This window comes from Rothia sp. HMSC075F09 (assembly GCF_001810515.1).
Lineage (GTDB): Bacteria > Actinomycetota > Actinomycetes > Actinomycetales > Micrococcaceae > Rothia.
Window position 1 is genome coordinate 281,129 of record NZ_KV801780.1, and the last position, 44,614, is coordinate 325,742.

Sequence of the window (44,614 nt, forward strand, 5' to 3'; positions counted from 1 at the left end):
CTTAGGAGCTTCGGTTGCCTCAGCCTTGGGAGTCTCGGTTGCGTTGCCGCCGGGCAGGGAAGAAGTCTGAGAAGATGCCTTCTGATCAACAACCTGCTGCTGCTGATCGGCGGGTGCTTCTGCCGCAAAGGTTGCCGGGATTGCTGCTACAGAACCAGCGGTAAAAGCTGCCGCAGCTGCGATCTTGTAAACGCGACGGGTAGTCTTCGACATTTTTCCTCGATCTCTGATTATCGGTGGTGAACCTACGCGGTGTGCCTCCGTCTTTGAGGGGCGCGCAGATTCACACATGGGTGTGACTGCTAAAAGGTTAACACCCAACTCTGAGTCTTCTGCCCTCTTAATGCCCGCTTTAAGTAACTGTAATGAAATCGTTATAAAACCACCCCTCAAGTTGAGGGTTATTACAGACCAATTATGGTGTTTTGTGGTCATATACTGACATGTGAACACCGGTAACCCTACATTTTGATTGCATTTGAAGAAAATATAATACTTTCCATAGATGATTTCACCCCAACTATTTCACCATGGTGAACCTTAAAGTCTCACGTACCACTTTATAGTTCCATCAAGTACTCCTTGATACCTCTCCCCCACCTATTCCCGCCCCGCTTGGCACCCGGATCAAAGCTCCACACAAGCCACAGACCTCCCCGCGTACAAACAAAAAGCCTCGCCCGCATCCTAAGAATCAGGAATGCAGGCGAGGCAAGTTACCCCCGCATCAGCGGACGCAAGAGCACAAAGCTTAGCTCTCCTTGCGAATCACCTTGAACTGGCTCGGCTGCGCCACCGGGCGAATCGTAATGCGGTCAAGGTTCACGTGGTGCGGAACGTTCAACGCAAAGGTCACGGTCTGCGCCACGTCCTCTGCGGTCAGCGGCTTCTCAACACCCGCATAGACGCGCTCGGCGGCTTCCTTGGAACCCAGACGATTTAGGGAGAACTCCTCGGTGTGCACCATGCCCGGGCAAATCTCAATCACGCGAACGTTATATTCCGCTTCTTCCAGGCGGAGCGCCTCCGTCAGGCCGCGAGCGCCGAACTTCGCCGCATTGTATCCGGCACCGCCCTCGTAACCGTGCTCGGCTGCAGTGGAGGTCAGGTTCAGGATCGTGCCGTGACCGTTCAGGCGCAACGCCTCCGCGAAGGCACGCACCATGTGCAGAATACCGAGAACATTCATCTGGTACATCTTCAAATAATCGGTAGGCTTGCCGTCGGCAACCTTATCCACGCCAATAGCACCACCGGCAATATTGACCAGGGCGTCAATGGTGCCCTGCTCCTCCAGGATCTGCTCGGCAACAAAGCGGACGGAATGCTCGTCGGTCACGTCGCAGGTCACCGGGTGAGCGCCGGTTTCCGCGTAGAGAGTGTAGAGGCGGTCGGTGCGACGAGCCAGAGCATAGACGGTCCAGCCGCTTGCTACTAGCTGCTGCACGGTGGCTCGGCCAATACCGCTGGAGGCGCCGGTCACCACGGCAACTTTGCCGTCGCCGGTATGGGGCAGGAAAGGAGATGCAGGAATGTGGGTGTTCTCAGTCATACTTTAATCCTAGTAGAGTGATGCCCGCGGGTGCTCTGTTCGAGCAGACCCGCGGGCATGTATTTTGAAATTTTCGATAGCGAGATAGATGCCGACAATGCCACCATTCAGGACGAACGGTACAGACGCTGTCACACCTACTACTTGCGGCGACGAGGCAAACCCCAACGACTCCTGCCGCCGTCACGGAACCCGAGGCGGTGCTCAAAATACACGGGCGAGCTACTACCGGTCTTGATGGTGTCCGGAGGGACCGTGCCTTCACGCGCCGACATCAGATAAAGAATCGCGGCACCGGGCATGAACGCAATCAGAGGCAGTACGAAACGCATACGCGCCTCACCGTAACCGCTACGCACCGTCAAATGCCAGACGCACAACGCAACCAGCACCAGGTGCAGTATCAGCAGAACGGTTTCAGACGTGCCCAAACCAAAAATACTCAGAGAACTCATTGGCAACTCCTCAAAGGTCGTGTATCTTCAGTCTACGCCGCGCCCGCTCTGCTGAGAAGGATTCGTGGGCATTGATACTGCAGATTTTCGCGCATACACTGCAGGTAATCAGGGGCAGCAATATTAGGGGGTCTCTCCCCCATTACCGTTTCCACCGAGTTTGTCACTGAATCGCCGATTACTCCTCATATTGGGAACCTCCACATGACAGCAATACCGCACCAGCGCATCACCGACCTTAAAGAGCAGCGCCGCACCCTCCAGCAGCGGGCGCGCAGCATCCGTGCCACCACCGGACTCCCCTACAGTTCCGAAGTTCACCTACTGCTCGGGCAGAGCTACCTCGACCCCGCCAGCTGGCAGGATCTCACCGCCTCCGGCGGGGTACGCGCCGCAGTACACAGGACACAATTTGCGCGCCGGTACCGGCACCTCCTGGCACGTCTAGAAGCCGCAATCAAGCAGTACGAACAGGCAAGCACAGCGCAGAATTCCCCTGGAGCTGAGAGAATGCCGTGAATATGAGAAAATAGCCGTTATGGCTGAAAACATTTTGGGCTCAGACTCGCCCGTACAGATTAACGTTCCCGACCGCCCCGCCCTCGAAGGCCTCGAAGAGAAGCTCTCGCAGCGCTGGGCCGACGAGAAGACCTACGCATTCGACGAGAACACCACTCGCGAACAGGTCTACTCCATTGACACCCCGCCGCCGACCGCATCCGGCTCCCTGCACGTGGGTCACATGTTCTCCTACACCCAGACCGACGTCATTGCACGCTACCAGCGCATGACCGGCAAGAACGTGTTCTACCCCCTCGGCTGGGATGACAACGGCCTGCCCACCGAACGCCGCGTTCAGAACTACTACGGCGTTCTCTGCGACCCCTCCGTGGCAGACAACGACTCCTTCCGCGACCTGATCACCTGGAAGGCAGACGGCACCCCCAAGCCCGACCGCAGCCAGGCAAAGTGGCCGCGCATCTCCCGCAACAACTTCATTGAACTCTGTGAAGAGCTCGCGGTTGAAGACGAGAAGGTCTTCGAAAACCTCTTCACCACCCTGGGTCTGTCCGTTGACTGGTCGCGCACCTACCGCACCATCGACGCGCACTCCCGCAAGGTCTCCCAGCTCGCCTTCCTGAAGGACCTGGAAGCAGGCAACGCCTACATGGCTGAAGCACCGACCATGTGGGACGTCACTTTCCGCACCGCAGTGGCACAGGCTGAGCTGGAAGACAAGGAACGCCCCGGCGCGTACCACCGCATCAGCTTCCACCGCCCCAACGGCGAGAAGGTCTGGATTGAGACCACCCGCCCCGAGCTGTTGCCCTCCTGTGTGGCTCTCGTGGCGCACCCGGACGACGAGCGTTACAAGCCGCTGTTCGGCACCACCGTCACCTCCCCGCTGTTCGGCGTTGAGGTCGAAATTAAGGCGCACCCGCTGGCACAGCCCGACAAGGGTGCCGGTATCGCCATGATCTGTACCTTCGGTGACACCACCGACGTCACCTGGTGGCGTGAACTGCAGCTGGACACCCGCGCCCTCATCGGTCGCGACGGCCGTTTCTCCCGCGAAACCCCCGAGTGGATCACCTCCGCTGAGGGTCGCGAGCGCTACGAGCGCATGGCTGGCGCCACCGTCTTCACCGCACAGAAGACCGTCGTGGAAATGCTGGTTGAGGCTGGCGAAATGGACGGCGACCCCAAGCCGATTACCCACCCCGTGAAGTTCTACGAGAAGGGCGACAAGCCCCTCGAAATCGTTGCTTCCCGCCAGTGGTACATCCGCAACGGTGGCCGTGACGCTGCACGCCGCGAGAAGCTCATCGAGCGCGGCCGTGAGATGAACTGGTACCCCTCCTTCATGCGTAGCCGCTACGAGAACTGGGTTGAGGGTCTGAACGGCGACTGGCTGATTTCTCGCCAGCGTTTCTTCGGTGTTCCCTTCCCCGTCTGGTACCCGCTGGACGCTGAGGGCGAGCCGGACTACGAGAACCCGATTCTGCCTTCTGAGGACATGCTGCCGGTTGACCCCGCCTCTCAGGCTGCTCCCGGTTACACCGAGGATCAGCGCGGCGTAGCGGGCGGCTTCATTGCCGACCCGGACGTTCTGGACACCTGGGCTACCTCCTCCCTGACCCCGCAGATTGCGACCGGTTGGGGTGTGAACCCGGACCTGCACGCGAAGACCTTCCCCATGGATCTGCGCCCGCAGGGTCACGACATTATCCGTACCTGGCTGTTCTCCACCGCTGTTCGCGCGGAGACCCTGGCTTCCTCCGTGCCGTGGTACAACACCGCGCTCTCCGGCTGGATTCTCGACCCGGACCGCAAGAAGATGTCCAAGTCTAAGGGCAACGTTGTGGTCCCCAACGAGGTTCTGGAGAAGTACGGTTCGGACGCTGTGCGCTACTGGGCTGCTTCCGCTCGCCTGGGTGCTGACACCGCCTACGACGAAGGCCAGATGAAGATTGGTCGCCGCCTGGCGATCAAGCTGCTGAACGCATCCAAGTTCGTGCTGAACCTGGGCGCTACCGAGAAGTCTGTCATTACTTCTCAGGCTCAGGGCCGCGTGCTCATCAACGCCCTGGACCGCTCCCTGCTGGCTCGCCTGGCGTACCTGATTGAAGAGGCAACCGCTGCGTTCGAGAAGTACGAGTACGCTCGTGCCCTGCAGATTTGCGAGAGCTTCTTCTGGTCCTTCACCGACGACTTCGTCGAGCTGATTAAGGACCGTGCGTACGGTGCTCGCGGCGAAGAGGAGCAGGCTTCTGTTCTGGCTGCGCTGGCAACCACCCTGGATGCTCTGCTGCGTCTGTTCGCTCCCTTCCTGCCGTTCGTGACCGAAGAGATTTGGTCCTGGTGGCGTGCAGGTAGCGTGCACCGCGCCGAGTGGCCGCAGGCACTGCCCATCCTGGAAGGCGCCCTGCTGGCTGAGTACTCCGCTCAGAACCCGACCGCCGGCATTTCGGCTCAGTGGGTCCTGGCGGACGCTGACCCGGCTCAGATTGAGTCGCTGAAGCAGATTCTGCCGGATGTTGCTGAGGCTCTGGGTGGTCTGCGTAAGGCTAAGAGCGACGCGAAGGTTAAGCAGCGCACCGAGGTTGAGTCCGCAACTATTGCGGCTCCCCAGGCTCAGCTGGATCGCATTGCTGCTGGCATGGCTGATCTGAAGGCTGCCGGTAACGCTCGTGAGCTGTCCCTGGTGGCGGCTGAGGGCGAGCTGGAGGTTCGCGACGTTGTACTCGTTGTGGAAGAAGCAGCTGAGTAATCGAATCTAACGTTCATTGCTTAGTGACATAACACCGAGTTGGTGTTGAGGACGGGGCGGTACCGATTGACGGTACCGCCCCGTTTTCTGTGTCTGCGGTTCGTTGGTTTCTGCAGGCAAGGTACCCGGAGAGCGTGATGCTCGACTGCGGGCGGTGCTTTGTATGGCGCTTTTACGACTCTGACTAGAGGCTTTACACATTCGGTACCCGCGGGTGCCCGTACCCATCCCTAGCACCTTCACAACCTCCTCCCCCAATAATGTGGGTTTTAGTCTGCTGTTCTGTAGGGATTATGTGGGATTTTCAATCCCTTTTTCTGTTCATCAATGTGCAAAGAGCATAATCAACCTTATGAGATTGACTGTCACTTTATGTATGATTGTTGATGCGAGGGTTTTACCATCGGGAACAACCCTCTATTCAACTTCAGCAACAGACAAATCACCGGTACGAGCAAGACATACCCCGACCAACCGCACGACAATAAACCACCCGTCAGGCGCAGCGATGCGTCCTGACTCTGACCCGCGCCAAAGTAGGCGCACCCCATATCCTCATGAATTCATACTCATCCTCTTCCGGATTACCGAACAAACCCCAGGCGAGGCAGAGCTCAACCCCGAGCTCACCGCCAGGAGCGCAAGCAAACATTTCCCCCGATCAACTTCAGCACTACCACGCAAGCCTGAACGAATACATCAGCCAGGCACGCGAACACGCCCGGGCACTACGTGACAGCTACACCAACGAAGTGTACGACCTGTGGCATCAGCACATTTCCACCAGCGCCGCCGCCGATGAGGCGAGCATCGCCTCCGGTTCGTTGACCGCTCAGCAACTTGAGGAACTGACCCGCAAGTGGGTGCGCCTCATGCGTGAAAGCCGCGACATGCTGCACCACGAAAGCTCTATTGCGGCGGCACGCGCCGCTGTGGAGGCTAAGCCCCTCCCCGAGTAGGGTCACCCTTTATTTCTTTCGCGCGGCAACGCCAGCACTCCGCGTTGTACCGCGTTTTTCTGCGGCGGGGCTATCGAGCCAAGCGATTAAGCCCTGCCCGGAATGCGTACTTCACATAACCTGCCCCTTGCTATAGTTATGGATATTCAAAGACCCTAACTATGTTGCAGAAAGGGCGGGAATGTCCCACCAAAAACGCGTCCTGCGGCCTATACGTAGCGATGTTGCTCCCCCAGTCACCTCGCCACCGGTTTACCGTGGCGATATTGACACGCGCGGTGCGGCGCAAGACCTCGTGCCGCGTAGCTTCTGGGTTGATTTCTGGGACACTCTCTTCTTTATCTTCGCCGGCGTCGCCGCCCTCGTGCTGACCTTCATGATTCTGGCGAATACGGTCGGCCACTCTTTTTGGGGCGTGCCCATCGCCTTTATCTTCTGGGCGGTCACCGCGTACCTGACGCTACCGCGTTTTCACGCCATCATGACCCGCATCTACGTGCCCGATTACTTCATTGGGCGCACCCGCACCCCGGACGGCCTGCTCGGCGACCCGGTCAATATCGGCCTGATTGGTACCGAGGAGCAGATTCACCAGGTCATGCAGGATGCAGGCTGGACCCGTGCTGACGACGTCACCCTCGTCTCCTCGTGGAAGATTATTATCTCCACCATCACCCGCCGTTCCTACGCGGAGGCGCCGGTCTCCCCGCTAAAAATTTTTGGTAAGACGCAGGCTTTCGCCTACCAGAAGGAAGTGGACGGCAACCCCGAGAAACGCCACCACGTGCGCTTCTGGAAAACCCCGAACGGCTGGCTTCTGCCTGGTGGTCACCAGGTGGATTGGTTAGCGGCGGGCACGTACGACTCCGGCGTGGGTTTCAGCTTCTTCACCCTGCAGGTCACGCACCGCATCGATGCTGAAACCGACTTTGAGCGCGACTACATTGTGGAGTCCATCCAGTACGCTCACCCGGAAACTCACGTTGAGATTCTGCACGATTTTTCCTCCGGTTACCACGCCCGTAACGGCGGCGGCGACGCGATCCGCACGGACGGCGCGCTCCCGGTCATCGTGCTGAACAATGAGGGTCTGGAGCCGCAGGAGCAGGAAGAAATTCACCTCTCCAGCGCGCACGACCTGGCGTACCGTATGCCGCTGAGCCTGCTGATCGGTTCGGGTATGCTCATCGCCGTGACCCTCGCCGACATTGTCAACAGCGTCATTTTGGCGCTCAGCCGCCCGGCACTTCGCGCCAAGCTGCTGGAGGAAGGCTCCGGCAACGACATTGAGCTGCTGGACCTCTTCGATCAGGTGGATAGCGACGTACTGCTGACCATTACCGGTACGGTGCTGGTTGGTTTTGTAGCAATTTATTCGGCGGTGCACCTGTTCCTGCTGTGGAGCACGTTGCGCGGCTCGTCGAAGGCTCGTCGCCTGGCTCTGCTGTTGACTGCGTTGAACTTCGCAGCGATTACCGGCGGTGTGCTGTGGGGCCACCAGTCCCTGCCGCTGTCCACGATTTTCTTCCAGCTGGGTGTTGCGGTGTTTGCGATGCTGGCGTTCACCTCGGATGCGGCGGTCCAGTACACGGCAACCCGCACCTTCCACATGCGCGATACGAAGATCGTGCAGCGTGCAACGCACCCGAAGGTTCTGGAGCACAGGGCACAGCGCAAGGCTCAGAAAGCGCTGAAAGCACAGAAGGCGCACAAGGCTACCTCTGCAAGTAGCGCTCACCGCGCGTAGATCGTACGTTTCAGCGCAACATAGTGAATAGAAAAGTACCGCCCGGTCAGTACTGACCGGGCGGTACTTTTTTGCTCTACGACCGCAGACTCTACCGAGCCTGCGTGCATTGCAGGATTCTCAGCACATTGCAGGGTTCTTAGGCTTCGCCGTTTTCGCCGTGGAAAATCGGGCCCACGTTACGGGGGCGCTTGAGCTCAAAGAAGCCGGGGTAGGAAGCCAGCGCCAGGGCGCCGTCGAAGAGCTTACCTGCCTCTTCACCGGCGGGGCTCGGGGAGATGACCGGGCCGAAGAAGGCGGTGCCGTTAATGGAAATCAGCGGAACACCCACATCGGTGCCGCCCACGGTCTCCAGTGCGAGGTCCAGGGAGGCGCGCATCTGCTCATCGTACTGATCGGTGAAGGCTACGTCCGCCAGCTCTGCGGGCAGATTGACCTCCTCCAGCGCCTTGACGATTGCATCGCGGTAGGAATCGGCCTTGTTGCTGTTGTGGTGAATCTGCTCGCCCAGAGCGTCGTAGAGGGGCTTAATAACCTCGTTACCGTGCAGCTCGCGCACAGCGGTGATGAGGCGGGTCGGCGCCCAGGACTGGTCCATCATTGCCTGGTAGTCGGCGGGCAGGTCGCGGCCCTGGTTGTGCATGGACAGCGAGAAGGGGCGCCAGGTCACCTCAACGTTGCGGACCTTCTGCACCTCGCCAATCCAGCGGGAGGTAATCCAGCACCAGGGGCAGATCGGGTCGAACCAGAAATCAATCTGTGCGGGTGCGTTCTCAGCCATGAGTGTTCCTCTCTCATACGGTTGCGCCAGCCGCTTCTATGAGCCGGCGCTTATTCTTCGGTACACGCTCTTCAGCACACGTTCTTCAGGACATGCCAGCGAGAGCAGTACCTGCTAGTGAGCCGTCACCCCGTATAACAGGGGCGACGGCTTCTTTATTCCCTAGCCTGTCGGCTGGAAGTATTCGGTTATGCCGCCTGACGGTCCGCTTCCTTCAGGGAGGCGGCCTTCGCCTCCCCCTTTACGGTGCGGGTGGTCTCGGTTTCGGGGTCGGGCGCCTGCAGCACGTAGCGGGGTTCCGTGCCGTTGAGCACGGTGTCCTCACCGATGACGATGGACACCACATCGGTGCGGTCCGGGATGTCGAACATAATCGGCTGCAGAATCTGCTCCATCATGGCGCGCAGGCCGCGGGCACCGGTGCCGCGTTCGGCGGCGAGGCGGGCAATAGCCGCGACCGCAGCGTCGTCGAGGACCAGGTCCACGCCGTCCAGGGCGAAGAGGTGACGGTACTGCTTGAGCAGCGCGTTCTTCGGTTCCGTCAGCACGCGAGCCAGCTCTTCTTCGTTGAGCTCACTCAGAGTCGAGATGACCGGCAGGCGGCCAATCAGCTCGGGGATAATGCCGTAGTGCGCCAGGTCCTCGGGCATGATCTGGTCCAGTGGGTTCTTCACGGAACCGCCCAGTTCAGCGCCGAAACCGATGCCGCCGGCACCCACTCGGGCTGCGATGCGGTCGTCAATATTGTCGAAGGCGCCAGCCACGATGAAGAGAATGTTCGAGGTATCAATCTCAATATTCGCGTGTGCCGGGTGCTTGCGTCCGCCCTCCGGCGGTACGGTCGCCACGGTGCCCTCAATAATCTTCAGCAGCGCCTGCTGCACGCCCTCACCGGACACGTCACGGGTGATGGAGAGGTTCTCGCCGCCCTTGCGGGCAATCTTGTCGATCTCGTCAATGTAGATGATGCCGCGCTGAGCCTTAGCAATATCACCGTCAGCGGCGTTGATGAGGCGCAGCAGAATGTTCTCCACGTCATCACCCACGTAGCCCGCCTCGGTGAGGGTGGTTGCGTCGACCAGGGCGAAGGGCACATCCAGCTTCTTCGCCAGGGTTGCCGCCAGGTAGGTTTTACCGCAGCCGGTCGGTCCGAGCATCAGAATATTCGACTTGCCCAGCTCCACCTGCTCCCCCGCGGTCGCCGAAAGAATGCGGGAGGTCAGCACCGGGTTATCAATATCGTGGATGCGCTTGTAGTGGTTGTACACCGCCACCGCCAGGGTCCGCTTCGCCGCGTCCTGACCGATGATGTAGTCGTTGAGGTAGCTGTAAATTTCGCGCGGAGTAGCCAGCTGAGATGCAGGCGCCGCCGCGGAGGATTTCACCTTCAGACGCTCTTCAGTGAGGATCTCTTCGCACAGCTCCACGCATTCGTCGCAGATGGAAACATTCGGGCCGAGCACAATCTTGAAAACCTGCGCGCGAGTCTTCTTGCAGAAGGAGCATCGCATGCTGGCGTTGGGCTGTTCGGGAGGCACAATGATGTCTGTGGCCACGAAGATTCCCTTTCGATCGGCGTGGTGAAATCGGTGCAGAAGGGTCAGTGACCTGATATCTGCGGTGATTTCTCAGGAGGGGCACCGGCGGGTGGTGGGCGCCGTGGTTTGAGTGAGAAACCGGTATGAAATACTCGAATTTTCTCCCTCTCTAAGGCTACCGGAGTTCACCCCGGAACTCAGAATTACGCACCGCAAATGAACGGACTTACCGGGCATATGACAAAGCGCGTCTTTTATGACGGCGGCGGGGCTGATACTCCGGCATATGACGGTAGGCTGTGACGCTAAAGCCCGACAAGAAAGCGCAGGTCAACGCAACATATCAGCCTGCCTTGCCGTACCCCTGGCGGGCGCAAAAAGGGCGGCACCGCACCGCGCACCAGCCCGAAGGCTCGCACACGAAGCGATGCCGCCCCTCCCCCGAAAAACGCTCGGGGATATTCCTCAAAACTTTAGGTGTGGGAAATAGCGGTGTTGGTCGCAGGCTTACGCAGCTTACGAGACTCCAGCACCTTATCGACCAGGCCGTACTCCAGGGCAGCAGCCGCAGTCAGAATGTTGTCACGCTCAATGGAGCGGTCAACTTCCTCGTAGGTCTTGCCCGAGTGCAGTGCCAGGGTCTGTGCAGTCCACTCACGCATACGCATAACCTCGTTCGCGTGAATCTCAATGTCAGATGCCTGACCGCCCTGCTGACCGCTCAGCGCGGGCTGGTGAATCAGCACGCGAGCGTTCGGCAGTGCCAGACGCTTGCCGGGGGTACCGGCAGCCAGCAGAACCGCCGCAGCGGATGCCGCCTGGCCCAGGCACACGGTCTGGATCTCGGGGCGGATGAACTGCATGGTGTCGTAGATAGCGGTCATTGCGGTGAAGGAGCCGCCGGGCGAGTTGATGTACAGGGTGATGTCACGCTCGGGGTCCTGTGCCTCCAGCACCAGCAGCTGAGCCATGATGTCGTCAGCGGATGCGTCGTCCACCTGGGTGCCCAGGAAGATGATGCGGTCCTCGAACAGCTTTGCGTACGGGTCCTGACGCTTGTAACCGTAGGGGGTGCGCTCCTCGAAGCTGGGGAGCACGTAGCGGTTGCTCGGCATAGCCGGCGCCGAGGTGGTGATATCGTTCGGCAGGTAGTTCATATGCATCTCCCTTATGCGTTCTTCGATTCGGGCAGCTTACCGGCGGTGGTGGCAATGTGGTCGAAGAAGCCGTATTCCAGGCCCTCTTCCGCGTTGAACCAGTTGTCGCGGTCGTTATCCTTCAGGATGGTTTCCAGGCTCTTGCCGGTGCGCTCAGCGGTGATCTCTGCCAGGCGCTTCTTCATGTCCAGAATCAGCTCAGCCTGGGTGCGGATATCCGATGCGGTACCGCCAATACCGCCGAGGGGCTGGTGCATGAGGATGCGGGCGTTCGGGGTTGCGTAGCGCTTGCCGATGGTGCCTGCGGTGAGCAGGAACTGACCCATGGATGCTGCCATACCGGTCACCACGGTCACCACGTCGTTCGGGATGAGCTGCATGGTGTCGTAGATTGCCATACCAGCGGTCACGGAGCCGCCGGGCGAGTTGATGTACAGGTAGATGTCTGCCTCGGGGTCTTCAGCCGAGAGCAACAGCATCTGGGAGCAGATGAGGTTAGCGTTGGAGTCGCGCACCTCGGAGCCGAGCCAGATAATGCGCTCCTTCAGGAGGCTGTTGTAGACGTAATCTTCCTGGGCACCAACGATGGGGGTTGCCATAGACGGCGCGGGCGCCACGCCGGCTGCCTGGGAGGCGCCGATGGGCAGAGGCATGTAGCTGGACATTCTTCCTCTTCTTCTCTAATGGGTCTTCGCTGCATCTTTGCGCGATTTACGCGCCGGAGCGCACGCGAAAAGTTTCGTTGCTACTACCTTACCGATAGTTGCTCTCCCCCGCTTCCCTTCGGGTTGTTCGTTCGCCAGGGGGTGAAGCACAGCGTGAAGCACAGCGCTCAGCATATGCGGTACTGACGAGCCTGCATACGCGTTCGGGAGCAAATCGGGGGTGATTCTGGGGGTGAAAAGAGCCTCAGCGGGCACCCAACCGGTAATTCGGTGGATGCCCGCTGAGGCTACACGTTTCAAGCAATCAGCGCACGCCCTCTAGCGGGGTGGCTTCTTGCAGACCGTGGCAGGGATTTAGGCAGCTGCCTCTTCGCCCTCGCCCAGGTACTTGGACAGGTCAACAACGTTGCCCTTGGTGTCCTTGACCACTGCGGTCTTCAGCACTGCTGCCAGAGCCTTGGAGCGGCGAACCTCGCCGACCAGTGCGCCTGCCTGGCCGGAGCCGTCCAGCATCTGTGCGAACTGGTTGGGGTCCATGCCGTACTGGGAGCTCATGGTGATGATGTAGTTGATCATCTCAGCCTGGTCAACGGTCACTTCTTCCTTGTCCGCAACAGCGTCGAGAACCATCTCGTTCTTGAATGCGGTCTCGGTGTTCTCACGAACCTCGGCGCGGTGCTCCTCGGTGTCGTGGCCTGCTTCAGCGTTGGGGTTGTTGAAGTGCTGCTCGAGCTGGTCCTCGATTACCTTCTCGGGGACGGGGATCTCAACGAGCTCAACGAGCTTTGCGAGGACCTTGTCGCGTGCCTGGGTGCCCTGCTCGGCAACCTTAGCTTCTGCAACCTGCTTCTTGATGTCTTCCTTCAGCTCGTCGATGGTGTCGAACTCGGAAGCCAGCTGTGCGAACTCGTCGTCAGCTGCGGGCAGCTCGCGCTCCTTGACTGCGGAGAGCTTGACCTTGATAACAGCCTGCTCGCCTGCGTGCTCGCCGCCGGAGAGCTTGGTCTCGAAGGTTGCATCCTCGCCAGCGGACAGGCCGGTCAGAGCCTCGTCGATGCCGTCGAGCATGGTGCCGGAACCGATCTGGTAGGACAGGTCGTTTGCTGCGTCTACCTGCTCGCCGTCGATTTCTGCGGCGATGTCGATGGTCACGAAGTCCTTGTCAGCTGCGGGGCGCTCAACGGTCTTCAGGGTGCCGAAGCGCTCACGCAGAGCGTCCAGTGCCTGAACCTCGTCCTCAGCGGTGACCTCTACCTCGTCAACCTCAACCTCGAGGCCCTCGTAGTTGGGCAGCTCGATTTCGGGGCGGACGGTGACGGTGATGGTCAGCTTGAGGTCTGCCTCACGGTTCTCGGTGGAGGGCTGGGACTGAACGTCCAGCTCGGGCTGTGCCAGGGGGGAGAGTTCGTTCTCGCCCAGTGCCTGTGCGTAGTAGTCGTTCAGAGCGTCGTTCAGGGATGCCTCGACGATGTAGTCGAAGCCCGCACGCTGCTCGATGAGCTGCTTGGGCAGCTTACCCTTGCGGAAGCCGGGAACACTGATCTGACCCGAGAGGTTCTTGTAGGTGCGGTCCAGGTAGGGCTTGAATTCTGCGAAGGGAACCTCGACCTCAATCTTTGCGAGGGTCGGGTTGAGCTTCTCGACGGCGGTCTTCACGTCCGTGATCTCCTCATATAGTTTCGGTGCGGCACGAATCGTGTGTGCCGCGGTTGCTTAGTGGAAAGAGCGCCACGACCCTGTAGCGTCGCGGCAACCGTTTCACGTCGGGGCGACAGGATTCGAACCTGCGATCTCCTGCTCCCAAAGCAGGCGCGTTAGCCAAGCTACGCCACGCCCCGTGAAACCGACCGTGTTGCGCACTTGCGTGTTTAACACAGTCAGTGCCCTAGTTTACCTGTTTTCCCGCTAAATGCCCAACACAGCGGCTCGTGCGCGGTTTATTTCCACTGAGCGCGTACTCCCCTATCTCCCTTGGTTTTGTAGGGTGTTTTGTGTGGATGCGAGGTGGAGGGGATGACGAGCTGGAGCGTGCGGATTCCGAGCGCGCGAGGAAATAAATCCGCATGCGTAAGCGAATCCCGTCATCCCCGCAACGAAAAAGGCCCCGGCGCTTGCGCCGGAGCCTTTGAAGTGGAGACCTAGACTCCGCATTTGATAAACAACGTACCTAGCCCTTGTTGGGTCTGTGCGGGTTTCTAGCCCGAATACCTCCATTTCAGGGTAGATCCGCTTTTGCGTCAACTAGCCTGCCCGAGCTTGCTGATGGTCCTGTAGGGGTACGGGATGTGTCGAGTGTGGTCCGCAGGGCCAGTTGCATTGTCAGGTTGTGGCACGGGGATGTGTGACGGGTGTGGGTCTACTCGACCTCCCAGGATACGGTGAATAGTTCGTTGGTTTCTTCCTTGGGTTCTAGGGCCATGGATGCTTTCTCGAGGTAGGCGTCGGATTCAGCGCGGAGTTTGTCGCGTTGACGGCGGTATTCGTCGTCGGCTTCTTCGGCTTTGCGTCGCCACGAGCGTGCTTCGCGGGTGAGTTTGAGTTGCTCGGCCGTGTTCTTGGCTTTGCGTGCTGCCTTGCTAGCGGTGGTTTCTTTGGCATGGTAGTCGCGGATTTTCGCGTCGAAGGTGGCTTTGAGATCTAGGCGGGCGGCATCGATGAGTTCTTCTTGTTGCAGATAGAAGATGGCGTTGCGTTCTTGAACGTCAACCCCAACGGTTTGACGCAGCTGGTGAATCGTATCCTCGAACCCTCGGGTGCTGACCTGGGTGGGTTGTGCGGAGACACAATTCAGGTCGAGTAGGTCGCGAATTTGCTCCTGGTCCATGGGGGTGCCGTCAGCGAAGAAGCCTGCCAGGAGTAGGTAGGTTTCTTTAAGCGGTTGGTCTGCGGCTTGCATGGTGAAGGTGACCTGGTGGGCGCTGATCCGTCCGCTGCGGCCACGCAGCCGTTTGGCGATGGCCGTGGCCCTGTTGCTTCCGTGTGTTTGGAAGACCAGGTGTGCTGGCGGGGTAGGGCGTGTCTTAGCGGCAGCGACCACCCATTGGGCTAGGTCGCTGGCGTAGCGGTATTGGTGCGCGCCGGCGCGTGGCTGGGATTTGAAGAAGTAGTTGCCAGTGGGGATCCCGGCCGCGGGGGCTTTGGTGAGGGTGAACTGGGTGCCGGTGTCGTTAAAGGACGCGTAGCCGCCTAGTTCGTGGCGGGTCAGGTCGATAAGGAGGCGTTCGAAAGCGTTGAGCACGACGCCGGTTTGGGCGTCGTAGGACTTGAGTTTGTCGCGCACCTTGGGGTCGAGGTTGTCGAAGACTTGCTTGCGGGTGCGTTTCATTTCCCGGTCGATTTGTGCACTGTAGCGGGCTTCGAGCTCGTTGAAAGCTTGCTCGATCTGCTCTGCGGTGGTGCAGCACTCGAGGATCGCGGCAATGTTTTTCTCAAAGTCCAGGCCGTCTTCGATTTGACCGAGGACTTCGTCAGAGGCCCCGAACACGGAGGTGAAGAGTTTGAACTTTTCGGTCAGCAACTGCAGGATGCGTTCTTCTGCGACGTTGCCTTTGTTAGAAAAGTTCACCACGATCACGTTGTGTTTCTGCCCGAAACGGTGGACGCGGCCGATGCGTTGTTCCACGCGTTGCGGGTTCCAGGGCAGGTCGTAGTTGACCAGCATGGAGCAGAACTGCAGGTTGATACCTTCTGCAGCGGCTTCGGTAGCGATCATGAGACGGCCACGCTTGCGGAACTCATCGACCAGGGCTTTGCGCCGGTCAGCGGCCGGGATACCGGTAATCAGGTCACTGCCTTCGTTTTCTTTTAGCCAGGCTTGGTAGATCTGGTTCGCGTGGGCGCTGTTGTTCGTACCGTTAAACAGAACAATGCCTTCGCCCCAACCAGCCTCCGTAAGGCTGCGGGCGAGGTAGTCCTGAGTGACGGTGGAGTCGGTGAAGATAATGGCTTTTTCAGGCGCGCCAATCTCACGCAGACGATCAAAGCCTTGCTCGAGCGCGTCGACGAGTTTGACGGCTTTCTGGTTGACCGTGATCGAGCGCGCCAAATCCGCATAGGAGCGTAGCTCAGCAACCTCAGCCAGCATCGACTCCCGATCCGCGCCAGATAAGGAGGTAGAGTCAGATGCAGTGTTGGTTTCGTTGCTCTCTTGGGCGTCTTCTCGTTCTTCACCGGTCAAGTCCGGGTCGCTGATGAAGCCCCCAGCATCGTTACGCCGCATGCCCGCTTTGGCCTCTGCCTCCAATCGGGCGGCGATAGACGCCAGCGTGGACGCGACCGCGTAAGACGACGAGCCCAGACGCTTACGCACGATCAGCGCGGACAGGTGGCGTTGGGATTTGGAAAACGCCCACAGAAACGGCCGTTGCAGGTAGGCGTTGATCTTCTCATACAGTTCGGCCTCGGCCCGACTGGGGTTGAACGCAACCGTCAGCGGCATGCGGGTGGTGAAACGAATGTACTTATCCGCATCTCGCCGTAGCGTGCGCTTAGCGATCTGAGCGACTCGCTTAGCCAGATCATCATTACCCACACCACCTGGGTTTTTCACGTAGCGTTCTTTGAACGCATCCAGGGAACGGAAATAGTCCGGGTCGAAAACACTGACGAGGCCGTAGAGTTCTTCGAGCCGGTTCTGCAGGGGTGTGGCGGTGAGCATGACAGTCTTGGACGAGGCACGGCAGATACGTGCCACGTTCGCGGCGATCTTGGCCTGCCCCGTCCAGTACGCGCGCAGCCGGTGGGCCTCATCGCACACCACCACATCCCAATGACGCGTCAAGGCCAGATGCTGGGAATTGGCGAACTCATAGGAACAAATCAACACCTGCTCACGGGCATTGGGAGTCAGTCGCTCGTCCAGGTTGCCGCGTTCAAGCAGGCTCGCTGGGAGTGCGAATTTCTCGTCCAGCTCTTGCCTCCACTGCTGGCGCAGCGAAGAGGGTGCGATGATGAGGATGCGGCGTTTGCGTTCAGCCCAGTACTGGCTGATTACGATCCCGGCCTCGATGGTTTTACCCAAGCCAACCTCGTCAGCCAGGATCACGCCCGGGGTGAAGGGGGTGCGCAAAGCGAACAGTGCCGCGTCCACTTGGTGGGGTTTAGGTTCGACCTGGGCGTCAAAGAGCAGCCCCGCCAGTTTGCCCACGTGATCGCTCGCGTAGGAGCGATCCAGCTCGTAGGCGTAGAACTTGGCCTGGTAATCGCTAAGCACACTATCCTCCATCATGTTTACAGCCCCCAGTTGTCCGGGGCGGCGACCTTGTAGTTGACTCCGATGGCTTCGAAGTGCTTGATCGCCGAGTTAATCTTCGCGTTCTCACCCGGGCGACGCTTAGTCGGATTCAGGCTCGACTTGGTCTCTCGGATCAAATACAACCGGTCCTGGCCCTCCTCGGTCTTGACCTCGGTCTTGACCTCGGTCTTGATGATCGCCCAGTCCGGGTTGTAATCACCCACCGGGGTGGGGATACGGAACTTATCCGGCAGTTTCATGAACAAGCGGATGTCTTCTCGGCCGTCCAGGTACTCGGCAAACTGACGTTCGACCTCAGAGTCATAGACGACGTAGTTAAAGTCCGTTTTTTCCGTGTTGGCCACCTGGTAGAGCTGGTCAAGGAAGCGGTCTTTCTCCTCAAGGCCGTCTTCTTGTAGCTCGCGCAGTTCGTAGATACTCCCGCCAATCTTCTCGTACTGGATGCCTTCAACCACCACGTGAGCGAGCTCTTCTTGAATACAGGTCGATGCCATCTTGATGAAGTCGTTCGGGTTATCCAAAAACTCCCCAAGCCTCCCAGAAGCGATGAGGATATCAATAATCGTTTTTCGGGTCAGCGAGGTCGCTTCCTGTAGCTGGGCCACGATATCGGGCAGCGGGTAGGAGCCAGTCAGGTTCACGCCACGCAACCCGAGCGTGCTGCCCTTGGTACCGCCACGAGTCATCGTCATTTTCGTGCGCGTGACCTGGATACGGATCGGCTCGATCTCGGGAGCCGTCTTAATCCGGTTCACACACGCGTCCACCAGTGCCTGGCGTTCAAAGTTGACCCGGTAGGTGGTACGCTGGGTGATCTTGTCCCAGAACTCCTCAAACCCGGGGGCTGCGTACAGTTCCTTGTTCAGTTTGCGGGTCACACGCTTGCGCTTGCGTTTGATGATGGTTTCCATCTTGCAGGCGTTGACGATGTTGATGACATCATCCTCATACTCCGCATACTGCCCGGGCAGCTTGATAGTGAAGCCAAGCTGCTCGGGCACCCAGCTGCCCTGAACCTCGCCCTGGTCGTTTATGTAACCGCGCTGGTGGAGGTGATCCCAGATCTTGGCCGAATGTTTCGCGCCCAGAACGGTTTCTTTCCCATCAACCATGATCGGCAGGCGCGAGAATTCCTGCTTACGCACAAAGCCGATCGCCACACCCGCCTTCTGGTACTCGTTCTGGAGCGCGGAAGCAAACGCCTGATACGACTCATTAGCCACCACCGTTAACTGCGCCAGCCCGGCATCACTAATGCGCTGCCCGGCCTGGTTCACCGGTAGACGCAGGCCACGACCAATCGTCTGGCGGCGCTCGGTTTCCGAGGCCATGTCACGCAGCATGCAGATCTGGAACACGTTCGGGTTATCCCAGCCCTCACTCAACGCGGAGTGGGAAAAAACGAACCGCACCGGCTCATCCATGCTGAGCAGACGGGCCTTGTCACGCATGATCAACTCATACGCGTCATCATCCGCCTTGGTCTTGCCAGACGAGTCCTTGAACGTCATCACCGCGCTCTTGCCCTTACCAGACTTCTTCATCTGAGCGAAATAGCCACTGCGCGCTTCCAACGCCGTAGCAGGCATGATGGCCTTGGCCTCGGGCTGGCGAGCCAGTTCCTCGGCGTAAAGCTCATCGAACCAGGCGGCAAAGTCGCCGTTCGCGTCCAGGTTGTTTATCCCGTCTCCGAGATAGGAAGCGACCTTATCGATAAAGAACAAGGACAACACTTTGATGCCCTTGGCGTGGACCGTGAGTTCCTTACGGATGTGCTCGCGGATGGTCTCGCGGATCATCTCCCTGAACACCGCGTCCTGGTTCGAGCCAATCTCATCCCCAACATGCAGGTACCCGTGGTTGGACAGTTCGATGCGTTCAGGCTCAACGCTGATCTCGCTCACCCGCCAGTTGCCCTCATAAGCCGGGTTACCGCCAGAAAGCCGCTCCAGATCATCACCCAGCGTGGCGGTCACCTTGCGCTTGGCATACGAGCCGTCCTTCTTACGGCACATCAACTTCAGGGAAGCCTTGAACGGGTCACGAGACACCCCAGGAAGCAGCTTCACATACGGCTTAGCCGTGCTACCAAGCTCCTGAGCGTCCGAGACCACGATCGTCTTCACCAGGCCGAGCTGGTGGGCATCCAGCGGGTCCAGCCGGTACACCAGGTTACGGATCTCCCGGTGGGTTGCGGAGTAGCGTAACGTGCACAACGGATTCAGATCAGCTACCGCTAACTGAGACGGATCCGTCCCCATTTTTTTCTGGGGCTCATCCATGATCACGATCGGACGAGTCGCCTGCAGATAATCCAGGGGGCGAAGCCCTGCAAGCTTGTCCCTGTTCTGGTGCATGATGCGCGTGTTCTCATCCCCACGCAGCGAATCAATCGTCATCACCAGAAACTGCAAACTCGTTGCCGACGCGAAGTCACGCACCTCCTCGGCACGCTTGCCCGAATACACCGAAGCATCCATATTGATCTCCGGGTACAAGTGGCGGAAATGCTCACGCATCAAATCAATCGAGGTCTTCACACCCTCGCGGATCGCCACCGACGGCACCAGAATGATGAACTTGGTAAACCGGTAACGCTTGGCCAACTCAAACGCGGTACGCAAATACACGTAGGTCTTACCCGTACCGGTTTCCATCTCCACATCAAAGTGCAGACCATCAGTAAGCGCCTGAGCGCTCTCCAGGCCATTACGGTCTTGGACCCGCTGCAAGTTCGCCAGGATCGTGTCCTCATCCAGCACCAGGTTGTTACCCACCGCGCCGACCTCGGCAGCGATATCCAAACTCGCCTGACCAGACACTTCGCCCTGGTCAGACAAGGCCGGCTCGGACGGCGACAGCCGGAACGTGGTCACCAACTGGTCCGCGTCCGCGGGCTGCCCATCGAACAAGTCCGTGACCGCTTCGATAGCGGAAGCCTGATAAGGCTGATGAGGATCAAACTGAAAACGCATCGCATCCACTCTCTCTTAAGCCGTCCACAAGTCAACGCCGTGGGAGCGGCATTCCTGAACCAGGTTCGTCTTGAGCACGTCATCACCCTGGAAAGCATCCTCAAGCACTACCAGGCGACCCGGTTCAAGGGCGACCATGGCGCGCAGTTGCTCCAGGGTGGGCTTGACGTGCTCGTTCAGGTAAGCGACCACAAGGTCATCAGCCACGCTGAACGCCTCCAGCCCGGCCACATCCACACGCTCAACCTGCTCAGTCAGCGAGAAACCGAGCTTGAGTAGCACCTCAGTCAGTAGCGCTTCAGGGCGGGCGTCGTCATCTACGGACTCACCCATGCCAGCGAACAATCCCGTGAGTTCTTCCTCGGACAGTGAGGAGTCCGCACGCCACTTCGCAAAATTCGTGTCAACAAGCTTGTAAGCGCGGAAGCCGACATCGAGGCTCTCAGCACGCCCATCAAGCTTGGCAGACTCTTCCTCCAGAATCTTCGCCCCAGCACGGCGGATACGCTCGCGTGTAATCTCTGCGATGTTCGCGTAACCGGCTTTGTGGGCCTCAGACGTCTCATCCGTCGGTTCAGGCAACTGCACCGAAATACACCGACGATTCCCGCCATCCTCAGCATTCAACGCCATGACAGCATGAGCAGTCGTACCCGAACCAGCAAAGAAATCTAGGATTATGGACTCCTGACAGGAACCCAACCTCAACATGTACTGAATTAATGACACTGACTTCGGAAAATCAAATGGAGTCTTACCAAACAGTGACCCCATAGTTTCCTTACCATTTTCATGATTAAAGGTGGAGTCAAGAAGAATTGACTTGCTCTTTGTTCGACTCGACCGTTCATCGAGATAGTCTTTGCGGAAGACTGTCCATCTTCCTGTCGACGCCTGATGCCCGCACAAAAGCTCGAGATTCGCCTCAGCTTTATCCTTTCCCCAAGTCCAACAACCATCTACTCCCTTAGAGTTTCTTGGATAGACTTCCTGCGAATAGTCCTCACTAGGTGTCAGGGATACCTTCAAGGTGACGGGATCAACGTAAAATGGATAGAACAAGTTTGGTCGGTTTTCTCGATTGAATACTGGGTTGCGGTTTCGCAGTTCTAGGAGGCGATATTGCCCGACTGCGTCATGCAGCTTATATTCGGCGATTGCTTTGTCGCTTTTTGGGATCAGGCTAATGGCCTCGGAAGAAAGAGACCTGGTGTAAACCAACACATACTCATGGGTTTTTGCAATAAACCGATCGAAGGTGCGACCTCGAGGATTAGTCTGCGCAATCAGCAAGGAGATGAAGTTTTGCTCGCCAAAAATGTTGTCAAGCAACAACTTCAGATTATTTACTTCATTGTCATCAATGCTTACAAAAAGAACCCCGTCATGCCGCAACAAATTCCTGGCCAGCTTGAGCCGGGGATACATCATGTTGAGCCAGTTGGAGTGGAAACGTCCGTCTGACTCGGTGTTGGTCGAAAGTTTTCCTTCAGTATCAGACTGACCCGTACGCTCGAGGTAAGTGCCGATCGGGTCTGCATAGTTGTCGGAGTAGACGAAGTCGTTGCCAGTGTTGTACGGAGGGTCGATGTAGATCATTTTGATCTGGCCGTAGTAGTGCTTCTGCAACACTTTCAACACTTCGAGGTTGTCGCCTTCGATGACGACATTGCCTGTGGTGTCCCAGTTCAGGGAGTTGTCTCGATCTGGAGCAAGCGTGGCCGTGGTGGGTGTTTGGGCGGCACGGATGGCTTGTGTCTTACCCGGCCAAAACAAACCGAAACGCTCGGTGCCGGTTGCGGCGTCATCGCCGAGTACAGCCTGGAGCGCGGCGACATCGATCTTGCCGTCAGCAACGACCTCAGGCAGGAGGTCTGCGAGCTTGCGTGCAACGTCGGTGTGAAGGTTCGGTGTTGTGGGCGGAACCTGCTGGATGTCTTCTTCGTTCATTCTTCTGTACTCCGGTGTTTGTTGGGATTGGGATGAAACGTTGAGGTCGGCCTATCTGTCATCTTGTCAGGTATGGCCTCCTTGGGCAGTGTCATCACCTCGAAGTGTTGAATCTGTACCCTGGCTTCAAAAATCGTCCTGAATGCCTCGCGGCATTGAGTTTCATTATTCGCACTACTAGCATACACGTCATCGAAAGACGAAGCCCCAAGGTTGGCGTCCAGGCGTGCGAGTAGTGCTTGGGCATGATGGAACGCTGTTGCATCTTCGCTGCCGTCGGGCAATTGGGCTATAAAGCGATCCCGGTTGCCTTCCAAGACTTGACTGCTCAGGCTGTGTGCTGTGTGGCCGGTGATGTGGAGGGGATGACGAGCTGGAGCATGCGGATTCCGAGCGCGCGAGGAAACAAATCCGCATGCGGAAGGGATTCCCGTCATCCCCTCGAGGGAAAAAGAAAGGGCCTCGACGCGAAAGCGTCGAGACCCTAAATCTCGAGGGGATGACGGGAATCGAACCCGCGTAATCAGTTTGGAAGACTGAGGCTTTACCATTAAGCTACATCCCCGGAATGGAACTTGACTATAGTAGCGAGGTTCCATCTGGGCTGTCAAATATTTGAGTAGTTTTTAGACCTGTTTTCAGACCTGGCAGCCGGGGCACCAGTAGAGTTTGCGGCCGGCAATTTCTTCCATGCGGATGGTCGTTCCGCAGCGGCGGCAGGGCTCGCCGTGGTGCATGTACACGTAGTTGGCGTGGTCGGGCCAGGCTTCGGTTTCGGGCACGCCGGGGCGGTCTTCAGGTTCGGTGGTGATGATGCGCCCCACGCGCACGCCAATGACCAGCAGGTGTTTATTGTCTTCCCAGAGTCGCTCCAGTTCCTCGTCACTGAGGCTCTTGCCGGGGCGTAGCGGGTCAATTTCCTGGCGGTACAGCGACTCGGCGCGGAAGATATTGCCCACACCGGAGATTGCCGCCTGATCCATCAAAATCACGCCAATCGGGCGGGAGCTCTTGCGTGCCGCGCGGTAGAACTGTTCGGGGTCGGCGTCCGGGTTGAGCGGGTCGGGGCCGAGCTTGGAGCGGACGGTGCGCACCTCCTCCGGGGTGAGGGTACGGCAGATAGTAGGGCCCACCAGGTCCGCCCAGCCGTGCTCCGAAACAATACGGCAACGCACCGTACTCTTCGGTTCGGGAGGACCGGCGTAAGGCTCCCCCTCCCCCGCCGCGTATTCTTTTTCGCCGATCTTGCGGGGCGCGCCAATGCTCGAAGCACCCGTGAACGTCTCGTCCCCGCCGAAGCTCCAGTTACCGTAAATACCCAGGTGCACGTTCAGGGTCAGGTCGTTCTCGAAGGTCACGAACAGGTGCTTACCGTGCGCGTACGCCCCGGTGATGGTGTGCCCGTCCAGCAGGGCGGCACCCTCGGCGTAGCGGCCCTGCGGGGAGGAAACCTGCACGCACTCGCCGGTGAAGACGTCACTGATTTGGCGGGCAATACGGTGGATAGAGTGGCCTTCGGGCACGGGTTCTCCTCGAAAACTTGTCGGCTAGAATATAGTGCGGATTATATGGGGTGCAGAGACGACTGAGGCGCATAGCCTGCACTATGCGCCTCATATTTTTAGAGCTTAGGCAGCGTCAATCTGCTTGCCGGCAATGTCGCCGGTCTGCTCGTACTCAGCCAGCTGACCGATACGGCGTGCGTGACGCTCCTCGTTGGTCCAGGGGGTAGCCAGGAAGACCTTGATGATTTCCAGTGCTTCTTCCTTGCTGTGCTGGCGGCCGCCCACAGCTACAACCTGTGCGTTGTTGTGCTCACGAGCCAGTGCCGCGGTGTCGTGGTTCCATGCCAGAGCCGCACGGATACCATCAACCTTGTTCGCAGCCATCTGCTCGCCGTTGCCGCTACCGCCCAGCACAATACCCAGGGAGTCCAGACCAGCCTCGCGGTCACGCTTCACGCCAAGGGCTGCGTTAATGCAGAACGAAGGGTAGTCGTCCAGCGGGTCGTAGTCAGCAGGGCCGTGGTCAATCATCTCGTAGCCCGCAGCGGTGAGGGACTCAATCAGGTAGTGGCTCAGTTCGAGGCCAGCGTGGTCGGTTGCGATGTGTACGCGCATGGTACTCTCCTGGTGATTTGGTGTGACGTGCGTTTGTGCGTTCGTGGGAGGCGCCGGTTCTCAGTTCTGAGCGCCGTTGCTAGAGTGCGCCGCGCATCCATCAGGTGGGATACGCTCCCCGTTTGGGTTTTTTCTGTCTTAACTGTATCGAATTCGCGCGGGTTCGGGTAATGGGGAGCCTTCCAGATCCCCAGCTATACGGTAGACTGTGGGGTATGGCACTTTTTGGTGTCCCGATTCGCCGTGCCCAAACTTGAACGCCTCCAGCGCTACATATGCAGCGTCGCAGGAGCCGCGCACCTCGGGAACCAGCGCACCATGACAGGGCGTGTCACCACGGCACGCTATTCACATCTAAGGAGAGGGAGCTGTATGCCCGGCCTGAACCTAACCCGCAACGAGGCAATCGAACGCGCATCCATTATTAAGCGCGTGCACTCGTACCGTATTGAACTTGACCTGCCGAAGGACAAAGACGTCTTCTCCTCGAAGGTTGAGATTCGCTTCGACGCTCAGGAAGGTGCCTCCACCTTCATTGACGCCATCACCTCCTCGGTCAAGTCCATTAACCTCAACGGCGAAGAGCTGAGCACCGACCTGGCGGACGGCGAGCGCATCCAGCTGCCGAACCTTGCTGCTGAGAACACCCTGGTCATTGACGCAGAGATGTTCTACACCAACACCGGTGAGGGTCTGCACCGTTTCGTGGACCCCGCCGACGGCGAAGTGTACCTGTACTCCCAGTTTGAGGTGCCGGACTCCCGCCGCGTGTTCCCCGTCTTTGAGCAGCCCGACCTGAAGGCTGAGTTCGAGTTTATTGTGCGCGTTCCCTCGCACTGGGTGGTTGTGTCTAACCAGCCCGAGGTGAAGGTTGAGGAGAAGGAGTGCGGTTGCGGCCGTGCGAAGACTTGGTTCTTCAAGCCGACCCCGCGCATGTCTTCGTACATTACCGCGATTGTGGCTGGCCCCTACGAGAAGGTCACCAGCGAGCTGACTAACTCTGAGGGTCGCGTGATTCCGCTGGGTGTGTACGCTCGTAAGTCCCTCATGCCGTTTGTGGATGCTGAGGACATGTTTGAGCTGACCCGTCAGGGCTTCGAGTTCTACGAGGAGCAGTTCAAGACCCCGTACCCGTTCGAGAAGTACGATCAGCTGTTCGTGCCCGAGTTCAACGCCGGTGCGATGGAAAACGCTGGCTGCGTGACCTACCTGGAGACTTACGTCTTCCGCTCCAAGGTTGCGGAGGCTCTGCGTGAGCGCCGCGCTATCACCGTTCTGCACGAGCTGGCTCACATGTGGTTCGGCGACCTGGTCACCATGAAGTGGTGGAACGACCTGTGGCTGAACGAGTCCTTCGCTGAGTTCATGTCGACCCTGGCTGCTGCGGAGAACACCCGCTACGCGAAGGAGGCGTGGGCTACCTTCGCCGCATCGGAGAAGACCTGGGCGTACCGTCAGGATCAGCTGTCTTCGACCCACCCGATTGTGGCTGAGATCCGTGACCTTGCCGACGTTCAGGTGAACTTCGACGGCATCACCTATGCGAAGGGCGCTTCGGTGCTGCGTCAGATGGTGGCGTGGGTTGGCCAGGAGAACTTCATGGCCGCTCTGAAGGTGTACTTCGACAAGCACAGCTGGGGCAACACCGTTCTGGACGACCTGCTGGTTGAGCTGGAGCGCACCTCCGGCCGTGACGTGCGTGCGTGGAGCGCTAAGTGGCTTGAGACCGCTGGTGTTAACACTCTCGCCGTTGAGATTGAGAACGACGAGGCGGGCAACATCTCTTCGCTGGGTATTCGCCAGTCCTACGCTGAGGGCTTCGAGACTCTGCGCCCGCACCGTGCGGTAATTGGTTTCTACAACCTGGTGGACGGTAAGCTGACCCGCACCGACCGCATCGAGCTGGACATTGACGGCGAGCTGACCGTGGTTGAGGAGGCTATCGGCAAGAAGCGCCCCGACCTGCTGCTGCTGAACGATGAGGACCTGGCGTACGCTAAGATTCGCCTGGATGAGCGTTCCATCGAGACCGCTATCAAGCACCTGGGCGACATTGATTCGTCCGTGGCTCGCGGCGTGGTCTGGGGTTCGCTCTGGGATACTGTGCGTGACGCTCAGATGCCGGCACGTAAGTACGTTGACCTGGTGCTGAACAACATCGGTAAGGAGACCAACTCCACCGCTCTGCGCACCCAGATCAACAACCTGTCCGCTACTCTGCACTCCTTCGTGGCTCCTGAGGCTCGCGAGGAGACCCGCCACCGTGCCGCTGACCGTCTGTGGGAGCTGGCATGCGTTGCAGAGCCCGACTCGGATGCTCAGCTGCAGCTGCTGCAGGCGTTCATCAACCAGACCCGCACCGAGGAGCAGTACGACAACGTGCAGCGTCTCTTCGAGGGTGAGCTGACCCTTGAGGGCCTGGATATTGACGCTGACCTGCGTTGGAACCTGGTGTGCCGCCTGGCTACCGGTGGCCGTTTCTCCGCCGAGCAGATTGCTGCGGAGCTGGAGAACGACAACACCGCGAACGGTCAGCAGTACGCCGCTCAGGCATACGCGTCGATTCCGACCGCGGAGGCTAAGGCTGAGTACTGGAACAAGATCATGGTGACCGGCGAGCTGTCGAACATGATTCAGCGTTACGCTATTTCCGGTTTCAAGTCCGGCAAGCCCGAGCTGATTGCCCAGTACAATGAGCCGTACTTCGAGCAGATTGAGGGTATTTGGCGTTCGCGTTCGCACGAGATTTCCATGCAGATTATTGGTGGCATGTACCCGAGCGAGCCGACCGCTGAGCTGCTGGAGCGTACCGAGGCGTACCTGGCATCTCTGCCTGAGGATGCTGCGGCTCTGTACCGTCAGATTGCGGAGGCACGCGACGGCGTGGCTCGTGCGCTGAAGGTTCAGGCGGCTGACATTTAACAATGCTTGTGAGCTGAGGCGGGTTCGCCACCTGCTCTCATGGGTTTTTGCTCATAGGTTTTTATTCGTCCCCTTCTACCCCGATTCGGGGTGGGAGGGGACGTTTCTATATGGGGGGTATGCCGGTTCTATTTTGAGTTGCGCCCCAAGTCGCACACCGGTTTGCATACCGAGTCTAAAATATTGTCACTGCGGTGCATATTTTTTGTTATTTTCATTTGAATATCCCTCAAAAGCTCTCTACTTGGGGTTGCGCCTATCGTATACTGTTGTGCATGCCTTCTATCAAGTCTCCTATCGCGAAAGTTTCTCTGACCGGCACAATCCTTGCTGTGGTTGCCGCCGGTTCCTTTGGCATGTACTCCGCAGGAGGCTTCACCGCACCCGGTAGCACCGCCGCTACCGCTGCTACGGGCGCCGAGCCTACCCAGTCGGCCCAGGAAAGCCCCAGCGAGTCCCCCTCCCCCGAGCCGACTCCGGAACCGACCACCCCGGCGCAGAAGATGGAACGCACCGCGCAGAACGCCTTCGGCAAGGAGGGTGCGCAGGCAACCGGTGAGATTCAGGCGCCGTTCCCCGCCTCCGCTGATGCCGCCGACATGCTGGTTCAGCAGTTCAAGGGTGGCGTGGTCATGTACACCCCCAAGTACGGTCCGGTTGCGGTGGAATCCGGCGTCTACGAGCACTGGTGGAAGCAGCGTGGGTACAGCGACTTTGCCGGTTGGGAGGGTCTGCCGGTGAGCTGGCGATCCAAGAAGGGCGTTCTGTACACCAAGTTTGAGAAGGCTGAACTCTACTGGGATAAGGCGAACGGTCTGCCGCGTAACACCAATGTTCTTGGCGCTAAGGATGCCCTGGTGATTGGTGACTCGCAGGTGACCGCAACCTCCTGGGTTGGTTTGGGTCTGAAGCAGGCTGGTTTCGTCCCGTACCTGTTCCGTTGCGGCGGCATCGGTTTTGTGACTGCCCGCGAGGGTGTGTGCCCCTCCTACTATCAGGGTGTGATGGGTGGCCGTTGGGCTCTGCCGAGCGGTAACCCCGGCGTGATTTACCTGGACGCCTCCGGCAATGACATTTACATTCACGAGGATGAGACGAAGGCGCGCGAGCACGTGAACGCTCACCAGACTCAGGTCATTGAGCAGCTGCGACGTATGTACCCGTCGTCGAAGATTGTGTTCGGTGGTGTGGTGTCTATGGATGAGGCGTCTGCACCGGATAAGCAGGTGGCGCATAAGCGTCACGTGGCAAACGAGGTGGCAAGGCAGGGTGCCCGCGAGACCGGCGTGCTGTTCATGGACACCTCGGGCTGGCAGAGCCTCTACCTGGCTGAGGGTGACATGGCTGATGGCGTGCATCTGAAGGAGAAGGCGCACCATAAGCTGGCGGGCCCCTTTGCGACTCGTCTGCGTGAACTGCTCGGCACCGCGTAAACTAACTGTGTAATCAGCCGAGTACATCAGCTTCGATCAACGCATATAGCATTAGAATGAGGCGCCGGGAGGATTGAATCCTTCCGGCGCCTCATTCGTTTGAGTGGGTTACCCACCGCAGCTCTCAAGTTGGTGTGCGGGTTTTATGCCGCGACGTTTGCCTGGCGTTCCTTCGCCTCGGCCTTCTGGTGTGCGAGCACGCCCTCCGCAAGGCGACGCTTCTGACGCTCACGAGCGGCTTCCTTCTCACGCTGCTCGGCAGCCCAGGCGACCGGGTCAATGTCGATCGACTCGTAGTGCCATTCGCCAATGTAGTCGCGAATCGGGGCGACCCAGGTGACGGGAATGCCGCGGCGCAGGTACACCTCGTGGTCGGTGTCTTCAAAAGCGTGGATAATGCGGTTGCCGTCAGCAATCAGGGACTCAATGACGGAGTCCTTCCATGCGGGGCTGTTGGAGCCGTCGTTGCCGGGCTTAGCGAACACGTGCTTGGGTTCCAGACCTGCGCGGGCGATGAACTGGTTCAATTCCTTCATGTAGGTGCCATCGCGGCCGGTAATTACTACGACCTCTGCGCCGGTGTCTGCCGCGATTTCGCGAACACGGTCGGCAACTTCAACATTGACCGTGGCGTTGCGGATGGCCTTGAAGAATCGGCGGTTGCTTGCGAAGAAACCGGTCAGGTACTTGTCCATCTGATCTCGGTTGCTGGCAAGGGTACCGTCAATGTCGACTGCAATCAGATCCATATAGGTCTCACTTTCGATCCGTACGGGAAGAATGCGCCTGGTGAGGGCGCGGCGGAAGAGTTCCCGTGCGGTGTGGCTGGTAATCGGTGTGTCAAAGACGCCCCGGTGAAAGGGCGTAGTCTCTCTAGAATACCCTATTTTTGTAAAGTAATGCCTCATCGAGCGTCATATTAAGCTCGTCATCTTTATTTCATTGCCCCTAGAAAAACCGCTGGTGGCGCAGGCTAAGAGCCCACACCACCAGCGTAAAAAGTCTAGAAATGTCTCGAGGAAAGTTAGAGCAGCGAACCGGAACCGCGGCGCACCAGCACCATACCGGCGGGCGCCACAATGCGCAGCCACTCCTCCGAACCTACGTGCGCAGCGAACAGCGGCAGATCGCCCGTGAAGCCTTCCGGGATGAAACCGAACACGCGCAGGGCGAATGCCGCGCCGGTCGGTACTAGCACGGTATCGAACTCGGGTAGGTACTCGAGCACCATGTCGGAGGACCAAATACGCGAGCGCACCGTGGAAAGCACAGCGGCACCGGGGTTCTCGGGCAGGGCGCGTTCTACCGCCTCCAGGCCTTCTGCGGTGGCGCGGTGGAATTCTTCAACCGGGACGGCACCAACCTCGTACCAGCCGCTGAGCGGGGCTGACTTGCCAGCCCAGCTGGCGTTGACGGTCACCGGCGGCATGAACAGCACCAGCTGCGGGTTCTCTTCGTTGACCTGTTCTTCTGCCTGCTTCTGCAGACGCGCCAGGCGGTCCAGCAGCGCCTGCGCCTGTACGGTCATGTCCAGGGTGGAGTCAGCCAACAGGTGCAGGGCGCGCAGACCCATGATGACCGGGGTGTCTGAGGAGGCGTCCTCCGGCTCCAGGGAGCAGGCGAATACCGCCACCACGCGGCCGCGCGCGGTCAGGCGGATAGCCGCATCCGGGTTGACCGCCAGAGCACGAGAAATGTAGGTGGCAAGATCCTTGACGACTGCGGCACCCTGGGCACCGCCGGGCAGAATCAGGTAGGGCTCCTCCACGCCTTCGTGGGGGTTGTACTTGAGCTCAATAGGTGCTGCCGCGTTCGGTGCGCTGTTCTGTTCGGGAGCGTTCTCCTGCACGGGGGTATTGTCAGGGGTGGTTTCAGACGGCGTAGTCATTTCTGCTCCTTTTCGGCGTTGGCCTGCTCGGTGGCAAGTTGGTGGGTGATATATGCGATGGTGTGTTAGGGGAACGTTCCGGATTGTTCATCCAGATCGATAATCCGGGCCGTTGTTCCTAGTCAATGTTCCGAATCAACCTGTCGTGGTTGTCTCAGAGTATGCTCTCCCACTCTACGCCAGAAACCGGCTCATTGAAAACGTGCGAGAATAAAACCATGACCAAGCCCACTGTGACCCAAAACCTCATGCGGATGCTGGACCTCTCCCCCGTGGAGGCGGCGCCCGCCTCCTTCGGTAGTGATGAAGTGTCTACCGGCGTGACGCTCACCCGCGAGCAGCCGCGTACTTTCGGTGGTCAGGTTCTTGCCCAGTCGATTATTGCCGCCGACCGCACGGTGGAGGGCAAGGACATCCACTCGATTCACGCCTATTTTCTGCGTCCCGGCGATATTGAGCGTGAACTGTTCTTCGCCACTCAGCGCCTGAACGATAGCCGTTCCTTCTCGACCCGCCGCGTGCAGGTGTTCCAGGATGAGGCGCCCATGTTCTCTGCAATTATGTCTTTCCAGGCGGATAGCCGCGGCCCGGAGCACACCGCGGTCACCATGCCGGAGGTTCCGGACCCCGAGTCCCTTCCGAAGGTCAGCGATTATCTGGGCCAGCTCCCCCACCCCATTGCACAGGCGGTAGCGTGGGAACGTCCGATTGATATGCGCCACGTGGATGCGCCCCTGTACACTCAGCCGGATGCCTCCTCGACACAGCCGCGTGCCTGCGTGTGGTTCAAGACCTTTGACCGCCTGGTGCATGCTGATGGTTCTGAGGCGTCGGAGGCGGAGCACCGCGCCGCTATCGCCTACGCTTCGGATTACCTGCCGCTGGAGCCTGCTCTGCGTCGTCACGGCAAGTTCTGGCTGGAACCGGGCCTCAAGAGCGCCTCGCTGGATCACGCGATGTGGTTCCACCGCCCGGCGCGCGCCGACGAGTGGCTGCTGTACGTGCTGGATTCCCCGAGCGCGCAGGGCGGCAGGATGCTCGCGCAGGGTTCGATTTTCAATCGTTCCGGTGAGCTGGTGGCGACCGTGGCGCAGGAAATGATGTTCCGCCTGCCGGAATATCGATAAAGCAGAGCACCGCTAGGACTACCGGAAGGCGTCAGGCGAACCTGGCAGAGCATACAGAAAGACCGTGTGAGGTGGTTGTCTCACACGGTCTTTCTTATGTTCTAGTGTACGGTCTAGAAGCCGTTTGGAAGCTCTTATTTAGCTTCGCCGTCAATCACACCGTCCGGGGAAATGTGCACGGTGCTCTTGGTGCGGCGGGAAACAAAGAAGTCACCCACGAATACCAGACCGGTCACCAGAAGACCCAGTGCTGCCATCCATACTGCCGCCACGCCGTAGATTATCGGGAACAGCACCACGAGCAAGCCCAGAATAAGGGTACCAATAGCAGAGAGCTGCAGGTGGCGTCCGGCGGCGTAGCTCAGGTATTTCATGCCCTGGGCAGTCATCAGACGAATCAGCGCCCACATAATCATCCACGTACCCACAATGGTCGGGATGAAGGTTGCCTGTGCACCCACCGAGGCAGTCAGCAGAATCAGGCCAGCCACCACGGTCAAGATGCCGTCAACCAGGTCCCAGCCGGTACGTGCCTGCTTTGGCGTGCCGAAGTAACGTACCAGTTCAAACACGCCACCAAGCCACACCGAAATGGAGAACACATAACCCAGAACTACCAGCGGAATAGCGGGATTGGCGAACATGTAGATTGCCGCTGCAATCAGCAACAGACCGGTAACCAAGGACATCCAGTTATATTTTGAAAGCATAATGCTCTTCTCTTCGTAATCACATGTGTCAGTTGTACTTACGCACATACCCATTATAAACCGTAAATATGAAGTCCGCCACGATATATCGGTCGCCACTGAGCGAACTATTTCTACCGGCGAACACGCGACCCTCCCCTCGCCAGCACATACAGCAGCCAACGCGCGCAGCATCCAGTACACACAGCGCGTACGGCATCCAGCGCATATGGCATCTAGCGGGCACAGCAAAGCCCCGCCTCCCCACGCTTCAACAGCGCAGGAGGCGGGGCTCGCTACCGAACTAAACCCTATCGGGTCAGCTTGCGGTGCACCACGCGGTGCGGCTTGGCGGCCTCGGGGCCGAGGCGCTCAATCTTGTTCTTCTCGTAGGACTCGAAGTTACCCTCGAACCAGTACCACTGATCCGGGTTCTCGTCGGTGCCCTCCCACGCCAGGATATGGGTTGCCACGCGGTCCAGGAACCAACGGTCGTGAGAGACGACCACGGCGCAGCCGGGGAATTCCAGCAGCGCATTTTCCAGGGATGCGAGGGTCTCAACGTCCAGGTCGTTAGTGGGCTCATCGAGCAGCAGCAGGTTACCACCCTGCTTGAGGGTCAGCGCCAGGTTCAGGCGGTTGCGCTCACCACCGGAGAGCACACCCGCCTTCTTCTGCTGGTCCGGGCCCTTGAAGCCGAACGCGGAAACGTACGCACGCGAAGGCATTTCAACGTTGCCGACCTGGATGTAGTCCAGACCGTCAGAGACGACCTCCCAGAGGCTCTTCTCCGGGTCGATGTTCGCGCGGTTCTGGTCAACGTACGAGATCTTCACGGTCTCGCCGACCTTCAGCTCGCCGCCGTCGAGGGGCTCCAGGCCAACGATGGTCTTGAACAGGGTGGACTTACCCACACCGTTAGGACCAATCACACCGACAATGCCGTTACGGGGCAGGGAGAAGGACAGGCCGTTAATCAGGGAACGGCCGTCGAAGCCCTTCTGCAGGTTCTCAGCCTCAATAACGACGTTACCCAGGCGGGGTCCCGGAGGAATCTGAATCTCTTCGAAGTCAAGCTTGCGGGTCTTCTCAGCCTCCGCAGCCATCTCCTCGTAGCGTGCCAGACGAGCCTTCGACTTAGCCTGGCGGCCCTTAGCGTTGGAGCGGACCCAGTCCAGTTCCTCGCTCAGGCGCTTAGCGAGCTTAGCGTCCTTCTTGCCCTGAACTTCGAGGCGGGCGCGCTTCTTCTCCAGGTAGGTGGAGTAGTTACCCTCGTAGGGGTACAGGTTACCGCGGTCAACCTCGGCGATCCATTCTGCCACGTGGTCGAGGAAGTAACGGTCGTGGGTAATCGCGATGACGGCACCTTCGTAGGACTGCAGGTGCTGCTCCAGCCAGAGCACGGACTCTGCGTCCAGGTGGTTAGTGGGCTCGTCGAGCAGCAGCAGGTCGGGCTTCTGCAGCAGCAGCTTGCACAGTGCCACGCGGCGGCGCTCACCACCGGAGAGGTGGGTGACGGGCATGTCAGCGGGCGGGCAGCGCAGCGCCTCCATTGCCTGCTCCAGCTGGGAGTCGAGGTCCCATGCGTTAGCGGCGTCGATAGCTTCCTGCAGCTGACCCATTTCTTCCATGAGGGCGTCGAAGTCAGCGTCGGGCTCAGCCATGAGGGCGGAGATTTCGTTGAAGCGGTCCAGCTTGGACTTGATTTCGCCCACGCCTTCTTCAACGTTGCCCAGAACGGTCTTCTCTTCGTTCAGCGGCGGCTCCTGCAGGAGGATGCCCACGGTGTAGCCTGCGGTCAGGCGCGCCTCACCGTTGGAGGGCTGGTCGAGGCCAGCCATGATCTTCAGGATGGTCGACTTACCCGCACCGTTCGGACCAACCATACCGATCTTGGCGCCGGGGAAGAACGACATCGTCACGTCGTTAAGGATGACCTTGTCGCCCACAGTCTTGCGGGCCTTGATCATCTGATAAATAAATTCAGCCATAGTTACCTATTTTAGCGTGGATTTGCCGGGCAGTACGAGAGTTTTAGGTTGCGTGCTAGGCGGGGTACCGTGCGGGGCACTAGACTCGAAGCTATGAGCACAAACCCCTCCCCCAAACTTCTGCGACCCGAGAACCTGGAGCAGACCCTGCACCGCCTCGCGCTCGCCATGCCTCTGGCAACCTCCGACCAGCCGTTCGGGCCCGAGCACACGGTGTACCGCATCGGCGGCAAGATGTTCGCCATGTACACGGAGGGTATCGGCTACCCCATCGTGAACCTCAAAACCGACCCGGAAGAATCCGAGGTGCTGCGGCGCATCTACCCGAGTATCATCCCGGCATGGCACATGAATAAGAGGCACTGGATTTCCGTGGGTGCCGGTGAGGGTGTCACCGAGCGGGTGCTAGAAGAGCTGGTCGAGGATGCGTACCTGCGCGTCATGTATTCGTTACCCAAGGCGAAGCGACCCATCGAGTTCCGCGAGCGCCCGGTACCCGAAAAGCACTAGGCTAAAACCACCAGGTGGGAATAATCCGCCAGAATTTTCGTCATTAAATAGCGGAGCGGGTGAGCCTCGGTCCGGACCACCGAATCGCTCACCCGCTAAGCAAAGCACTTTTCTATCCGCGACTGGGAGGGTCATCAACCACGATGAACGCTCGAACCACCAAGCTCCCATCCCATATATTGCGGGGTCCAGTACCATGCACCACTTGTGTGAATACGTGATAGTTGAGTCGGCTCCCCTGCCAGACCTTCCTATGCAGAGGAGGTACTCACACGGGTGCGCTGAATATTCCCTTGAGTGACTCGGCTGTCTCATGCGATGTAGCCGAGAGGGGATCGCTGTCCTCGCCCGAACTACCGGCACGGACGAAGTGTGCTCTCGGGAACAATAATAACCTTTTTGCATTAAAGTGTCACTTTCGGATTGAAGGATATAGAGGGCATTTATTGACCATAATTCAGGTGTTTTATAGCGCCGAACCCACATATCCAATAACCACGAAATACCTGCAGATTTTATGCCCCGAAAAATCAAGGAGGGGCCACGCTGACCCTTCCTTATACCGCCTCCACATGGGCTAATACCCACTTAAAGCAATATTCAGAAAAGTCAGTGCGACCCCTCACTATATGAGATAAATTCTTTATCTCACATGGGCTTCAGCCATAAATCCGGTCAGACGCAGACAAACACAGATGTTAGTCGTCGAACTCCACCTTCTCGAAGCTCATGGTGCCATCAGCGTGAGAGACAACAGTATTCGGGTCACGCTCACGACGAGCCGCCGCGTACGCATCGTGGCTTGCCTCATCAACCCAGCGGGTCACCACAAAGTAGTCGCCGCCCTCATCCAGGGGGCGCCACAGCTCAAAACCCTCAAAGCCGGGGAAAGAGTCAGCGATGTGGCGGGCAGCTGCGAAGCGCTTCTCCAGCTCAGCCTGGTTGTCGCCAACGACAGCAAGACGGTGAACCTTAACAACGGACATGTGTCCTCCTTCTGTTGAGTACGTGCTTTCAACGATGAAAGCGTATTACCACCTCGCGCCACCTATAGATAGGCTATGTTCTTAGCGAGGTTACCCTCAGAATAACGGTTCACGGGCACAAAAAATAGGGGTCAGCGCCAACTAACAGTTATATGACGCTAACCCCCATTCAGAGGATTACGAGGCGCTCGCGAGCGCCTATTCGAGGCCTAGGAATTTGCCTCGGGCTGGGCGGTATCGGGCTGAGTAGATTCACCCTGAGGTGCGGTATCCGCCTGAGCGGCGGTATCAGCCTGCACTGCGGGGCTCTTCTTTGCTTTCTTCTGAGCCGCCTTCGGCGGGTTCGCAAAATGCACCCCGCGCTCAGCCAAGAAACGGCGGTCCTTCTTATCCCACTGCTCCACCGGGTACGCCTCCAACAGGTCCGGGCGGCGCTCCAGGGTGCGCTCAATCTGACGGTCACGACGCCAACGCGCAATCGCACCGTGATTACCCGACAGCAGCACCTCCGGCACCTCACGGTCACGCCACACGGCGGGCTTCGTGTACACCGGGTACTCCAGCAGACCGCCCGTGTGCGACTCCTCCTCCAGGGAGGCGGGGTTACCCATCGCGCCCGGAATCAGGCGGGTGATAGCCTCAATCATCGCCATGACCGCGACCTCGCCACCGTAGAGCACGTAATCGCCCAGGGACACGGGCATCACGCGGAAGCTCTCCTGCGCCCAGTCCAGCACACGCTCGTCAATGCCCTCGTAGCGCGCCGGAGCGAAGACAATATGCTTCTCCTCCGCCAGCTCATACGCCATCGCCTGATCGAAAACGGCACCCGCCGGGGACGGGACAATCAGCAGCGGGCGGGTATCAGCGGCGGGTTCGGCGGGCCCAGTGCCCTCAGACTCGGCACCCTCAGACGCATCTTCGGTAGCGGCGTTTAGCGGGGAGGCGGCAAGCACCTCATCCAGCGCCAAACCCCACGGCTCCGCCTTCATCACCATGCCCGCGCCACCGCCGTACGGAGTGTCATCCACCGTGCGGTGACGGTCAAACGTGTACTCACGCAAATCATGCAGGTGCAGATCCACCAGACCCTTCTCGCGTGCCTTACCCAGCAGGGACAGCTTCAGCGGCTCCAGATACTCGGGGAAAATCGTGACCACATCGTAGCGCACGGACTACTCCCCCGCCTGCTCGGTCGCCTGCGCAGAATCCTGCTCAGCGTCCTCGACCAGGTCAATCAAACCCGCCGGAGGGGTCAGCAGCACAAAGCCGGGCTCATCCTCGGTCGAGGGAACCACCTCGGGCACAATCTCCTCAACAAAAGGAATCATGATCTCTTCACCCGCGCCGGAGGCAAGACGCGGCGAACGAGCCAGCTTAATCAGCAACAAATCCTGAACCGGCATGGTCTGCAGACCGGTCACCTTACCCAGCGGCTTACCCACAGCCGGGTTATCCACGGGGCTCTCACCCTCGGGAACGTCCGCCAGCAGGTACACGGGCAGGTTCACCAGCTCCTGCTCGTAGAAGCCCTCTTCATCGCCCTCATCCTCGGGAACCTCGTAAACCAGGCGGCTACCGCGCAGCTCCTCAGCCTGATTGCGGGTAGTCACCTCATCAAAACGGACCACCAGAATCTTCTTGTTCCAGCGGGCACCGGCAACCGTCAGCTCACCGGTAGGCGCCACCGAAGCGGCAGCAGAGCCGGGCTTAAAATTCTCGATACCGAGCACCTCGCCGCGGGCAAAACGCTCCTGCGGGGCATCAGTAAAGAGCTGAACCGTCACCTCACCACGAATACCGTGAGGCTTACCGATACGAGCCACCACAACCTGCATAATTTTCCTCCGCTGGATACAAGCTAAAAACCTACGCCGTGCACGTGCACGGCTCCCACTATTCTACCGGGCACTTAGGACGGGCGCATTCTGCCGTCTCTCTGCTGCCTCTCCCCCGCCTCCACGGCGGCCGGAGCGAGCGCTCGCACGGATAACTCATGCTGATAACTCGCACTGATAACTCACGCAGATAACTCAGACCGAGAAATCGGGTACGCGAAAGCCCCCGCCTTCCGGAAAAATTCCGGGAGCGGGGGCTTCAAGCGTTTACGAGCTAGCGTCGCTTTTTGTCGGTGTCGATAATGTCGATACGCATCGGCTCACCATCAGAAATAGCGTCCATCACCAGACGGATGCTCTTGGCGGTACGACCAGACCTGCCGATAACTCGGCCCAGGTCATCCGGATGCACGCGAACCTCAAGGGTTTCACGGTGACGCTGAGTGCGCAGGCGCACCTTCACGTCCTCCGGACGATCGACAATCCCTCGAACCAGGTGTTCGAGTGCGTCAGCCAACATAATTACTCAGCTGCTTCCTCAGCCTCAGCCTCGGGTGCTGCTTCCTCAGCAACCTCTTCAGCCTTCTCAGCCTTGGGGGTGATAGCCTCGGGCAGGATCACGGAACCCTTTTCGGGAACAACGAACTCAGCCTTAGCCTCGACGGGCAGAACCTTGGACTCTGCCTTCTCGCCCTTGAATGCAGCCCAGTCGCCCGAGAGCTTCAGCAGAGCCAGAACCTGCTCGGTCGGCTGTGCGCCGACGGAGAGCCAGTACTGAGCACGCTCAGAGTTGATCTCGATACGCGAGGGGTGCTCGGTCGGGTGGTAAATACCGATCTCTTCGATGGTCTTACCGTCGCGCTTGACGCGCGAATCAGCGATCACGACGCGGTAACGAGGATCGCGGATCTTACCCATACGCTTGAGACGAATCTTAACAGCCACTTTAGTGGTTACTCCTGTTTCATAATTTGGTGCGAGGCACACGGTTCAGCACCCGTGGGGCGGGCCATTCACGGCGCCTCTATGGACACAACGGCGCGCGAAGAGAGGGGTCGCGCGTCGCCGGGTACTCAGCTAGGGTATCAGAGCCCAAGATTTTAAGCTAGCGACACGGAAAAATAATTGCTCAAGGCACCGAACATCACTTTTAAACAGCGTTCTGTTCCCGTGATGTGCCCGGCTGTGCCCGGTCACTCGGCTGTTACTCGGCTCAAATAGCTGCCCCGGCGCCCTCACCGATGAGCTCTAGTCGAGGTTGCTAGGAATTGATGTGGCTAGGAGTCGAGGTTGCTCATCTCCAGAGTCTCCCCCGTCTCCAGGGCGCGGTAGCACTCACGCAGACGCTCCACCATCGACGGACGTACGTAGCCTTCCAGGTTCTCCGGAGCAACCCACTCATAGGTCACCAGCTCAGCATCCTGCAGGGTAATCTTCGTATCCGCCGCAATCACGCCGCCGTCATACATGTAGTAGGTCGAATCGCCCCACACACCCAGCGACAAGCCGTGGAAAATCAGCAACACACGACCCAGCTTCACATCCAGGCCCAACTCCTCCACAATCTCACGCTCACAACCGGGCTTGGGCGCCTCGCCAGCCTCCACGGTGCCGCCGGGAAGAATCCAGCCGTCCTTATAGTTCGGCTTCACCAGCAGCATCTCGCCGCGCTCATTACGAATCAGCGCGCCCGCCGCCAAACGGCGCGTAGGCAGGGTCGCGATAAAAGCCTTCAGCTCTTCATCGCTCAGATAGGAATCCTTCATGGCTTCTTTCCTTTAGCGGTCGGTTTTCTTCGCAGCGCGCTGCCTGATGCTACGCACTATACCCAGGGCACGCTCACGCAGTCCAGAGGGTGCTTGCTCCGTGGACGGGGCGGCCTCCTCCACCGTGCGGTAGTGACCCTCGCGTAGGTCATCAATCAGAGTGCGCTTCTTGGTCGAGGGCTGCTCCCCTGCGGTGTCACCCGGATGCACCAGCTCAGCATCCGCAACCGGGCGGGCATGCTTCTTCCGCTGCATCTCGTCGAAAGAATGCAGAATCGTCGGAATCAGAGCCGTCTCAACCGTGGCATTCAGCGCAAAGAGTGCGGCAGCCACCGAGAACTTACGGCTCGCCTTACCCTGCGCACGGCGGCGGCGCGCCACATTCGCCAAGGTCAGGGCAATAGCGCTCTGAGCCGTCACATCCGCGCCCAGGACAAGACCCACGCGGCGGGTCTTCGCACGAATCTGCTCCGGGGTCAGGCGCTTGCGGCGCGAACGAGGCGCGGGGCCCTGAGTGGATGAACTCTGCGGTGCGGGGCCCTGGGATGCCGGTGCCTGATGCTCGGTATTCTGCGATGCGTTCGGCGCAGGTTCGTCGCCCGCCGCGGCATCAGATTGTGCACCCTCAGCCGAGGTCGCCTCAGCCTGCGATGCGGAAGACTGGCTGGAGTACGGTGCGAGGGCAGCCCTCAAATGGGCAAGAACAGCTTCTTCTTCCTCCGGGGTGAAATTCCTGCCCCCCGTAGGCTGCGCATCGTCCTTCTCGAAATCGCGGTCCTGCTCATAGGGACCCTCGAAGTCATCAAACGCCTCGGCGTCCAGGAAGTCTTCTTCCTCATCAAGAGCGTCTTCCGGGAAAGACATATGAGTGTACTCGAAAGGAATATGGCCTTCGCTAATGGCGTCCATCCACTCGGCGAGGGTCACGCGGCGGCCGGTCGCAACCAGTCGGTAGCTACGCTCCATGGGCGAGGGGAAGTTACCCGGGTAGGGCTCAATCTCCTCGTCATCTTCGAAGGAATCGTCCTCTACGGGGGTGCTCTCGGAGAAAGTAGCCTCGGCAGCGGAGTCATCCAGCGGGAAGGTAACGTCCAGTGCTTCAGAAGTCTGCGCTTCATCAGCAGGTTCAGCCGCAGGCTGCGCGAAGCCCTCATCCTCATTGCCGAAGATGCGCGCCGTGCTAATCGACGCCACATCAAAACCGGTGGTCGGCACCAGCGCCAGCTCGGTAGGAACGTCCAGTAGCTGCAGCACCGACTCCAGCGCCAGGATATTGCTCGTATCGCGCAGGTACGCGTTCAGGCGGCGGCCGGTAATGGAATCAGCCTCCACACCAAACATCGCCATGACATTAGCGATACCCTGCTCGATTTCATCCTCATCAGAACCGAAAATCTTCGAACCCGCCAGCTCCGGGGCGCTACCGGGAAGCTCCGAGAGCAGGTCCTCCAGCACGCCGCCAAAACGTGCGACTTCCTCGCGGCTGAGGGCACGGTTCAGGCGCTTAGGCACACGCTGCCAGGTGAACTCTTCCACGATATTCTCGTAGGGTTCACCGAACGCCTCCAGGTACCATTCCTCATCCGAGTAGGGTTCGCGGTCGGGCTCCTCATAGACCACCAGGTGCTGCTGGTTCGCGTTACCCTCAGCAATCAGGGCGTTGCAGTTCAGCAGGCCCAGCAGCGCCATCAGGTCCACCGGGTCGGCAGAAATGAGGGTCCATTCCCCCGCCGGCGCGGCAACAACCTGCCGAGTACCGGCAGGAAGGTACGCCAAAAGAAGCCCCGTAATCATGTCAATGGGCAGGTCAACGAGCATCGCGACGTCACCATCCACCAGGAACTCCAGCTCACCCTGCCCACCGGGCAGATCCTCCCACACGGTCGCCTCACCCTCGAGGGCGGCACCGGTAACCGGCAGCTGATCCACCAGCTGCGCCACGTAATCCTCAACGGGGGTACCCAGGTGCAGATGGCCGTCAGCGACCTCCAGCACGTTCATGTAGCCCTCATCATCCACGGCGCACAGCACGTAGAGCTGCACCTGATGCTCACCCATCTCGTAGGCAATCAGCTCTGGGGAGGCGGCGGTCGCCTCAATGAGGGCGGCAATCAGCTCCTCATCGGTAGTGGAACGAGCCATGATGCGGCGGCGCTGAATCTTCTCCTCCAGCTCCATGGTCTGCTCGATGCGCTCATTGCGCTGCTTCTCGGCGGTGCGCTCCTCGTCCTGGGCGCGCAGGTACTCGGGGCTATCCGATTCGCCGGTTCCGGCAGGTGCGGGGGCCTCATCCCACATGCCGGTGAGCTTATCGACGGTCCACTCTTCGTTCTCAAGGGCTGCAGCGAGGCGGTCGACCTTCGTGCGGTCGTTCCAGGCGCGCTGCTTATCGGGGTCTTCCGCCTTCACCTCATCGTGCATGCTGCGGGCTTCACGAATGAGGTTCAGGATGGTTGCGGCAACGTCGTCAACGGCGGGGTCGTCACTCTCGCTGGAGTAGACGAGGTCGCCCGCCAGTTCGGCGGAGTGCTCCCCGTACTCGAGGGCGATACGCGCCCAGACGGGGATGTACCCGGGAAGGCTGCTCGAATCATTATCGAAGCCGTCCGCAAAGTCGTCCGAAGCGCCGTCCACAAAGTCGCCCGAAAGGTCGTCTTCGCTACCCTCTGCGGGAGCATCGGAGAAGCCCAGCGAGCCCTCCTCAGCTACAGGCTCAGCTACAGACTCAACTGCAGACTCGCCGGCAGGGTCCTCTACAGCATCATCAGCGAAGGCGCGCTGAGACCACGGCGTGACCTGCTCATTCAGCTGATCATCCGCGTTCTCTCGATTCCAATTCTGCTCGTTCTGAGCCATTGATACCTTCCCTTCACACACCCGTTCATATGCCCAAACCGGGCACCATACCGGTACGGGTGCGCCCCGTAACCACGTGCGCACCCGTACCACCCCTTACCGGGGCTCATATTTGCTCTTACTGCAGGAACTTCTCGAAGCCCTTCGGCAGGTTCATGCTGGACAGATCCATCTCCTGGTTCTGAGCCTGCTGACCGAATGCAGCACCGGCGCGAGCCTGCTGCGCCTTAGCTGCTGCCGCCTCCTGCGCCGCACGCTTCTGCGGGTTGCCGGAGCGAGCCTTCTTCTTCTTGTTGTTGTTCTTCGCGTTTTTACGAGCGCCACCGGCCGCAGCTGCCATACCGGGCATCTGCATACCACCGGGCATGCCGGGCATCTTGCCCGAAGCGAGCTTCTTCATCATCTTCTGAGCCTGAGCGAAACGCTCCATCAGCTGGTTCACCTCAGACACGGTCACACCCGCACCCTTAGCGATACGGGCACGGCGAGAACCGTTAATGATGCGCGGAGCCACGCGCTCGTGCGGGGTCATGGAGCGAACAATCGCCTCCACGCGGTCAATCTCGCGCTCGTCAAAGGCCTCGAGCTGCTGACGCATCTGAGCCGCGCCGGGCATCATCATGAGCAGCTTCTTCATGGAGCCGAGCTTACGAATCTGCTGCATCTGAGCCAGGAAGTCCTCAAAAGTGAAGTCTTCCTGATCGATGAACTTCTTCGCCATGCGGTCGGCCTCAGCCTTATCCCACTGAGCTTCGGCCTGCTCAATCAGAGTCAGGATGTCACCCATGTCCAGGATGCGGCTTGCCATACGGTCCGGGTGGAACTGCTCAAAGTCAGTGACGTTCTCACCGGTGGACGCGAACATAATCGGCTTGCCGGTCACCGAAGCCACCGACAGTGCCGCACCACCGCGGGCGTCACCATCCAGCTTGGACAGGACCACACCGGTGAAGTCCACACCCTCGTTGAAGGCGTTAGCGGTGTTCACGGCGTCCTGACCGATCATCGCGTCGATGACGAACAGAACTTCGTGCGGCTCAATCGCGTCACGAATATCGCGCGCCTGCTGCATGAGCTCAGCGTCAACACCCAGACGACCCGCAGTATCGACAATGACCACGTCGTGCAGCTTAGCACGCGCCTCAGCCACACCGTCACGTGCCACCTGCACGGGATCACCGGTGGGTACGTCAAACTCGCTGGTCACACCGGGGTGCGGCGCATACACGGGCACGCCCGCACGCTCACCAACGACCTTCAGCTGGGTCACCGCGTTGGGGCGCTGCAGGTCGGATGCAATCAGCATCGGGGTGTGGCCCTGACCCTTCAGCCAGTGAGCCAGCTTGCCCGCCAGGGTGGTCTTACCGGCACCCTGCAGACCCGCCAGCATGATGATGGTCGGGCCGCTCTTCGCCATGTTGATGCGGCGGGTCGAACCGCCGAGGATGCTCACCAGCTCCTCGTTCACGATCTTGACGATCTGCTGGGAGGGGTTCAGCGCCTCGGAAACTTCCGCACCGAGAGCGCGTTCCTTCACGTGGGCGGTAAATTCGCGGACCACGGGGACGGCGACGTCAGCGTCGAGCAGGGCGCGGCGGATTTCGCGGACGGTTGCATCAATGTCTGCCTCGGAGAGGCGGCCCTTGCCGCGCAGGTTCTTAAAAGTTGCCGTCAAGCGGTCGGAGAGAGAATTGAACACGAGCCGTGATCACTTTCTTAACGTTGAGGTGGCCCCCAGCCGCGAAGGCGAACGGGGATGGTTAGTCAGTCTTTAAGGATACAGGATGCGCGCTTTCTCTCCCGCCTCCACCTGTGGATAAGTGGCGCCGGTTCACCCTGAGCTCAGGATTTACGCCCAGGATTTATACTCAACGTCCCCTCCCGCGCCCCTCAGCAAATGCGCGGCAGGTTCCAGACTTACCCCCTCATAGAGGCACAGCAGAAACCCTCAGTAGATGTTCCGCACCCCGCCTCAGCCTGCTCAACACGTCAGATAGATTAGATTTTCTAGACAGCCTGGGTTAGAATTCTAAAGGTGTTACGCACAAATGCGTGATACGCCCGAGTGGCGGAATTGGCAGACGCGCCTGACTCAAAATCAGGTTCTTCGGAGTGTGGGTTCGAGTCCCACCTCGGGCACCAACGCAAAAGCGGCGGGAAAGTTTGAAGCTTTCCCGCCGCTTT

32 protein-coding genes, 3 tRNA genes and 1 pseudogene are annotated in these 44,614 nt (G+C 59.2%); 9 read left to right on the forward strand and 27 right to left on the reverse strand.

Features of this window, described 5'->3' with window-relative positions; translation table 11 throughout:
* The 3 genes and pseudogenes from HMPREF2749_RS03015 to HMPREF2749_RS03025 form a co-directional block, all read right to left on the reverse strand.
* Positions 1 to 213, reverse strand: a pseudogene (locus HMPREF2749_RS03015) (peptidase); the annotation flags it as partial.
* A 538-nt stretch (positions 214 to 751) separates the two neighbouring features.
* Positions 752 to 1,552 (reverse strand): SDR family oxidoreductase, encoded by an 801-nt coding sequence (locus HMPREF2749_RS03020; RefSeq protein ID WP_049363086.1) that lies wholly within the window; start codon positions 1,550 to 1,552, stop codon positions 752 to 754.
* Between the two features lie 140 nt (positions 1,553 to 1,692).
* Positions 1,693 to 2,007, reverse strand: coding sequence for a hypothetical protein (locus HMPREF2749_RS03025; protein WP_044150362.1), 315 nt, complete (start codon positions 2,005 to 2,007; stop codon positions 1,693 to 1,695).
* Between the two features lie 204 nt (positions 2,008 to 2,211).
* On the opposite strand from HMPREF2749_RS03025, the gene HMPREF2749_RS03030 reads away from it, so the two are divergent.
* From HMPREF2749_RS03030 to HMPREF2749_RS03045, 4 genes are all read left to right on the forward strand, one after another.
* A complete protein-coding gene (locus HMPREF2749_RS03030) occupies positions 2,212 to 2,526 on the forward strand; it encodes a hypothetical protein (RefSeq protein ID WP_070593396.1) in 315 nt (104 codons plus the stop codon).
* A gap of 19 nt (positions 2,527 to 2,545) precedes the next feature.
* Positions 2,546 to 5,278 carry a valine--tRNA ligase gene (valS, locus tag HMPREF2749_RS03035; RefSeq protein ID WP_070593397.1) on the forward strand — a complete coding sequence of 911 codons (2,733 nt, stop codon included), beginning with the start codon at positions 2,546 to 2,548 and terminating at the stop codon, positions 5,276 to 5,278.
* Positions 5,279 to 6,030: 752 nt separating this feature from the next.
* Positions 6,031 to 6,237: a hypothetical protein gene (locus HMPREF2749_RS03040; protein ID WP_049349110.1), complete on the forward strand. Its 207-nt coding sequence runs from the start codon at positions 6,031 to 6,033 to the stop codon at positions 6,235 to 6,237.
* 181 nt (positions 6,238 to 6,418) lie between these two features.
* Entirely contained in the window at positions 6,419 to 7,984 is a 1,566-nt protein-coding gene (locus tag HMPREF2749_RS03045; protein ID WP_070593398.1) for an LssY C-terminal domain-containing protein, read from the forward strand.
* Between the two features lie 139 nt (positions 7,985 to 8,123).
* Here HMPREF2749_RS03045 and HMPREF2749_RS03050 read toward each other — a convergent pair whose 3' ends face one another.
* The 12 genes from HMPREF2749_RS03050 to HMPREF2749_RS03105 all read right to left on the reverse strand — a co-directional run bounded on the left by HMPREF2749_RS03050 (position 8,124) and on the right by HMPREF2749_RS03105 (position 24,424).
* A complete protein-coding gene (locus HMPREF2749_RS03050; protein WP_070593399.1) occupies positions 8,124 to 8,765 on the reverse strand; it encodes a DsbA family oxidoreductase in 642 nt (213 codons plus the stop codon).
* A 188-nt stretch (positions 8,766 to 8,953) separates the two neighbouring features.
* A complete protein-coding gene (gene clpX / locus HMPREF2749_RS03055; RefSeq protein ID WP_049342216.1) occupies positions 8,954 to 10,276 on the reverse strand; it encodes an ATP-dependent Clp protease ATP-binding subunit ClpX in 1,323 nt (440 codons plus the stop codon).
* A gap of 500 nt (positions 10,277 to 10,776) precedes the next feature.
* Entirely contained in the window at positions 10,777 to 11,466 is a 690-nt protein-coding gene (locus tag HMPREF2749_RS03060) for an ATP-dependent Clp protease proteolytic subunit (protein ID WP_012903382.1), read from the reverse strand.
* Between the two features lie 5 nt (positions 11,467 to 11,471).
* Entirely contained in the window at positions 11,472 to 12,125 is a 654-nt protein-coding gene (locus HMPREF2749_RS03065) for an ATP-dependent Clp protease proteolytic subunit (protein WP_005505718.1), read from the reverse strand.
* A gap of 354 nt (positions 12,126 to 12,479) precedes the next feature.
* On the reverse strand, positions 12,480 to 13,781 hold the full coding sequence (gene tig / locus HMPREF2749_RS03070) for a trigger factor (RefSeq protein WP_049342083.1): 1,302 nt from the start codon (positions 13,779 to 13,781) through the stop codon (positions 12,480 to 12,482).
* 107 nt (positions 13,782 to 13,888) lie between these two features.
* Positions 13,889 to 13,963, reverse strand: a tRNA-Pro gene (locus HMPREF2749_RS03075).
* Between the two features lie 518 nt (positions 13,964 to 14,481).
* Entirely contained in the window at positions 14,482 to 17,337 is a 2,856-nt protein-coding gene (locus tag HMPREF2749_RS03080) for an SNF2-related protein (protein ID WP_246823491.1), read from the reverse strand.
* A gap of 17 nt (positions 17,338 to 17,354) precedes the next feature.
* Positions 17,355 to 20,354, reverse strand: a complete 3,000-nt coding sequence (locus HMPREF2749_RS03085) for a restriction endonuclease (protein WP_070593400.1) — start codon at positions 20,352 to 20,354, stop codon at positions 17,355 to 17,357.
* 15 nt (positions 20,355 to 20,369) lie between these two features.
* On the reverse strand, positions 20,370 to 22,304 hold the full coding sequence (locus HMPREF2749_RS03090; RefSeq protein WP_070593401.1) for a site-specific DNA-methyltransferase: 1,935 nt from the start codon (positions 22,302 to 22,304) through the stop codon (positions 20,370 to 20,372).
* Between the two features lie 494 nt (positions 22,305 to 22,798).
* Positions 22,799 to 22,869 (reverse strand) — tRNA-Gly (locus HMPREF2749_RS03095).
* A 73-nt stretch (positions 22,870 to 22,942) separates the two neighbouring features.
* Positions 22,943 to 23,827 (reverse strand): Fpg/Nei family DNA glycosylase, encoded by an 885-nt coding sequence (locus HMPREF2749_RS03100; RefSeq protein ID WP_070593402.1) that lies wholly within the window; start codon positions 23,825 to 23,827, stop codon positions 22,943 to 22,945.
* Between the two features lie 105 nt (positions 23,828 to 23,932).
* Positions 23,933 to 24,424 (reverse strand): ribose-5-phosphate isomerase, encoded by a 492-nt coding sequence (locus tag HMPREF2749_RS03105; protein ID WP_005505713.1) that lies wholly within the window; start codon positions 24,422 to 24,424, stop codon positions 23,933 to 23,935.
* 372 nt (positions 24,425 to 24,796) lie between these two features.
* Here HMPREF2749_RS03105 and pepN point away from each other — a divergent pair, with 372 nt between their 5' ends.
* Complete coding sequence (gene pepN, locus HMPREF2749_RS03110) at positions 24,797 to 27,346, forward strand: aminopeptidase N (protein ID WP_070593403.1); 2,550 nt, start codon at positions 24,797 to 24,799, stop codon at positions 27,344 to 27,346.
* 275 nt (positions 27,347 to 27,621) lie between these two features.
* On the forward strand, positions 27,622 to 28,779 hold the full coding sequence (locus HMPREF2749_RS03115) for an SGNH/GDSL hydrolase family protein (protein ID WP_246823492.1): 1,158 nt from the start codon (positions 27,622 to 27,624) through the stop codon (positions 28,777 to 28,779).
* 143 nt (positions 28,780 to 28,922) lie between these two features.
* On the opposite strand, the gene HMPREF2749_RS03120 is transcribed toward HMPREF2749_RS03115, so the two are convergent.
* Positions 28,923 to 29,528, reverse strand: coding sequence for a phosphatase domain-containing protein (locus tag HMPREF2749_RS03120; RefSeq protein WP_049349092.1), 606 nt, complete (start codon positions 29,526 to 29,528; stop codon positions 28,923 to 28,925).
* A gap of 275 nt (positions 29,529 to 29,803) precedes the next feature.
* Complete coding sequence (locus HMPREF2749_RS03125; protein ID WP_070593404.1) at positions 29,804 to 30,667, reverse strand: DUF8185 domain-containing protein; 864 nt, start codon at positions 30,665 to 30,667, stop codon at positions 29,804 to 29,806.
* A 218-nt stretch (positions 30,668 to 30,885) separates the two neighbouring features.
* Between HMPREF2749_RS03125 and HMPREF2749_RS03130 the strand changes: the two genes are divergently transcribed.
* Complete coding sequence (locus tag HMPREF2749_RS03130; protein ID WP_049342090.1) at positions 30,886 to 31,794, forward strand: acyl-CoA thioesterase; 909 nt, start codon at positions 30,886 to 30,888, stop codon at positions 31,792 to 31,794.
* 134 nt (positions 31,795 to 31,928) lie between these two features.
* Here HMPREF2749_RS03130 and HMPREF2749_RS03135 read toward each other — a convergent pair whose 3' ends face one another.
* Together HMPREF2749_RS03135 and ettA are read right to left on the reverse strand one after the other, a co-directional pair.
* A complete protein-coding gene (locus HMPREF2749_RS03135) occupies positions 31,929 to 32,504 on the reverse strand; it encodes an HdeD family acid-resistance protein (RefSeq protein WP_141747357.1) in 576 nt (191 codons plus the stop codon).
* A gap of 290 nt (positions 32,505 to 32,794) precedes the next feature.
* A complete protein-coding gene (gene ettA, locus HMPREF2749_RS03140) occupies positions 32,795 to 34,474 on the reverse strand; it encodes an energy-dependent translational throttle protein EttA (RefSeq protein WP_049345637.1) in 1,680 nt (559 codons plus the stop codon).
* Positions 34,475 to 34,567: 93 nt separating this feature from the next.
* Between ettA and HMPREF2749_RS03145 the strand changes: the two genes are divergently transcribed.
* Entirely contained in the window at positions 34,568 to 34,984 is a 417-nt protein-coding gene (locus HMPREF2749_RS03145; protein ID WP_070593405.1) for an MmcQ/YjbR family DNA-binding protein, read from the forward strand.
* 698 nt (positions 34,985 to 35,682) lie between these two features.
* On the opposite strand, the gene HMPREF2749_RS03150 is transcribed toward HMPREF2749_RS03145, so the two are convergent.
* The 8 genes from HMPREF2749_RS03150 to ffh all read right to left on the reverse strand — a co-directional run bounded on the left by HMPREF2749_RS03150 (position 35,683) and on the right by ffh (position 44,129).
* Complete coding sequence (locus HMPREF2749_RS03150; protein WP_012903365.1) at positions 35,683 to 35,970, reverse strand: antibiotic biosynthesis monooxygenase family protein; 288 nt, start codon at positions 35,968 to 35,970, stop codon at positions 35,683 to 35,685.
* 209 nt (positions 35,971 to 36,179) lie between these two features.
* The gene (gene trmD, locus HMPREF2749_RS03155; protein WP_070593406.1) at positions 36,180 to 37,142 is read right to left on the reverse strand and encodes a tRNA (guanosine(37)-N1)-methyltransferase TrmD; all 963 of its coding nucleotides are present in this window, start codon (positions 37,140 to 37,142) and stop codon (positions 36,180 to 36,182) included.
* Positions 37,143 to 37,145: 3 nt separating this feature from the next.
* On the reverse strand, positions 37,146 to 37,808 hold the full coding sequence (gene rimM, locus HMPREF2749_RS03160) for a ribosome maturation factor RimM (RefSeq protein ID WP_005505693.1): 663 nt from the start codon (positions 37,806 to 37,808) through the stop codon (positions 37,146 to 37,148).
* A gap of 274 nt (positions 37,809 to 38,082) precedes the next feature.
* The gene (locus tag HMPREF2749_RS03165) at positions 38,083 to 38,328 is read right to left on the reverse strand and encodes an RNA-binding protein (RefSeq protein ID WP_005505691.1); all 246 of its coding nucleotides are present in this window, start codon (positions 38,326 to 38,328) and stop codon (positions 38,083 to 38,085) included.
* Between the two features lie 2 nt (positions 38,329 to 38,330).
* Positions 38,331 to 38,753: a 30S ribosomal protein S16 gene (gene rpsP, locus HMPREF2749_RS03170; RefSeq protein ID WP_049342092.1), complete on the reverse strand. Its 423-nt coding sequence runs from the start codon at positions 38,751 to 38,753 to the stop codon at positions 38,331 to 38,333.
* A 332-nt stretch (positions 38,754 to 39,085) separates the two neighbouring features.
* Positions 39,086 to 39,574: an NUDIX domain-containing protein gene (locus HMPREF2749_RS03175; protein ID WP_005505687.1), complete on the reverse strand. Its 489-nt coding sequence runs from the start codon at positions 39,572 to 39,574 to the stop codon at positions 39,086 to 39,088.
* A gap of 12 nt (positions 39,575 to 39,586) precedes the next feature.
* Entirely contained in the window at positions 39,587 to 42,430 is a 2,844-nt protein-coding gene (locus HMPREF2749_RS03180) for a hypothetical protein (RefSeq protein ID WP_070593407.1), read from the reverse strand.
* Positions 42,431 to 42,548: 118 nt separating this feature from the next.
* Positions 42,549 to 44,129 carry a signal recognition particle protein gene (gene ffh / locus HMPREF2749_RS03185; protein WP_070593408.1) on the reverse strand — a complete coding sequence of 527 codons (1,581 nt, stop codon included), beginning with the start codon at positions 44,127 to 44,129 and terminating at the stop codon, positions 42,549 to 42,551.
* A 360-nt stretch (positions 44,130 to 44,489) separates the two neighbouring features.
* Between ffh and HMPREF2749_RS03190 the strand changes: the two genes are divergently transcribed.
* A tRNA-Leu gene (locus tag HMPREF2749_RS03190) sits at positions 44,490 to 44,572 on the forward strand.
* The last annotated feature ends 42 nt before the right edge of the window (positions 44,573 to 44,614 follow it).

Excerpts from the sequence above, each read along its gene's own strand:
- HMPREF2749_RS03085 (WP_070593400.1), bottom strand. The coding sequence starts at position 20,354 with ATGCGTTTTCAGTTTGATCCTCATCAGCCTTATCAGGCTTCCGCTATC.
- pepN (WP_070593403.1), top strand. The coding sequence starts at position 24,797 with ATGCCCGGCCTGAACCTAACCCGCAACGAGGCAATCGAACGCGCATCC.
- HMPREF2749_RS03025 (WP_044150362.1), bottom strand. The coding sequence starts at position 2,007 with ATGAGTTCTCTGAGTATTTTTGGTTTGGGCACGTCTGAAACCGTTCTG.
- HMPREF2749_RS03065 (WP_005505718.1), bottom strand. The coding sequence starts at position 12,125 with ATGTCCAGCTACATGCCTCTGCCCATCGGCGCCTCCCAGGCAGCCGGC.
- HMPREF2749_RS03175 (WP_005505687.1), bottom strand. The coding sequence starts at position 39,574 with ATGAAGGATTCCTATCTGAGCGATGAAGAGCTGAAGGCTTTTATCGCG.
- HMPREF2749_RS03060 (WP_012903382.1), bottom strand. The coding sequence starts at position 11,466 with ATGCATATGAACTACCTGCCGAACGATATCACCACCTCGGCGCCGGCT.
- clpX (WP_049342216.1), bottom strand. The coding sequence starts at position 10,276 with ATGCGATGCTCCTTCTGCAAGAAGACTCGCGCGCAGGTTTTCAAGATT.
- valS (WP_070593397.1), top strand. The coding sequence starts at position 2,546 with ATGGCTGAAAACATTTTGGGCTCAGACTCGCCCGTACAGATTAACGTT.
- ettA (WP_049345637.1), bottom strand. The coding sequence starts at position 34,474 with ATGGCTGAATTTATTTATCAGATGATCAAGGCCCGCAAGACTGTGGGC.
- HMPREF2749_RS03150 (WP_012903365.1), bottom strand. The coding sequence starts at position 35,970 with ATGTCCGTTGTTAAGGTTCACCGTCTTGCTGTCGTTGGCGACAACCAG.
- HMPREF2749_RS03165 (WP_005505691.1), bottom strand. The coding sequence starts at position 38,328 with ATGTTGGCTGACGCACTCGAACACCTGGTTCGAGGGATTGTCGATCGT.
- HMPREF2749_RS03180 (WP_070593407.1), bottom strand. The coding sequence starts at position 42,430 with ATGGCTCAGAACGAGCAGAATTGGAATCGAGAGAACGCGGATGATCAG.
- HMPREF2749_RS03120 (WP_049349092.1), bottom strand. The coding sequence starts at position 29,528 with ATGGATCTGATTGCAGTCGACATTGACGGTACCCTTGCCAGCAACCGA.
- rimM (WP_005505693.1), bottom strand. The coding sequence starts at position 37,808 with ATGCAGGTTGTGGTGGCTCGTATCGGTAAGCCTCACGGTATTCGTGGT.
- HMPREF2749_RS03135 (WP_141747357.1), bottom strand. The coding sequence starts at position 32,504 with ATGCTTTCAAAATATAACTGGATGTCCTTGGTTACCGGTCTGTTGCTG.
- HMPREF2749_RS03030 (WP_070593396.1), top strand. The coding sequence starts at position 2,212 with ATGACAGCAATACCGCACCAGCGCATCACCGACCTTAAAGAGCAGCGC.
- HMPREF2749_RS03115 (WP_246823492.1), top strand. The coding sequence starts at position 27,622 with ATGCCTTCTATCAAGTCTCCTATCGCGAAAGTTTCTCTGACCGGCACA.
- HMPREF2749_RS03050 (WP_070593399.1), bottom strand. The coding sequence starts at position 8,765 with ATGGCTGAGAACGCACCCGCACAGATTGATTTCTGGTTCGACCCGATC.
- HMPREF2749_RS03145 (WP_070593405.1), top strand. The coding sequence starts at position 34,568 with ATGAGCACAAACCCCTCCCCCAAACTTCTGCGACCCGAGAACCTGGAG.
- HMPREF2749_RS03020 (WP_049363086.1), bottom strand. The coding sequence starts at position 1,552 with ATGACTGAGAACACCCACATTCCTGCATCTCCTTTCCTGCCCCATACC.
- HMPREF2749_RS03130 (WP_049342090.1), top strand. The coding sequence starts at position 30,886 with ATGACCAAGCCCACTGTGACCCAAAACCTCATGCGGATGCTGGACCTC.
- HMPREF2749_RS03090 (WP_070593401.1), bottom strand. The coding sequence starts at position 22,304 with ATGAACGAAGAAGACATCCAGCAGGTTCCGCCCACAACACCGAACCTT.
- HMPREF2749_RS03105 (WP_005505713.1), bottom strand. The coding sequence starts at position 24,424 with ATGCGCGTACACATCGCAACCGACCACGCTGGCCTCGAACTGAGCCAC.
- HMPREF2749_RS03125 (WP_070593404.1), bottom strand. The coding sequence starts at position 30,667 with ATGACTACGCCGTCTGAAACCACCCCTGACAATACCCCCGTGCAGGAG.
- HMPREF2749_RS03045 (WP_070593398.1), top strand. The coding sequence starts at position 6,419 with ATGTCCCACCAAAAACGCGTCCTGCGGCCTATACGTAGCGATGTTGCT.